Genomic DNA, 50,050 nt, shown 5'->3' with positions numbered 1-50,050 from the left:
GTGCCCCGGTGCCGGGGGGGCCCCCACCCCTGGCCCCGCCCCCGCCGCACCCTCCGGTCATCCCCCCCCAGCAGAAAGCCCCGCATGACAACCCTCACCGCCGCGCGCCCCACCTGGGAGGAGCGCGACCGACGGCGCCGTCGCCGCGACGCGCTCTCGTCGTGGATCCTGCTCGCCCCGTCGATCATCATGATCGGCCTCATGGTGGGCTACCCGGCCGTCCAGATGATCTGGCAGTCGTTCACCGACTACCAGGTGCGCCACAAGATCCAGGGCACCGCCCCCGAGTTCGTCGGCCTCGACAACTACATCAAGATCATCACCCGCAGCGACTTCCCCGAGGTCGTGGCGCGGACGGTCGGCATCATGCTCGTCACCACTGCGCTGATCATGGTCCTCGGCGTACTGATCGCGGTGCTGATGACCAAGATCGGCCGCGGCATGCGGATCACCATGTCGGTCGGGCTGCTGCTGGCATGGGCCATCCCCCCGCTCACCGCCAGCGTCGTGTGGGGCGTCATCTTCGACACCCAGTACGGACTCGTGAACTGGGCCCTGAACTCGATCACGGGAACGAACGCCTGGCACAACCACCCCTGGCTGCTCAACCCGTGGACCTTCTTCATGGTGCTGACGATCATCGTCGTCTGGGGCGCGATCCCGTTCGTGGCGTTCACGACCTACGCGGGGCTCGGCCAGATCCCTCGCGAGACCATCGAGGCCGCCGAGATCGACGGCGCCGGCGGGTGGCAGCGGTTCTGGGGCATCGTGTTCCCCGCCATGCGCCCCGTCCTCGGCGGGCTGCTGATCCTGCAGATCATCTGGAACATGAAGCTGTTCACCCAGGTCTACGCGCTGCAGAGCCGCGGCGGCATCGCGGCGGACACGAACGTGCTGCCCGTCTACCTGTTCCGGCAGGGGATCGGCGAGTTCGGCGCCACCAGCGCCATCGGCATGCTCATCGTGCTGATCATGCTCGCGATCAGCTTCTTCAACATCCGCCAGCTCCTGAAGGACGACGACTCGTGAGCACCACTTTCGTCCCCACCGACGCCACCCGTGCGATCGTCGCCCCGCAGCCCCCCGGGCGCCGATGGAGGCGCCGCGCCGAGCCGGCCGGCCCCACCGGGGTGCGCAGCCGGGGTCTTCGGGCCCTCTTCAACGCGCTGGCCGTGATCGTCTTCCTCGCCAGCGTCTTCCCGGTGTACTGGATGATCAACCTGTCCTTCACCCCGGGCAACCAGATCATCAGCCGCGACGCCTCGCTCGTGCCCCGCGAGCCCACGCTGCTCAACTACGTCACCGCCTGGACGCGACCGGCGGCACCGGGCCAGACCGACTTCCCGAACGCCCTGCGCACCAGCCTCATCATCGTCGCGATCGTCGTGATCTGCGCCCTGCTGTTCGCGTTCCTCGCGTCGATCGCGCTCGCGCGCTTCCGCTTCGTCGGGCGCCGCACCTTCATCGTCGCGATCCTGATCGTCCAGATGATCCCGGGCGAGGGCATGATGTTCACGGTCTACAACCTGATCGACGACCTGCACCTGATGAACACCCTGATCGGGTTGAGTCTCGTCCACACCGCCGCCGTCATCCCGTTCACGGTGTGGACCCTGCGCGGGTTCGTCGCCGGCGTGCCCGCCGAGCTCGAGGAGGCCGCGCAGATCGACGGCTGCTCGAAGCAGGGTGCGTTCTGGCGCATCACGTTCCCGCTGCTGGCCCCCGGCCTGGTCTCGACCGGGATCTTCGCGTTCATGCAGTCGTGGAACGAGTTCACGATGGCGCTGCTGCTGATGAAGGACATGAACCTGACGCTTCCCACCTGGCTCAACTCCTTCCAGTCGGCCACCGAGGCGACCAACTACGGCGCGGTGATGGCGGGCTCCACCCTCATCTGCATCCCCGTCGTGATCTTCTTCCTCATCGTGCAGGGCCGGATGACCGGCGGCCTCGTCTCGGGCGCGGTCAAGGGATGACCGCCGCGCCCCCCGCCGTCCGCGTCGGAGTCGACGTCGGCGGCACGAAGGTCGAGGCCGTCGCGATCGACGCGGCCGGCGGGATCCTCGCGCGCATGCGGCGCGAGACGGTGCGGGGCGAGGCCGGGGTGATCGCCAGCGTCAGCGACGCCGTCGCGCGGGTGGCGGCCGAGCCCGGCGTCGGCCCCGTCGCGGCCGTGGGCATCGGCATCCCGGGACAGATCGTCGGCGCCCGCGTGCGCAACGCGGTCAACCTCGGGATCTCCGACCTCGACCTCGGAGGCGAGGTGACCGCGGCGGTCGGCGCCGCCGTCCACGTGGAGAACGACGTGAACGCGGCAGCGGCCGGGGCGTACGCGATCCGCGGTGCCGTCGGCGCATCGATGGCGTACCTGAACCTCGGCACCGGGATCGCCGCGGGCATCGTGCACGACGGGCGCGTCTGGCCCGGGGCGGGCGGCACAGCCGGCGAGGTCGGTCACGTCTCGATCGACCCGCGCGGCCCCGAGTGCCCCTGCGGGCAGCGGGGCTGCATCGAGACCCTCGCGGGCGGAGGCGCCGTGGCCCGGCGCTGGAGCGGCGACGGCGAGCACCCGGTGCTGGACCTGTTCGACGCGGCCGACGCCGCAGACGGCCGGGCGCTGTCGTTGCGCGGCGACCTCGCCCGTGGAGTGGCGGCCGCCGTGCGGGTGCTCGTCCTCACCGCCGACCCCGCGGTGGTCGTGATCGGCGGCGGCGTCTCGCGGCTCGGCGATCGGCTGCTCGACGTGGTGCGGGGCGAGCTGCGGGCGTCGTCGGAGCGCTCGGCGTTTCTCACCTCGCTGCGGCTTCACGAGAGGATAGAGCTGCTTCCCTCCGACGCGCCGGCCGGCGCGCTCGGAGCCGCCCTGCTCGCCCCCGCCTTCGAAGGAGTCGCCCGTGGCTGAGATCGTGATCGTCCCCGACCGTGCCGCCGCCGGTGCCCTCGTCGCGGAGGAGATCGCCGCGCTGGTCGCCCGCCGCCCGGACGCGGTGCTCGGCCTGGCGACCGGCTCGACGCCCCTGCCGGTGTACGAGGCGCTGCGGGCCCGTCTGTCCGGCGCCGATGTGTCGCGGGTGCGGGGCTTCGCGCTCGACGAGTACGTCGGGCTGGATCCCGCGCACCCCGAGAGCTACCGATCGGTCATCGCGCGCGAGGTCGTCGAGCCGCTGGGGCTGGACCCGGACCGCATCCGGGTGCCGGACGGCACGCTGGAGGGCATCGAGCACCACGGCGCCGACTACGAGGCCGCGATCGCGGAGGCCGGCGGCGTCGACCTGCAGATCCTCGGCGTCGGCACGGACGGTCACATCGGCTTCAACGAACCGGGCTCGTCGTTCGCCTCCCGCACGCGCGTGAAGACCCTCACGGCGCAAACGCGCGAGGACAACGCCCGCTTCTTCGACAGCGTCGACGAGGTGCCCATGCACTGCATCACGCAGGGGCTGGGGACCATCCTCGATGCGCGTCATCTGGTGCTGCTGGCGTTCGGCGAGGGCAAGTCGGAGGCCGTCGCGGGAGCCGTGGAGGGGCCGGTGACCTCGTCGCTGCCTGGTTCGGCCATCCAACTGCACCCGCACGTGACGGTGGTGGTGGACGAGGCGGCCGCCTCCGCCCTGGCCCACGCCGACTACTACCGCTACGCCTACGCGAACAAGCCCGCCTGGCAGGGGCTCTAGGTCACAGCAGGGCGTGGGGGTTTCGACTCGCTTCGCTCGCTCGACCGACAAAGACTCTGCTGGTTGAGCGAGGGAGCTTGCGACGGAGTCGGCACCCCCACGCGTCCCGGTGGCTCAGGCCTCGAACACCTTGCCGGGGTTCAGGATGCCGGCGGGGTCGAACACGCGAGCGATGTCGCGCTGCAGCCGCCACTGGTCGTCGCCGAGCTCGTCGGCCAGCCACCGGCGCTTGAGCAGGCCGATGCCGTGCTCCCCGGTCAGCGTGCCGCCGAGGCGGATGGCGGCGCGGAACAGGTCGTCGGCGGCGTCCCAGATCACCTGCGGCACGTCCTCGCCCTGGAAGACGAAGTTGGGGTGCAGGTTGCCGTCGCCGGCGTGCGCCACGGTCGGGATCTCCACGCCGTGCTCGCGCTCGACGCGGGCGATCTCGTCGAACATCGCCGCCATCTGCGAGCGCGGCACCGAGACGTCCTCGATCAGCGCGTTGCCGAGCGACTCCATGGCCGGATGCATGGCGCGGCGGATCGCGAGCAGGCGCTCGCCCTCGTCGCGGTCATAGGTCGCCGAGACGGTGCCTCCTGCCGCGCTCAGCACCTCGGCGATCGCATCGGCCTCCGTGCGGGCGGCGGGCCCGTCGGTCTGCACCGTCAGCTGCGAGGCGCCGGGCGTCGGCGCCGGCAGGCCGAGCAGGGCGTGGGCCGCCGAGAGGCTGGCGGCGTCCATCAGCTCCATGATCGCGGGCTGGATGCCGGCGGCGGTGACCGCCGAGGAGGCGGCTGCCGCGGCACGCACCGTCGGGAAGGTCGCGGCGATCGTGCACACGTCGCCGGGAACGACCCGGCGCAGCTTGAGCGTCGCGCCGACGATCACACCCAGCGTGCCCTCGGAGCCGATCAGGAGCGAGGTGAGATCGAGGCCGGTGACTCCCTTGACGCTGCGGTGGCCCATGCGCACGAGGCGCCCGTCGGCCAGCACGACGTCCAGCCCCAGCACCGCGTCGCGCACCACGCCGTACTTCGCGCACAGCAGCCCGCCGGCGCCGGTGGCGATGTTGCCGCCCACCGTCGAGATCGCGCGGGAGGCGGGGTCGGGCGCCCACCACAGTCCGTAGGCGGCGAGCTGCGCGTTCAGGTCGGCGTTCACGATGCCCGGCTCGACGACCGCGAGCAGGTCGTCGGGAGACACCTCGAGGATGCGGGTCATGCGCCGCACCGAGAGGGCGATCTCCCCGCCGCCGGCGTTCGCGGCGCCGGCGAGGCCGGTGCCGGCGGCACGGGTGACGACCGGCGTGCCGGTGGCGCTGGCGATCCGCAACGTCGCCTGGACGTGCTCGACGGTCTCGGCGTGGACGACGGCGAGCGGGGCCGCCGACGCGCGGTGGCCCGACTTGTCGGCACGGGCGTCCTCCAGCGCGGCCGGCGAGGTGTCGACCTGCGCGCCGAGCTCGGCGCGCAGGAGGCCCAGCACGTCCCCGGTCATGCCGACAGCCGCCGGCGACCGTGCAGCACGCCGATGGCGACGCTGACAGCGCCGATCGCGAGGCCGATCCAGGGGTGGCCGAAAGCCCACCAGGCGATCGTCGCGGACAGGAAGATCAGCAGCTCGACGAGCACCCGCACGAACGGGTGGACGGCGAACACGGCCTTCGGCGACACGAACAGCGCCCACAGGACGATCGCGAGCAGCGGGGCGCCGATGCCGAGGACGATGCTCCACGGCATGGGCCACGCGAAGAAGCCCCATACCGCCAGGCTCGCGATCGTGACGAGCTCGGTCAGGAACCGCAGCACGTCGAGCACGGTCAGTCTGACGGTGCGCACTCCGGGGACGTCTTCAGGCATGGGCTCCAGTTTAGGCGGGGCGAAGGGCACGCCCGGGGCGTGCCCTTCGTGTCAGAGCCCGCGACCGGCGCCCGGCTCGCCCTCGCCCACATCGGTGGGCGCGTCGCCGGAGAGCACGCGCGCCGCGAGCTCCTCGATCTGCTCGACGTCGGCGTTGAGGCCCGCCTCGGTCAGGCGCTGCTCGAGCACCGACGACACCTCCGACTCGGCGAGCCTGTCGGTGCCGACGTCCGCCTGCGTCTGCACCACGATGCCCTGCACCTGCTGAGCGACGCTGACCTCGTTGAGGTCCTGCCGCGTGCCCGTCTGCAGGCCCGCGCCGCCGGGGCCGACCGCGTCCGGGACCCCGGCGATCGACGGGTCGTCGGAACCGTGCTGCGTAGGCGCATCGTCCGTCGCCTGCGGGGCGGCGCCCGCGTCGCCGGCCGCGTTTCCCGGCGTGGGACGCGAGCGGTCGTCCTCGTCGACGTCCGCACGCTCGGCGGGGTCGACGGGCGGGGCACCGGTGATCGTCGTGTCGCCCGCGTCCTCGCCGGACGCCGGGCCGACGCCCGCGATGTCGTTCTGGCTCGAACGCTCGACATCGGGGCTCGAGGAGCCCTCCACGCTCACGCTGTCCACGGCGCCCGAGTCGGCACCCTCGCGACCGGGCGGCACGGTAGCCCCGTCGCCGGCGGACGCCGGCGTCCCGTCCGACGGTGCTGCCGCGCGCGGGGGGACGCCGGACGGGGTCCCCGCCGAGGCGGCTCCCGGACCGGCCGCGCCGGAGCCCGCGAACTCATCGGTCTCGAGACCGGTCGCCTCGGGTCGGAAGTCGTCGGCGGGGCGCGGCATGGTGTCGACGTTGTCGCCCGGGGTCACGTCACCGGGCCCCGGCGCCGCGCCAGCGGCGCGGTCCGGAGCGACGGCAGCGCCGTCCTCGTCGAGGACCGCGGCGTCCAGATCGTCCGTTCCGCGCTGGGGCAGGTCCTCGGGCGCGAGGTCTCCCTGCCCGTCCTCGCCGACGGCTGCGTCGAGCGGGTCGGTGCCCTGCGTGTCGGGCTCGAGGTTGTCGTGCGTGCTCATGGCGCCTCCCGGTGTCGGATAGCTGTTCTGCAGACATCGTGCGCCGTCGCCGAGGCCACCTGAACGGGGTTGACGCGAGCGAATCGGCCCCTTAGGGAACAGGTCGTCGGACCGCTCTCCACCCCGCGACGAGTGTCCGTGCCCCCGGCGTACCCGCGGGGTATCGAGGTGTCAAGCCCCTGGCCCCGCGCCGCCCTCCGGGCGATCCTCGGATAGGAGGTGGTGAAGCCACTATGGATACCTATCACCAGCTCGAGCTCGTCCCCCTCGGCGAAGGGGCCTGGCGCGTCTGCGACCGCAGCGTCGCGGCCTCGGACGCCGCGAGCGTGATCGCGTACGTGGAGCAGGTTCCGACGGACGGCGACGGCGAGCTGAGCTACGAGGCCGTGTGGGTGCGATGCACCCGCGGCACGACGCGTCACACATCGATCCAGAGCGTCCTGGCGATGGCGACCGACCTGATCGCGGCGGACATCTCGATGGGCGCGACGAAGCCCAAGCCGATCGCGCACTTCCCGCCCGGCGGACGTCCGCTCGCTCCGCTGGCCGGATGACATCTCTCTGGCACGGCACCGCTCCTCTCATCGAGGTGGATGCCGCCCTGCCCCCGCACGCCGACGTCGTCGTCGCGGGGGCCGGGCTCGCCGGCCTGGCGACGGCCGCTCTGCTCTCCCGGGCGGGACTGCGGGTGGCCGTGCTGGAGGCGCGCGAGGTCGGTGCCGTCGCGACCGGCAACACGACGGCGAAGCTGAGCCTGCTGCAGGGCTCGGTCTACTCCGGGCTGCTCTCGCACGCGGGGCGCGACGCGCTCGAGGCGTACGTCGATGCGAACCGGGCCGCGCAGGAGTGGGTGCGGGCGGAGCTGGACGGCGACCACGAGTCCCTGGAGCGTCGCGACGCGTTCACCTACGCCACGACGGCGGCGGGAGCGCGCGCCGTCGACGAGGAGGCGGAGGCGCTCGCCGCGGTGGGCGTGGACGTCGACGCGCTCGCGGCGGGACAGGACGCCGGGCTGCCGTACGAGACCACCCGCGCGATCCGCATGCGCGACCAGTGGCAGATCCACCCGATGCGCCTCCTGGCCCGGTTGGCGGCGTCCGTGCGCGATCACGGCGGCGTCGTCGTGCCGGACTGCCGCGTGCACGGGGTGGAGGTGGAGGACGCGAGCGTGGTCGTCCGCACCTCCCACGGCGAGCTTGACGCGGACCGTCTCGTCGTCGCGACCGGCTCCCCGGCGATCGACAGGGCCGGGTTCTTCGCCCGCCTGGCGCCGTCGCGTTCGCTCGTCGGCGCCTACCGCGTGCCCGGAGCGGTGCCGCGCGGGATGTACGTGTCACTCGACCCCGACGGCAGGTCGCTGCGCACCGCACGGTCCGCGGACGGCGGAGAGCTGCTGCTGGTCGGCGGCGAGGCGTTCACCCCGGGCCGCGAGCGCGAGACCGACCGGCTGCTGCGCGAGCTCGACGACTGGACGGTCTCGGTGTTCCCCGGCGCGGAGCGGACGACATGGTGGGCGGCGCAGGACTACCGCACCGTCAGCCGGGTGCCGTTCGCCGGTGTGATGCCGGGCACAGACGATCGGGTGCTCGCCGCGACGGGCTTCAACAAGTGGGGGATGACGAACGCCGTGGCCGCAGGCCTGGCGATCGCCGGCGACCTGACCGGCGCGCGTGTTCCGTGGGCCGACGCGTTGCGCTCGCCGCATCTGAACGTGCGCGACGCGGCGGAGTTCGTGTCGGCTCAGGCGGCGGTCGCCGGATCCGCCGTCTCGGGGCTCGTCCGTCACGGACCGCGGCCGGTCGCGGAGGCCGAGGGATGCCGGGTCTCGGGCGTCTGCACGCATCTCGGTGGCGCGCTCGAGTGGAATCCGCTCGAGCGCTCCTGGGACTGCCCGCTGCACGGCTCGCGCTTCGCCCCCGACGGCTCCGTGCTCGAGGGGCCCGCCGTGGAGCCGCTCAAGGCCGTCGGCTGAGCCGCGGCCGTGCGGAGGCGGGCGTCCACCCAGCCGAGCCCGGCGAGAATGGACCCATGAGCAGCACGCCCGAGCGATCCATCGACCATGCCAAGGAGGGCCGGGCGATCCGCTTCGGCACGATCGACGAGGCGCTGGTGCGCTACGGGACGCCGGTGGGCAACCTCGAGCTCGTGCGCGGCCTCGCCGCGGCGGTCGGGCCGGCGGCGCTGATCGGCTTCCGCACGTACTTCAAGATCGAGCGCAGCGGCGGCGGCCCCGCGCTCGAGGTGCACGACGGATACACGACGGGGTTCCGTTCGGAGGCCGACGCGCAGCGCCTGGCCGGAGACCGGCCGCGCTGGGAGAGCCGCCGCTTCCGCGGGGCGTGGGGAGTCACCCACCCCGAGACGCGCCATCGGCCCCTGGCGGACAGACCCAAGCGTGCGAGCACGTCACGCTCGTCGGCCCCGCGGGCGGCCGCTGCTCCTCGATCCGGCGCCTCGGAACCGCGCGAGGGCCAGGTCTGCATGACGTGCTTCATGCAGATGCCGCTGACCGGGGTCTGCCCCAACTGCGGCTGACCCCGGCGGGCAGGTCGGGTCAGCCGACGGCGTCGGAGAGGATGTCGGCGATGTCGTCGACGCCCCAGCGCAGGCCGAGCGGTGTCGCCGTGGCGTACGCCAGACTCAGCTCGGGGTCCGCGATGCGCGCGACCCTGCCCTGCGACACGGGCTCCCACGACGCGAACGCGGGATGCGCCTCGAGCGCGGCGGACCACTCGTCGTCGGTGCCGGATCCGACGAACAGGTCCGGTCGCAGCGGGATCAGCTGCTCGAGGCTGACGAGATAGCTGCTGCCGCCGCCGGCGCCCTCCTCGAGCTCGCCGAGGCCGTCCGCAGGGACGAGGCCGAGCGCCTCGAGCGTCTGCACCCGCGGATCGGTGGAGCCGAAGACGACCACTTGCCCGTCGTCGCCCGGCGTGAACGCGTGGACGAAGCTCACACCGCTCAGGGTCGGGTGCTCCGCGGCGGCGTCGCTCAGGGCGGTCGCCAGATCGTCTTTGATCTGCTCGGCCGCGTCGGGGCGGCCGAGCGCCTCGCCGATGATGTCGACGTGATCGTCGACGGACACCGACCAGGGATCCTCCGGGTACGCCACCGTCGGCGCGATCTCGGTCAGCCGCGCGTACTCCTCCTCCGTGATGCCGGAGTTGACCGCCAGGATCAGGTCCGGGTCCTGGGACAGCACGTACTCGAGGTCGACCTCGCCGCGCTCCAGAGAGGCGTTCACCTCCGGAAGCGGACCCCCGAGCGCATCGGCCGCCTCCTCGAACCACGGGTAGTAGTCGCCTTCGACGGCCCCGGCGGCCACGCCCTGCGCGACCGGGATCGTGCCGAGGTCGACGACGATGTCGGCGCCCGCCCACCCGATCACGACCACGCGCTCCGGCTGCTCGTCGATCTCGGTCTCGCCGTACGCGTGAGGGATCGCGACGGGGTACGCGCCCTCCTCCGCGTCGGCGAACACGCGCTGGTCGGCCGACGCTGCGGCGTCCGCATCGGACTCGGCGGCGCAGGCGGTCAGGAAGAGGGGGAGGGCGAGAGCGGAGGCGAGGGCGATGCTCGCCCCGCGGCGACGACGTTCGGGCATGCGGGAGTCCTTCGGGAGACGGCAGGGTAGGTGAGGTGAGCCTTACCTCGCCTGCAACCGTAGAACGGGCGACTGTCGCGATCCGGACGTCAACTGTCGCGTCGAGGCTTCACCCGGCGGAGGCGCGTCCGTGCGGCAGGAAGTCTCGCGGGCGCTGTTTCAGCACCCGATGGAACGTCGCCGTGAAGGCGCTGTTCGTCGCGTATCCCACCCGGCGGGCGACGGCCCCGACGGGCGTCCCCTCGCCGAGCAGCTGCACGGCGCGCGCCAGCCGCGCACGGGTGCGCCACTGGCTGAACGTGAGCCCCGTCTCGACGCGGAACGCGCGCGCGATCGTGCGGGCGCTCTGCGAGGTGATCCGCGCCCACTGCTCGATCGACCGGTCGTCGGCGGGGTCCTGCACGATCATGCGCGCGATGCGCGCGATCCGGGGGTCTCGCGGCAGCGGCAGCTCGATGGTGGGGCGCTCGTGGGCGGTCATCAGCTCGAGGCAGACGCGCTGCGCTCGCAGCCGCTGGTCGCGGGGCATGGGGGACTCGGACAGATGCAGCAGGAGCTCGCGGGTGGCGGCGTTCACGACCACGGACGTCACCTGCCCGGGATGGTCGCGTCCTGCGACGGCGGACGGCTCGACGTACGTGGCGGTCAGCGGCGTGGTCAGGGCCCGGCTGGCGGTGTGCGGCACCCCGGCCGGGATCCAGACGCCCCGTCCGACGGAGAGCGACCACTGCACGCCCTCGACGTCGACGGTGGCGGACGAGCGCTCCGGCCAGATCACCACGTGCTCGGAGTGGGTGTGCGGCTGCTCGCGGCATCCGATGTGGTCGGCGAGATAGCTCAGCCGCAGGAAGTGGGTCGTGAGCAGGTAGCCGGCCGGGATGATCCGTAGGCCCGGGGCGTCCGAGCCCTCCGGCTCGCGCACGTCCGGCTCGGGTGGGCGTCTGGCGCTGCGCCGGGACATCGGGTGCTCTCCTCCACGGGACGGGCCGGGACGGGACGGGGCGGGGATCTTGGGCAGGCCCGCCGCCGGCGAGGGGCTGTCCGATTCCCGACAACACGCGGACGCCAGCGTAGCCGCATCGAGGCCGCTCCCGGCCGCCCCGCGGTGTCCGCGGGCGGGTAGCGTCGTCCGGGGGAGGGACGGATGACGGATCGGGCCGGGGGAGCCGCCGAGCGGGCGGCGGGCGCGCGAGCCCAGCTCGCGGCGGTCGTCGGCGCCGACGCGTCCGCGTGGCTGGCAGGCATGCCGTGGGCGGCCTCGTCGAGGCCCGCGGCCGTCCTCATGCTCTTCGGCGTGCTCGACGGCACGCCGAGCGAACGGGCGGCGCACGACGCCGCGGTCTCCCGCGACCTCGACGTGCTGCTGCTCTCGCGCGCCGCGACCCTCCGCTCGCACCCGGGCGAGGTGGCGTTCCCCGGCGGGCGCGTGGACGCGGACGACTCCGACGCGGTCGCCGCGGCGCTGCGCGAGGCGCGGGAGGAGACCGGCCTCGACCCGTCGGGGATCGACGTGCTCGGCACCCTGCCGGCAGTGCCCCTCGCGTTCTCGCGCCACCTGGTCACCCCGGTGCTCGGATGGTGGCGGGATCCGTCGCCCGTGCGCGTCGTGGACGAGGGCGAGTCGGCCGCGGTCTTCCGGATCCCGGTCGCCGACCTGCTCGATCCCGCGCGTCGCGGCGTGACCGTCATCCGTCGCGACGGCCGCGAGTGGCGTGGGCCCGCGTTCACGGTGGACGACGGCGGCCCGCGTCTCGTCTGGGGGTTCACGGCGATGCTGCTCGACGCCCTGTTCGACCTGCTCGGCTGGACGGAGTCGTGGGATCGCGAGCGCGTCGTGCCGTTGGCGCCGCCGAGATGAGCACAGGCCCGCACCCCGGTGGGATGCGGGCCTGCCGTCAGTCGCCCTTTACGTTGACCAGCTGGCTGAGCGTGTGACGCACGGACACGAGGTCTGCGGCGTCGGCCATCACCTGGTCGATCGGCTTGTAGGCCGCGGGGATCTCGTCGAGGAACGCGTCGGTGTCGCGGAACTCGATGCCCGCCATGGCCTCGCGCAGCTGCTCGTGGGTGAACAGCCTCCGCGCCGCCGAGCGGGAGTGCTCGCGGCCGGCGCCGTGAGGGGACGAGTTCAGCGAGAGCGCGTTGCCGAGGCCCTCGACCACGTACGACGCCGTGCCCATGGACCCGGGGATCAGCCCGGGCCGGCCGGCGTCGGCCTGGATCGCGCCCTTCCGCGACACCCACACCTCCTTGCCGAAGTGCCTCTCCTTCTCCGTGAAGTTGTGGTGGCAGTTGATGCGCTCGCCCTCCACGACCTGGTCGTCCAGGAACTCGGAGAGCTGGCGGGCGACGCGGTCCATCATCTCCTCGCGGTTCAGCAGCGCGAAGCGCTGGGCCCAGCGCAGCTCGCGGATGTACCGGGTGAACTCGGGAGTGCCCTCGACGAGGTACGCGAGGTCGGGGTGCGGCAGGTCGATCCACCACTGCTTCGCGAGCCGCTGCGCGACGGCGATGTGGTGCGTGGCGATCCTGTTGCCCACTCCCCGCGAGCCGGAGTGCAGGAACATCCACACCGCATCGGTCTCGTCGACCGACACCTCGACGAAGTGGTTGCCGGAACCCAGCGAGCCCAGCTGGAGACGCCACCGGCCCGCATAGCGGGCGGGGTCGAACCCGGCATCCTCGGCGAGCTGCTCGAGCTCGGCGACCCGGGGCTCCGCGGTCGCGACGACCTTGCGGTTGTCGCGCCCCGCCGACAGCGGGATCGCCCGCTCGATGGCCTCCCGCAGCGGGGCGAGGTCGCGCCCGGCGAGGTCCGCTCGGGTGAACTGGGTGCGCACGGCGATCATGCCGCAGCCGATGTCGACCCCCACCGCTGCGGGCATGATCGCGCCGAGCGTGGGGATCACCGACCCGACCGTCGCGCCCTTGCCCAGGTGGGCGTCGGGCATGAGCGCCAGATGCGGATGGATGAACGGCATCTGCGACGAGACGCGCGCCTGATCGAGCGTGGGCTCGTCCAGGAGCGACGCCCACGACAGCAGGTGCTTCGAGAGCCTCTCCATGATTCCTTTCCTTCGTGGGAGAGCGGCGGGCGGATCCGAGGTGCTCACGCCGTGCTCGCGCACAGAGGAAACGCCCCGGACCTGTTCGGTGCGGGGCGCGGAGAAGCGGGATGCTGCTACACGGCCGGCGCCGGAGGGAACGACTCGTTGCGGCTCTGGGGCTGCTCGCCCAGAACCGAGGTGTGAAGGCGCTTAGCGTTCACGGGTCGTCCTCTCGGCCTGCCTGATGGTCCGTGCCGACGGCACGGACCTGCAAACCTAGCGGCGACACGCCCGGGATGTCAAAGAGCGAGGGCGCCCCGCCGGGTAGACGGGGCGCACTCGCTCTCGGGCTCCGTCAGGCGGTCTCGACGAGGTATGCGGCGTAGGCGCGCGGGGTGAGGAACGGCCGGAAGCCCTCGCTCAGCGACACGTCGCGGAACACCTCGGCCGCGTCGTCGAAGCGGTCGCCGTCGTGTCGGTCCACCTCGCCCAGCACGCGGTCGACCAGCTCCGACACGTACTCGCGCGTGATCTCGGTGCCCTCCTCGGTCACCTGCTCCTGGCGGATCCACTGCCAGATCTGCGAGCGGGAGATCTCCGCCGTCGCCACGTCCTCCATGAGCCCGTCGATCGCCACGGCGCCCTGGCCGCGCAGCCACGCCTCGATGTAGCGCAGCGCGACCGACACGTCGGCGTGAACGCCCGAGTCGGTGATCGGGCGGCCGATCCAGAGGTTCAGCAGGTGACGCTCGTAGACCTTCACGTCGTCGCGCTGCCGGTCGACCTGGTTCGGCCGTTCGCCCAGCACGGCGTCGAACTCGGCCTGCGCCACCGGGATCAGGTCGGGGTGCGCCACCCAGGTGCCGTCGAAGCCGTCGGCCGCCTCGCGGCGCTTGTCGGCGGCGACCTGCTCGAGCGCGCGAGCGTTCTGCTCGGCGTCGCGCCGGCTGGGGATGAAGGCGCTCATCCCGCCGATCGCGTGCGCTCCGCGCTTGTGGCACGTCTTCACGAGCAGCTCGGTGTACGAGCGCATGAAGTCGACGGTCATCGTCACCTGGTTGCGGTCGGGCAGGACGAACCGCGATCCACGCCCGCGGTACGTCTTGATGATCGAGAAGATGTAGTCCCAGCGACCCGCGTTGAGCCCCGCGCAGTGATCGCGCAGCTCGTACAGGATCTCCTCCATCTCGAACGCCGCCGGCAGCGTCTCGATCAGCACCGTCGCGCGGATCGTGCCGTGCGGGATGCCGAGGTAGTGCTCCGTGAACGAGAACACCTGATCCCACAGCCGCGCCTCTTCGCTCGACTCGAGCTTCGGCAGGTAGAAGTACGGGCCCCGGCCCCGAGCGATCAGCTCGGCGGCGTTGTGGAACGCGTAGAGGCCGAAGTCCACGAGCGACCCCGACGCGGCCATGGTGCGCTTGTGCTGGTCGGTGAAGTGCAGGTGGTGCTCCTCGAGGTGCCAGCCGCGGGGCCGCATCACGATGGTCGGCGTGCGCTCCGCGGTGACCTCGTAGCGCTTGCCCTCGGGGCTCGTGTAGGTCAGGCGCTCGCGGATCGCGTCGTGGAGCGACAGCTGCCCGCCGATGACGTTGCGCCACGTCGGGCTGGTCGCGTCCTCCTGGTCGGCCAGCCACACGCGGGCCCCCGAGTTGAGGGCGTTGATCGTCATGCGCGGGTCGGTCGGCCCGGTGATCTCGACGCGACGGTCCTCGAGGCCCGGGCCGGGGCCTGCGACCCGCCAGGACGCGTCGTCGCGGATCCGGGCGGTGTCCTCCCGGAAGCGCGGGTTGCGGCCGTTGCCGATCTCGTAGCCGTGCCGCATCCGATCGGCGAGGCGGTCGTATCGCGCCCCCGCGAACAGCTGGTGCAGCTGGGCGACGAAGGCGAGCGCCTCGCCGGTGAGGATCTCCTCGAAGCGGTCGTGCAGCGGGCCCACGACGGTGAGGGTGGGGACGATCCGCTCGGGTTCCGGCGTCTCGGCGGACGGCCGTGCGGCGGCGGTGCGGATCGCGGTGGGCGGGGGAGCGGTGTCGGTGATGGTCATGATCTCTCTCCAGACGTCGAAAGCGGAAGGCTGAGCCGGTCGGGCGTCAGTGGAACTGCGCGGTCTCGGTGGAGCCCGCGAGCGCGAGGGTGGCGCTGTCGGGGTTGAGCGCGGTCGACACGTGGTCGAAGTAGCCGGTGCCGACCTCGCGCTGATGCCTGGTCGCGGTGTAGCCGTCGGCCTCGGCCGCGAACTCCGCGTCCTGCAGCTCGACGTAGGCGGTCATGCCGCCCGACGCGTAGCCGCGGGCCAGCTGGTACATCGAGTGGTTGAGCGCGTGGAAGCCGGCCAGGGTGATGAACTGGAACCGGTAGCCGAGCTCGGCGAGGTCGTCCTGGAACGACGCGATCTGCGAGTCGCTGAGCGCGCGGTGCCAGTTGAAGCTCGGCGAGCAGTTGTAGGCGAGCATCTTGCCGGGGAACTCGGCGTGGACCGCGTCGGCGAACTCGCGCGCCAGCTCGATGTCGGGCGTGCCGGTCTCGACCCACAGGAGGTCCGCGTACGGCGCGTAGGCGAGGCCTCGGGAGATCACGGGCTCGATGCCGTTTCGGACGCGGTAGAAGCCCTCGCTCGTGCGCTCGCCCTGCACGAAGGCGCGGTCGCGCTCGTCGACGTCGCTCGTGAGCAGGTCGGCCGCGAGCGCATCGGTGCGGGCGATCTGGATCGTCGGCACCCCCGCGACGTCCGCCGCGAGCCGGGCCGCGTTCAGCGTGCGGATGTGCTGCTGCGTCGGGACCAGAACCTTGCCGCCGAGGTGGCCGCACTTCTTCTCGCTGGCGAGCTGGTCCTCCCAGTGGATGCCCGCGGCGCCCGCCTGGATCATCGAGTGGGCGAGCTCGTAGGCGTTGAGCGGGCCGCCGAAGCCCGCCTCGGCGTCGGCGACGATGGGCGCGAGCCAGTCGCGCGTGCGGTCGCCCTCGGCGTGCTCGAGCTGATCCTGGCGCAGCAGTGCGTTGTTGATGCGGCGCACGACGGCCGGCACGGAGTTGGCGGGGTACAGCGACTGGTCGGGGTACGTCTGACCCGACAGGTTCGCGTCCGCCGCGACCTGCCACCCGGACAGGTAGATGGCCTGCAGCCCGGCGCGCACCTGCTGCACCGCCTGGTTGCCGGTGAGGGCGCCGAGGGCGCGGACGTAGTGGTCGTCCGAGCCGAGGCGCTCCCACAGCGTCTCGGCGCCGCGGCGGGCGAGTGTCGCCTCCTCGCGGACCGAGCCGCGCAGGCGGATGACGTCCTCGGCCGTGTAGTCGCGGCGGACGCCGTTCCAGCGCGGGTCGGCGCTCCACTCCAGGCGGAGGTCGTCGGCCGTCTGCACCTGGTCGCCGGCGCGGCGGGTGGTCTGCTCGTTCGGGATGCTCATCGTCGTGCTCCTCGGTCTTCTGTCCCGGATCCTGCGGCCGGGGCTCCGGCTGATGAGTCCACGATGGGCGAAGGATCGATGATCTGAACCGGGTTTCCCGAGAGAATTTCGTCTGATCTTCTGCTGAACGGATGTCTGTGGCATGATCGCCGGCATGCAGTCCGACGAAGAACTGGATGAGGCCGACGCGCTGGCGATCGGCCGGCGGATCCGCCGCCTGCGTGCGGAGCGCGGCCTGACGCTCGAGGCGCTCGCGGCGGAGGTGGGGCGCGCGCCGAGCCAGATGTCGATGATCGAGAACGGCCGCCGCGAGCCGCGACTGTCCATGCTGCGGACGATCGCCAAGGCGCTCGGCACGTCGATGGACGCCCTGCTGCAGGCCGAGCCGCTCGACGAGCGCGACGAGCTCGAGATCGCGGTCGAGCGCGCCCTGCGGGGCGGGCGCCTGCAGGCCCTCGGCATCCAGCCGTTCCGCATCCCGAAGTCCACCCCGGACGACGTGCTGCGGACGATCCTGCGCCTGTCCGGAGAGATCGAGCGGCTGCACGACGAGCGATCCGCGACGCCCGAGCAGGCGCGCCGGGCGAACGTGGAGCTGAGGCGCCTGATGCGGCGGCAGGACAACCACTTCCCGGAGCTCGAGGAGGCCGCCCAGGACCTGCTGCGCGCCGTCGGGCACCCGGGCGGGCCCCTGACGCAGCGCGCGACGAGCGACATCGCCTCTCACCTGGGCTTCACGATCCACCACGTCTCCGACCTGCCGCAGACCACCCGCAGCGTGCTGGACCTCGCGCACGGCCGTGTCTATCTCGCCGGCCATCACCGCGGCGATCCGCGCAGCGCGGTGCTGCAGGCGCTCACGGCGAGGGTGCTCGGGCACGCCGAGCCGACCGACTACGCCGAGTTCCTGCGTCAGCGCGTCGAGCAGAACTACCTCGCCGGCGCGCTGCTCATGCCGGAGGCGCACGCGGTGGCGGCGCTGCGCGACGCCAAGGCGCGCAAGGCCATCTCGATCGAGGACCTGCGCGACACGTACTCGGTCTCGTACGAGACGGCGGCGCATCGGTTCACGAACCTCGCCACACGGCACCTCGGCATCCGCGTGCACTTCCTCAAGGTGCACGAGTCGGGCACCATCACCAAGGCCTACGAGAACGACGACGTGAACTTCCCCGCCGACCGGCTCGGCGCGATCGAGGGGCAGATGTGCTGCCGGCGCTGGACGAGCCGGGTGGTGTTCACGATGGACGACCGCTTCAACCCGTACTACCAGTACACGGACACCGGCAACGGGACCTACTGGTGCACGGCGCGCGTGGAGAACTCCGGCCAGGGGGCGCACTCGGTCAGCGTCGGCGTGCGGTTCGAGGACACCAAGTGGTTCGTGGGGCGCGACACCCCGCATCGCGGGGTCTCGCGCCACTCGGTGGAGGTCTGCTGCCGCCGGCCGCCGGCCGAGCTGGAGGAAGCCTGGCGGGACGGCGCGTGGCCGCATGCGGCGACGCCGCGCACCCTCCTGGCGACGTTGCCGTCGGGGGCCTTCCCGGGCGTCGACACCACCGAGGTGTACGAGTTCCTCGACAAGCACGCGCCCCGCGGCTGACGCGGGCGGATCACCCCAGGGGCGCGTGATAAAGTCGCCCTTTGGAAGCGTGTCCGAGCGGCCGAAGGAGCATGGCTGGAATCCATGTAGGCGGGGTAACTCGTCTCGCAGGTTCAAATCCTGTCGCTTCCGCTCACATGAAGCCCCGCACCGGTCCGGTGCGGGGCTTCATCGCTTCACGCGAGGCCGGGGCGAGCGCTCAGTGGCCCTGCACGCGGGGGCGGACGACGAGGGACCTCGGCAGCAGCGACGCGCGCAGACGGGCCCGACCGGCGGGCAGCAGCGCCGCGCGGACGCGGGCCAGGGCCCGTGCCAGCTCGGCTCCGGCCGTGACGTCTGCGCGCCCTGCGGGAGCGAAGCTCGCGTGCTCGATACCCGACACCAGCGGCGCCAGCGCGGCGGACGGCACGCCGCGGTCCCGGGCCAGACGCTCGGCGAGCACGCGCGGGGAGTCGCTCTCGTCGACCGTCAGACCCGCGTCGATGGCGATGTCCTGGAGCTCGCGCCACGCCGCGCCGGCATCGCCGCGCCGGGCGGCGGTCAGCCGCATCGCGTGCCGCACGGCGCGGACGGTCGCGGGCAGCGCCAGCAGCACGATCGCCGCCAGCGCGATCCCGATGCCCCGGAGCAGGGCGGCCGGATCGAACGCCGTCGCCGCGCCGTCGGGGTTGTCGATGTCGCCACGGTCGACCTCGGGCGCCGCGCTCTGCGACGGCGTCGGGGCGGCCGACGCCTGAGCGTCCGGCTCGTCGGGATCTGTGCCGGGCGCCGCCTCCGAGCGCAGCGAGGTCGGCGTGCCGAGGCTCACGGTCGGCTCGAACGGGATCCAGCCGATGCCGTCGAGATGCACCTCGGGCCAGGCGTGCAGCTGGGAGCCGAGCACCGAGTAGACGCTCTGGTCGTCGACCGTCTCCCCGGTCGACTGTCCCGGCAGGTAGCCCACGACGACGCGCGCCGGGATGCCGAGGGTGCGGGCCATCACCGCGAAGGTCGAGGCGTAGTGCACGCAGTAGCCGCTGCGGACGTCGAGGAAGCGGAGGATCGCGTCCAGGCCCGATCCGTCGAAGCCCTCGTCCACGGGAGCCTCGAGCGAGTACTCGAATCCGCCGTCGGAGCGGAACCAGCGCTGCAGGGCCACCATCGCGTCGTAGGCGTTGTCCGTCCCGGCGGTCACCTCCTGCGCGAGGGTGCGGATCGAGCCGCCGGCCTCCGTGGGCAGGGAGAGGGTCTCGGCCGACAGCTCGGGGCCGCTCAGCTCGTCGCCCCAGAAGTCGCCCCCCGCCGAGTCCGGCGCCCGCGGCACGGACGCCTGCGCCTGCTCGAGCGTGGGCTGCGGGACGAGGGAGCGGACCCGGTACGACTGGCCGAGCGAGGTGGTGGTCTCGCTCGACACGGTGCGGTTGTAGGCATCCGTGCCCCACGAGCCCACGACGCCGGTCACCTCGACGGCGGGATACGGCACCGGCAGGTAGCCGCTCGACAGCTGGGTCACGTCGATCGACACGGTGCGCTCCTCGACCTCCGCGGAGGTCGCCACCTCGTCGAACTCGAGACGCCCCGGCTCGGCGTCGTCGGGCAGCCACGTGCCCCCGTCGAACTCGGTCAGCGTCGCGACCCGCAGGTACGGGGCGCCGCCGGTGTCGACACGGAGCTGGAGCACCTCCACATCGGCCGGCCGTCGCAGGTCCTCGCCCAGATCGAGGGTGGCGGAGATCGTCGAGGTCCTGCCCACGCCGCCGCCGGTGGGCGAGGACAGCGGCACGGCAGGAGCGAAGACCACCGCGGCGACGACCGAGCCGACGCCGAGCAGGACCGCCCAGATCGACGCGACCGGTCCGGACTCCATCGCCGGCCGACGCGATCGGATCTCGATGCGGACGAGCCAGAGGATCGCCGCGGCCAGCAGGATCGCGGGCATCAGATCGTCGTCCCCGGGCACCGCCAGCTGGGGGATCGCGAACACCGCGATGAGGGCGATCGCCGCCAGCAGCGGCAGCCGCGTCGAGCGGACGATGTGCCCGACGCAGAACGCGAGCAGGCCGGCGGCGGCGATCAGCACGAACGCCAGCCCTGCGCTCGGGCGCATCGGCGCGACTCCCACGAGCAGCTCCGCGCCCACGTCGGCGAGCGTGTCCGGGAGGTCGCGCACGACGTCGACGGTCGGAACGATGCCGGCGAACGCGTCGGGATGGCCGTACGCGACGGTCGCGCAGAAGATCCACATGAGCAGCTCGCCCGCCGCCGACAGCACCCCGGGCAGGCCCACGCGGCGCAACGCGTACCCCGTGAGCAGCACGAGCGCCACGGTGAGGATCGCGCCCGGAAGCCACTCGGGCTCGATCAGCCTGCCGATCGGCAGCACGGCGGCTATGGTCGCGACGGCCACGCCCGCCGTGAGCCCGAGGTCGCCCGCCGCCCCGTGCCCGGCACGTCGCCGCGCCGTGGGCTCCTCGGGGCGTCGCGGGGGACCGGGCGGACGCGCGCTCCCGCGCGGGGTCCGCTCGGCGACGGCCTCAGCGACCGGCATGCGCGGAGGCCTCCTGAGGGCGGGTGGCGTTCAGCCACGACGACTCGACATCGGCCTGCAGGCGCGCCGCATGCCAGCCCGCGCGCGAGGCGCGGTCCAGTGCGTCGTCGAGGGGGTCCGCGCTCAGCAGGACCGCCCGCGAGGCCTGCGCGGCGACCGGGGCGAGAGCCGCGACGTCCTCGGGGGAGACACGTCCCGCCACCACGACGACCGGCGCCGAGGCCCAGTTGCCGATGTGCGCCGACAGGCTCGCGAGCGCATCCTCGCCGCGCGCGCCGACCGATGCGAACGCGACGAGCATGTCCTGCACGTCATCGTGCGACCGGACGGTCGAGATCGGCGCGCCGGCGCTGTCGATGACCTGCACCGAGTAGCCGTCGCGGGCGAGGCTCCAGGCGGCCGACGCGCACAGCGTCACCGCCGCCTCGAACCCCGGGTCCTCGCCGCGCAGCACTCCCTCGCCCCACCGCTCGGCGCCGCGGTCGAACACGACGATCGCCTGCGGGGTGGTCTCGCGCTCCTCCTCGCGCACCATGAAGGATCCGTGATGCGCCGACGCCCGCCAGTGGATGCGGCGCATCGAGTCGCCGGGCGCGTAGGGACGCGGGATCAGGTTGTCCGCGCCCTGGCCGTGTCGGTCGGTGGTCGACTGCGACCCGCCGGTCGCGCCCGGGGCCCCGGGCAGGGCCCGCAGGGGCACCACGGCGGGCACGATCGTCACCGCCGTGCGATCGCCCGCCACCGTGCGACGGCGGGCGAGCCCGAACGGGTCGATCGCGACCGTCTCGAGACGACCGAGCGAGTGTCGTCCGCGCCGCATGCCGACAACGGCATACGACACCTCCAGGGTGCCGCCCCCTCCCGGCGGCAGCTCGCCCACCGCCCCGTCGGGCGAGGCCTCGGTGGCCACCGCGCGGAGCGCGTCCGGCAGAGCGTCGCTCCAGGTCCCGCCCGGCACCGGCCGGGTCGAGAGCACGAGCCGGGCACGGACGTGCGAGACGCCGCCGACGCTCGCCACATCGGTGGAGAGCGAGCGGTCGACGTCGGTGACGCGGCCCGCCAGGCGAAGGCTCGCCCAGGCGGCCGCGACGAGGACCAGCAGCGTCAGGCCGAAGACGACCAGCTCGATCCGGCCCAAGGCGTTCGCCGCGACCAGCAGCGCGACGCCGAGGGCCGTGGCGGCGAGCCCTCGCAACGTGACGGGCGAGCCGCCGAGCGCCGCCGTCGCGGAGCCCCGCGAGGAGAGGCGGGACGGGCCGGCCATGGCGGACTCAGCGCACCGCGAGCGGCACGCGCACCGACGCCGCGATCTGGCCGAGGATCTGCGTCACCGGATCACCCGCGGCCGAGCCGCGCTCCGACGGCCGACGAGTGCCCGTCGCGCTGCGGGACGGGATGAGGCGGTGGGCGAACACCGGCTCCAGCAGGTCGGTGACGTCGTCGGGGATGACGAAGCCGCGTCCGTCGAGCGCCGCCCACACCTTGGCGGCGCGCACCAGCTGCAGGGTGGCGCGGGGGCTGGCGCCCAGACGCAGATCGGGGTGGGAACGCGTGGCCTGCGCGAGCGCGACGGCGTACTCCTCGATCGCCGGAGCGACGTGCACCGACCGGGCGAAGGCGATCAGCGCCGTCACCTCGTCGACCGTCACGACCGGCCGCACCGCCGCGAGCGGGTTGTCGGTGTCGCGCTGGCGCAGCATCAGCGCCTCGGCCTGCGCGTCCGGGTAGCCCATCGAGATCCGCAGCATGAACCGGTCGCGCTGCGCCTCGGGGAGCGGGTAGGTGCCCTCCATCTCCAGAGGGTTCTGCGTGGCGACGACGAGGAACGGGTCGGGAAGGTGGTGCGACGTGCCGTCGACCGTGACCTGGCGCTCCTCCATCGCCTCCAGCAGGGCCGACTGCGTCTTGGGCGACGAACGGTTGATCTCGTCCGCGATCACGATGTTCGCGAACACCGCACCGGGGGTGAACGCGAACTCGCGGGAGGCCGGGTTGAACACCGACACGCCCGTCACGTCGCTCGGCAGCAGATCGGGCGTGAACTGGATCCGCCGCACGCGCGCCCGGATGGATGCCGCCACCGCCCGTGCCAGCACCGTCTTGCCGACGCCCGGGACGTCCTCGATCAGCAGATGGCCCTCGGCCAGCAGCGCGACCAGCGCGCTGCGCACGGCCTGCGGCTTTCCGTCGATGACGGAGCTGACCGACCGGATGATCCCGTCGGTCGCCCGCTGGAAGCTCTCCGCGGTGATCGGCTCGGCCATCTCTCTCCTCGATGTCGGCGCGACTGCCGGGCTGCTCCGGAGCGCATCGCGGGTCCTGCGTACATCTTGCCCCCTCGCGCGGACGCGGGGGCCTGCCGTGGCGCCACGGGTGCCGCGCGGCTGGGTTAGAGTGGAGTCAGCTCTCCGCGTGGCGACATCCAGGCCAACTCCCCCAGGACGGAAACGTAGCAAGGGTAACCAGGCTCTGTCGGGTACGCGGAGAGTCTTTTCATGCCCGGGGAGCTCAGCCGGGCTCGGGCGCCCACGGCACATGACCGACGTGATGCTGGTCGTCGTCGAAGACGTGCCCCATCCGCTTGCTGTAGTGCAGCAGGATGCTGCGATCGGTGACGTGCACGTCGTGGCCGCGCACGATCTGCGCCTCGACGTCCGGCGCCTCGGAGAGGGAGCGCAGCCACACCACGGTGTAGAGGTTGGCGCTGCCGCCCGCGAGCGCCGCGCAGACCCGCGCGAGCGGCAGGCGGCTGATCCTCAGGGCCGTCTCGTGCAGCTGAGCGGCCGGCACCACCATCCACAGCACGAGCCAGTGCGGCCAGTGCGGCTGATCGAGCCGCACGTCGACGCGCTGCACGATCAGCTCCTCGCGCACGCCGCGCTGCACGAGTCGTCGCGCATGCGCCTCGCTGGTGCCGAGGGCGCGGGCGAGGTCGGCGCTCGGCGCGCGTCCGTCGCGCTCGAGCACCGCCACAGCGGCGGCGACGGCGGCGGGCGACAGGGATCCGCCGGGGCGCCGGCCCTCGTCCGTGCGTGCGCCCCCGGAGGAGCCCGCGCGCCAGTGCGAGCCGTCGCGGAAGACGCGCGTCATCAGCATGGTGCGCACCCTGGCGACGCCCTCGTGGGCCGCCAGCACCCCCTGCGCGAGGCGGCGCAGCCCCCTCATATCGTCGACGAACACGGTCAGCAGAAGATCGTGGTCGCCGGTGATGGCGGCGACCGTCATGACCTCCGGCAGGCGCACCATGTCTCGCGCGGTCGCGTCGGCATGACCGGCCCGGCACTGCACGGCGATGAGCGCCGTGACCACGCCCGACGCCCAGCCGGGGTGGCTCGTGATCCAGGCGGCGTCCGCGTCGACGAGGCGCTGCCAACGGCGGCGAGCGGTGGGAGCGCTGACGCCGACGGCGGCGCCGATCCGAGCCCACGCCGCGCGGGGGTCGTCCTGCATCGCGTCGATCAGCGCGAGGTCCGATTCGGACAGCCGCACGTCCGTGAAACGGTCTCCTTCATCCATATCGGACATTCTGTCGCGGATATTCGACTGTTTCGATCCCTGTAACCGAGCGCGAGGTGCGGATCTGCACACTGGTGGGCACCCCACCGAACCGAAACGGAGCATCCATGCCTCGCCTCGACACCACGGAGCTCACGCTCGCCGACGCGCGCGGCGTGAGCGGCCGGATCCTGCAGGGGATCGAGAGGGTCGGCAACCGCCTGCCGCACCCGTTCTACCTGTTCCTCATCCTCGCCGGGCTCGTGGCGCTGGCCTCGGCCGTCGCCGCGGGGCTCGGCGCGACCACGCTCGATCCCGCGACCGGAGAGCCGGCGCCGGTCCAGAGCGTCCTCTCGCCCGAGGGCCTGGTCTACGCCGTCACCAGCGCCATCGAGAACTTCGTCTCGTTCCCGCCCTTCGGGCTCATCATCACCGTGATGCTGGGCATCGGCGTGGCCGAGCGGGTCGGCCTGCTCGGCGCCTTCATGCGGGGAGCGGTGCTCTCCGCGCCCCGATGGTCGGTGACGTTCGTCGTCGTCTTCGTGAGCCTCATGGGCAACCTCGCGTCCGACTCGGCGATGGTCATCCTCCCGCCCCTCGCCGCCGCCGCGTTCCTCGCGGCCGGCCGGCACCCGCTGGCCGGCTTCATCACGTCCTATGCCGCCGTCGTGGCGGGCTTCAGCGCGAACGTGGTGCCGGCGGGCACCGACGTGCTGATGTCGGGCATCACGACGAGCGCGGCCCAGATCGTCGATCCGGACGCCGAGGTGTCTGTGCTCGCGAACTACTTCTTCTTCGCGACGTCCACGGTCATCCTCGCGGTCGTGATCACGTTCGTCTGCCAGCGCTTCCTCGAGCCGCGCCTGGGCCCGTACACCGGACCTCGCGACGACGCCGACGTGCAGCGCATCGACGCCGCGCAGCGCCGGGGCCTCCTCGTCGCGGGCATCGCCATCGCGGCGTACATCGCGCTCGTGGCGCTGGCCGTGCTGTGGCCGGGATCGGCGCTCCAGGGCGAGGGCGGGCAGATCCTGCGCTCGCCGTTCATGTCGAGCATCCCCGTCTTCATCCTGCTGTTCTTCCTCGTCGGCGGCGTCTCGTACGGCATCGCGGCCCGCACGCTGACCCGGTGGGGCCAGGTGCCGCAGATGATGACGGAGACCGTGAAGGAGCTCGTGCCGTTCGTCGTCGTGATCTTCACCGCGGCGCAGGCCATCGCCTGGTTCAGCTGGTCGCGGCTCGGCCTGCTGCTGGCCACGAGCGGGGCCGACCTCATGGAGCAGACCGGACTCGGCGGCATCTGGGGCCTGATGCTCTTCAGCCTCTTCGTCTTCCTGCCCGCGCTGCTGCTTGCGAGCGGCTCGGCGCTGTGGACCCTGCTCGCCCCGATCTTCGTGCCGATGTTCATGCTCAATGGCGTCGACCCCGCGTACGTGCAGGCCGCGTTCCGCATCACCGACTCCGCCTCGAACCCGCTGGTGCCGATGAACCCCATGCTGCCGGTCGTGCTCGGGCTCATGCAGAAATGGGCGCCCAAGGGCGGTCTCGGCACGCTGTTCAGCCTCGTCATGCCGTTCACCTTCGTCATCTGGGCGGTCTGGCTGCTGCAGCTGCTGGTGTGGGGGCTTCTCGGACTGCCGATCGGGCCGGGGCACGGGCTGATGATCGACGGATGAGCGCCGTGCGGACGGGACAGGAACACACGACAGGAGAGAACACCATGCACACCTCGGAGAACGCGACCGCGAACGCCGTCGAGCACATCGTCGACGAGCTGGCCGCCCTGCTGGGGCCGTCGCTGCCGCAGCTCGTGGACGTCGCCGCCGACCTGCACGCCCACCCCGAGATCCGGTTCACGGAGGTGCACGCCGCCGAGCGACTGACCGCCGAGCTGGAAGCGGCGGGCTTCGCCGTGACGCGGGGCTTCGCGGGGCTGGAGACCGCGTTCGTGGGGCGCTGGTCGACGCCGGACGCGGAAGACAGCACCCCGACGATCGCGGTGTTCTGCGAGTACGACGCGCTCGAGGGCATCGGGCACGCCTGCGGGCACAACGTGATCGCCGCGGCGGGGCTCGGGGCGGGCCTGCTGCTGAAGGCGGCGCTGGAGGCCGCCCCCGGCACGCCCGCGCGGATCGTCGTGATCGGGAGCCCCGGTGAGGAGGGAGCGGCGGGGAAGGTGCCCATGATCGACGCCGGGGTGCTGGACGGCATCGACCTCGCGATCATGGTGCACCCGTCGGCGCACAACTCCGTCGACGGCACGACGCTGTCGCGGGTCGCGCTCGACGTCGAGTTCACGGGCCGGGCGAGCCACGCGGCCGCGAGCCCCGAGCTCGGGGTCAACGCGCTGGACGCCGCGACCCTCTCGCTCACCGCGATCGGCCTGCTGCGGCAGCAGCTGACGGACGACGTGCGGGTGCACGCGATCGTGACCGACGGCGGCCAGGCGCCCAACATCATCCCCGAGCACGCCGCGCTGCGCGTGTTCGTGCGCGCCGGCGACCGTGGCCGCCTGCTCGACGACGTCGTGCCGCGCGTCCGGGCGTGCTTCGAGGGCGCCGCGCTCGCGACCGGGACGCAGGTGCTGATCGAGGAGCGGACGCCCCCTTACTTCTCGCTGAAGTCGAACCCGGTGCTGGCGGACCTCGCCCGGGTCGCCTACGAACGGCTCGGACGCGAGGTCGAGACGGCCCCCATCACCGGCTCCACCGACATGGGGAACGTCAGTCACGTGGTGCCGTCCATCCACCCGATGGTGCGCCTCATCCCGGACGGCGTGCCGCACACCCGCGAGTTCGCCGCCGCGGCCGGCGGTCCCGAGGCCGAGCCGGCGATCGCCGACGGCGCGGTCATGCTCGCTGCGACGGCGCTCGCCGTGTTCCGAGAGCCGGCCCTCGCCGAGCAGGCCCGACGGGCGTTCGCCGCGGGGTGACCGGCGGCCTCGGCGATCCGGCGGCTCGGGTGCACGGCGCGACGTCGCCGCCGGGCCGCCTGTCGTCGAGGCGGGCCGCGCGATTAGGCTGACCTTCGTGGCGAGGAGCATCTACATCACCTCCGCGGAGGGGCATTCGGGCAAGTCCACGATCGCGCTCGGGGTGATCGACTCCCTCAGCCGCGCGACGCCGAAGGTGGGCGTGTTCCGCACGGTGACGCGCTCGCGGGAGGAGCGCGACTACGTGCTCGAGGCGCTGCTGGCGCACGACGGCGTCGACCTCGACTACGACGCGTGCGTCGGCGTCGACTACGACGACGTCCGCGCCGACCCCGACGCCGCGCTCGGCACCATCGTCGCCCGCTTCAAGGCGTTGGAGGCGCAGTGCGACGCGGTCGTGGTGCTCGGCTCCGACTACACCGACGTGGGCAGCCCGGCCGAGCTCGCCTACAACGCGCGGATCGCCGCGAACCTGGGCGCGCCCGTGCTGCTCGTCCTGGGCGGACGCGCCCAGCAGGGGCAGGCCGAGCAGCTGGGCACCGCGCCCGCCCGCACGCCGGAGGAGATGGCGCAGATCGCCCGTCTGGCGATCCCCGAGCTCAGCAAGGGCCGCGCCGAGCTGGCCGCCACGGTCGTGAACAGGGCGGACCCCGATCGTCTCGACGCGATCGTCGCGGCGGTCGCCGCCGCGGTGGGGCCGGACCACCCCGTCTGGGCCCTGCCGGAGGAGCGCCTGCTGGTCGCGCCGTCGGTGGCCGAGGTGATGCGCGCCGTCGGCGGCACGCTCGTGCGCGGCGACGAGCAGACCCTCGCGCGGGAGGCGCTCGGCGTGGTGATCGCGGGGATGTCGATGGTCAACGTGCTGCCGCGGCTCACCGAGAGCGCCGTCGTGGTGATCCCCGCAGACCGCACCGAGGTGCTGGTCGCCGCGCTCCTCGCCAACCAGTCGGGCACGTTCCCCTCGCTCGCCGGCATCGTGCTGAACGGCCCGTTCCCGGTCCCGGACGACGTGCTGCGCCTCGTCGACGGGCTCGGTTCGAGCCTGCCGCTCGTCACCACCGATCTCGGGACCTACGAGACCGCGGTGCGGGTGATGAGCGCCCGCGGCCGGGCGACCGGCTCCGGGCGCCGCTATGACACGGCGCTGGCGCTGTTCGAGCGGCACGTCGACACGGACGAGCTGATCCGCGTGCTGGGCGTCGCCCGCGCGACGGTCGTGACACCGCTGATGTTCGAGTACGGCCTGCTCGAGCGCGCCCGCGCCGACCGCCGCCACATCGTGCTGCCCGAGGGCGGCGACGACCGCGTGCTGAGGGCCGCCGCCTCGCTGCTGGCCCGCGGCGTGGCCGAGCTGACGATCCTGGGCGAACCCGACCAGATGCGCTCGCGCGCGACCGAGCTGGGCCTCGACCTCTCGTCCGCGCACCTGGTCAGCCCGTTCGACCCCGACCTCGTGCGGCGCTTCGCGGAGGAGTACGCCCGGCTGCGCGCTCACAAGGGCGTCACCTACGAGAAGGCGGCCGACCTCGTCACCGACGTGTCGTACTTCGGCACCATGATGGTGCACCTCGGCCTGGCCGACGGCATGGTGTCGGGAGCGGCGCACACGACGGCGCACACCATCCGCCCGGCGTTCGAGATCATCAAGACGAAGCCGGGGGTCTCCGTCGTCTCGAGCGTGTTCCTGATGGCCCTCGCCGATCGCGTGCTGGTCTACGGGGACTGCGCCGTGATCCCCGATCCCACGAGCGAGCAGCTGGCGGACATCGCGATCTCCTCGGCGGCGACGGCGTCGCAGTTCGGCGTGGAGCCGCGCGTCGCGATGCTGTCGTACTCGACGGGCGAGAGCGGGTCCGGGGCGGACGTCGACAAGGTGCGGCTCGCGACCCGGCTCGCCCGGGAACGTGCGCCCGAGCTGCCGATCGAGGGCCCGATCCAGTACGACGCGGCCGCGGACGCCGCCGTCGCGAAGGCCAAGCTGCCGGAGTCGGCCGTGGCCGGACGCGCGACGGTGTTCGTCTTCCCCGACCTCAACACGGGCAACAACACCTACAAGGCCGTGCAGCGCTCGGCCGGGGCGGTGGCGATCGGCCCGGTGCTGCAGGGGCTGAACAAGCCGATCAACGACCTCTCCCGCGGCGCGCTGGTGCAGGACATCGTCAACACCGTCGCCATCACCGCCATCCAGGCGCAACAGGCCTGAGGCCAGGACAGGGAGCTACCGGCAATGAGCATCGTTCTGGTCGTCAACAGCGGGTCGTCGTCGTTCAAGTACCAGCTGCTCGACATGAAGGCGGAGCGCGTGCTCGCGAGCGGCCTCGTCGAGCGGATCGGCGAGGACACCGGTGTCGCGACGCACACGGTCAGGTACTACGCCGAGCCGGGCCAGCCGGTTCCGGCGGTGCGCGACTCGACCCATCAGGTCGAGCGTCCCATCCCCGACCACAGCGCCGGCTTCGCGGCCATGCTCGAGGCGTTCGCCCAGCACGGACCGCTGCTCGACGAGAACCCGCCGGTCGCCGTCGGCCACCGCGTGGTGCACGGAGGGGCCCGGTTCTTCGAGGCGACGGTCATCACGGACCTCGTCGAGATCAACATCGACGAGCTGTCGGTGCTCGCGCCGCTGCACAACCCCGGCGCGGTGCAGGGCATCCGTGCGGCGCGGCGCGCGTTCGCGAGCGTGCCGCACGTGGCCGTGTTCGACACCGCCTTCCACCAGACCCTGCCGCCTGCCGCCTACACCTATGCGATCGACCGCGAGCTCGCCGAGCGGCACCGCGTGCGGCGCTACGGCTTCCACGGCACGAGCCACGCGTATGTCAGCGCGCGCGCCGCGGAGTTCCTCGGCCGCGACCTGTCCGACCTGCGGCAGATCGTGTTCCACCTCGGCAACGGCGCCTCCGTCACCGCCGTCGACGGCGGGCGGTCGGTCGACACGTCGATGGGGATGACGCCGCTCGAGGGGCTCGTGATGGGCACCCGCTCGGGCGACCTCGACCCGGCCGTGCTGCTGCACCTCGCCCGCCGGGCGGACATGACGACGGGCGAGCTCGACGCCCTGCTCAACAAGCGCAGCGGGCTTCTCGGCCTCGCCGGGGTGGCCGACATGCGCGACCTCCTGACGCGCCGCGAGGCGGGCGACGAGGCTGCGGCGCTCGCGTTCGACGTCTACATCCACCGGCTCCGCGCGTACGCCGGCGCGTACATCGCGCAGCTCGGCGGCGTCGACGTGATCGCCTTCACCGCGGGCGTGGGCGAGAACAACGCGCTGGTGCGCGCCGCGGCGCTCGAGACGCTCGGCTTCCTGGGCGTGCGGATCGACCCGGAGCGCAACGAGGCCCGCGAGCGCGGACCTCGGGTGATCTCCGCCGACGACTCGACGGTGACGGTCCTCGTGGTGCCGACCAATGAGGAGCTCGAGATCGCCCGCCAGGCTCTCGCCGCCGCCGACGCCTGACCCCGCGACGACGCACGAGGGGCCGGGCGTGGCGAGGCCGCTCCGGGCTACGCTTGTCGCGTCCCGCCTCGCCCCGCCCGACGTGGAGGTATCGTGACCAGCCTGCCCGACCTGACCCGTTACGACGCCGTGCTCTTCGACCTCGACGGCGTCATCACGCCGACCGCCGAGGTGCACATGCACGCCTGGCGCTCCATGTTCGAGCAGCTCTTCGCCGACTGGCGGATCGCGCCGCCCTACACCGACAGCGACTACTTCGACCACCTCGACGGGAAGAAGCGGTACGACGGCGTCGCGGCGCTGCTGCGCAGCCGCGACGTGGAGGTGCCGTGGGGCGAGCCCGACGACGCGCCCGAGCTCGACACCGTGTGCGGCATCGGCAACCGCAAGAACGTGGTCTTCTCGCGCGTGCTGCGCGAGGAGGGCATCCAGGCGTATCCGGGAACGATGCGCGTGCTCGACATCCTCGACGCCGCGGGCGTCCCGGCGGCGGTCGTGTCGAGCTCGAAGAACGCCGAGGACGTGCTCGCGGCCGCGGGCATCCGACACCGCTTCGGGGTCGTGATGGACGGCGTCGTCGCCGAGCGCGAGCACCTGCCCTCCAAGCCCGCCCCCGACGTGTTCCTGGTCGCCGCCCAGATGGCGGGCGTCGAGCCGTCGCGCACCGCGGCCGTCGAGGACGCGATCTCCGGCGTGCAGTCGGCGGCGGCCGGCGCGTTCGCGCTGGTCGTGGGCGTCGACCGCGGCGCCGGCGCCGCCGCCCTGCAGGACGCCGGGGCGCACGTGGTCGTGTCCGACCTCGCCGAGTTCGCCGACGCACATGATGCGTCCAGCGGACCGGGCGCATCCTGATCCTGCGACGCCGACGTCCGATCCCGCCCCCGAATCCCGACCCTCAGGAGCACTCTCGATGATCGACCGCGACCGCTTCCCCGTCGACCCCTGGCGTCTCATCGAGACGCGGTACTCGGGCGACGACGCGGGCGTGACCGAGACCATGTTCTCGGTCGGAAACGGCTACCTCGGCCTGCGTGGCAACCACCCCGAGGGGCGGCACGCCCACGAGCACGGCACCTTCATCAACGGCTTCCACGAGACGTGGCCGATCCGTCACGCGGAGCAGGCGTACGGCTTCGCGGAGGTCGGGCAGACGATCGTGAACGCGCCGGACGCGAAGGTCATGCGCGTCTACGTCGACGACGAGCCGCTCTCGCTCGACATCGCCGAGATGCGCGAGTACGAGCGCGTGCTCGACATGCGCGACGGCGTCTACCGCCGGCGTCTGCTCTGGCGCACGCCGGCGGGCAAGGACGTGCTGATCGAGGACGACCGGCTCGTCTCGTTCGACGAGCGCCACCTCGCCGTGATGCGGATGACCGTCACGGTGCTCGACGAGGACGCCCCCGTCACGATCAGCTCGCAGCTCGTGAACCGTCAGGACGGCGAGAACATCTACGGCGGCACCCCGCCGATCGCGACCGCGAAGGCGGCGGGTCGCGGGGCGGAGTTCGACCCACGCAAGGCCGAGAAGATCGCCGAGCGCGTGCTGCAGCCGCAGGAGTACTGGCAGGACGACCTGCGCTCTGCGCTGTCGTACCGGGTCACCGAGTCGGGCATGACCATCGCGGTCGCCAGCGACCACTCGATCCAGACCGAGAACGAGTACGACATCCGCCACCTCGTCGAGCCGGACATCGCCAAGCACGTCTTCCGCGTGCGGGCGAAGGCGGGCGTGCCGATCACGATCACGAAGGTCGTCAGCTACCACACCTCCCGCGGCGTGCCTCCGCGCGAGCTCGTCGACCGCTGCCGTCGCACGCTCGACCGCGTGACGACCGGCGACCGGCTCGCGGCATCCGACGTCGACGAGCTCCACCGCCGTCAGCGCGAGTGGATGGACGCGTTCTGGCAGCGCTCGGACGTGCGGATCGCGGGCCGCGACGACCTGCAGCAGGCGACGCGCTGGTGCCTGTTCCAGCTGGCGCAGGCCGCGGCGCGCGCCGACGGGTTCGGCGTGCCGGCGAAGGGCGTCACCGGATCGGGCTACTCGGGCCACTACTTCTGGGACACCGAGATCTACGTGCTGCCGTTCCTGGCGTACACGACGCCGCTGTGGGCCCGCAACGCGATGCGGATGCGCACCATGATGCTGCCGGCGGCCCGCCGCCGCGCGGCCCAGCTGAACGAGGCGGGCGCCCTGTTCCCGTGGCGCACGATCAACGGCGAGGAGGCCTCGGCCTACTACGCGGCCGGCACGGCGCAGTACCACATCAACGCCGACGTCGCCTACGCGCTCGTGAAGTACATGCGGGCCACCGGCGACGAGGACTTCATGGCGCGCGAGGGCGCGGACGTGCTGGTCGAGACGGCGCGGCTCTGGTCGACCCTCGGGTTCTGGCGCTCGTACCAGGGAGTGGAGACGTTCCACATCCACGGCGTCACCGGGCCCGACGAGTACACGACCGTGGTCAACGACAACCTCTTCACGAACGTGATGGCGCGCTTCAACCTGCGCGCGGCCGCGCGCATCGTGCGCGAGATGGCCGAGCGCAGCCCCGCCGAGTTCCGTCTGCTGTCCGACCGCGTCGCGCTCGATCCCTCCGAGCCGGAGGGCTGGGAGCGCGCGGCCGACGCCATGCACATCCCCTACAGCGAGAACTTCGGCATCCACCCGCAGGACTCCCTGTTCCTCGAGCGCGAGGTCTGGGACCTGGAGAACACCCCGGCCGACCAGCGGCCGCTGCTGCTGCACTTCCACCCGCTCGTCATCTACCGCTTCCAGGTGCTGAAGCAGGCCGACGTCGTGCTGGCGCTGTTCCTGCAGGGCAACCACTTCAGCGCGGAGGAGAAGCGGGCCGACTTCGACTACTACGACCCGCTGACGACGGGCGACTCGACGCTCTCGGCGGTCGTGCAGTCGGTCCTCGCCGCGGAGGTCGGGTACCAGGACCTGGCGCACGACTACTTCGAGGAGGCGCTGTTCGTCGATCTCGGCGACCTGCACCGCAACTCGGCGGACGGCGTGCACGTCGCCTCGGCCGGCGGGGTGTGGACGGCGCTGGTCTCCGGCTTCGGCGGCATGCGCGACCACCTCGGCGAGCTGTCGTTCGATCCGCGCCTGCCGGCCGACTGGCCCGAGCTCGCCTACGCGCTGCAGTGGCGCGGCACGCAGCTGGACATCGTGCTGCGCCGCGAGGAGATGCGCGTGACCGTCCGATCCGGCGAACCCGTGCCCTTCGAGGTGCGCGGCGAGGCGTTCATCGTGACCGCCGACGAGCCCGTGGTCGTGCCCCTGGCCGATCAGGGCCCCGTCCTTCCCGGGCGTCCGACGCTCAAGCCGTTCTCCGAGATGCGGCGCGACGACGGGACCGCGCTCGAGCCGACCGTGCCGGCGGCGATCACGGCGTCGATCCCGGTCACCACGTCGGTGCCCGTCGTCGTGGACGTGGGGGTCCACAGTGAGTGACGCGCTGATCACCGCCGACCGCCTGGCGCGGATGGTCGACGCCGGCGAGCCGGTGACGATCCTCGACGTGCGGTGGACCCTGGGCGGCCCCGACGGTCGGCCGCTGCACGAGGCGGGCCACATCCCGGGCGCCGTGTACGTCGACCTGCACCACGAGCTCGCCGATCCGTCGCAGCCGCCGACCGAGGGGCGTCACCCGCTGCCGCCCGTCGACCGGCTGCAGGCGTCGGCGCGGGCGTGGGGGGTCAGTGCCGGACGCCCTGTCGTCGTCTACGACGACAGCTCGGGCATGGCGGCGGCGCGCGCCTGGTGGCTGCTGCGCTACGCGGGGGTGCACGACGTGCGGGTGCTCGACGGAGCGCTGAGCGCCTGGACGCGTGCCGGTCACGGGCTCGACCAGGGTCCCGTGACCGCCCGGCCGGGCGACGTCGAGCTGCGCTACGGCGCGCTGCCGGTGCTGACGCCCGACGCGGCCGCGGCGTTCCCCCGCATCGGCACGCTGCTCGACGCGCGGGCCGCGGAGCGGTACCGCGGCGACAGCGAGCCGATCGATCCGCGCGCCGGGCACATCCCCGGCGCGGTGTCGGCGCCCACCACCGGCAACCTCGACGCCGACGGCGGGTTTCTCGAGCCCGGGTCGGTGCGCGCGCGTTTCGAGAGCCTCGGCGTCGACCTCGGCGCGCCGGTGGCCGTGTACTGCGGCTCGGGCGTCACCGCGGCGCACACCCTGCTGGCGCTCTCCGCGGCGGGCGTGGACGGCGTCCTCTATCCCGGCTCGTGGAGCCAGTGGTCGAACCTGCCCGATCGCCCCGTCGCGACCGGCGACCACCCCTGACCCCGCCCGCCCCGCGCCCGGGAGGGGGATCGGCCGGGCGGACGTCGGCGGCGCACCGTAGTCTTGTGGGGTGACCACCGCCCTGTACCGCCGCTACCGGCCCGAGACCTTCGGGGAGATGATCGGGCAGTCGCAGGTCACCGAGCCGCTGATGACGGCGCTGCGCGGCGATCGGATCGGCCACGCCTATCTGTTCTCGGGTCCGCGCGGCTGCGGCAAGACGACCTCTGCCCGCATCCTGGCGCGCTGCCTGAACTGCGCCGAGGGCCCGACCGACACCCCGTGCGGCACGTGCGACAGCTGTGTCGAGCTCTCGCGTGCCGGCGGCGGCTCGCTCGACGTCGTCGAGATCGACGCGGCGAGCCACAACGGCGTCGACGACGCCCGCGACCTGCGCGAGCGCGCCGTGTTCGCTCCGGCCCGGGACCGGTTCAAGATCTTCATCCTCGACGAGGCGCACATGGTGACGCCGCAGGGGTTCAACGCGCTGCTGAAGCTCGTGGAGGAGCCGCCGGCGCACGTGAAGTTCATCTTCGCGACGACCGAGCCCGACAAGGTGATCGGCACCATCCGCTCGCGCACGCACCACTATCCGTTCCGGCTGGTGCCGCCGGCGGCGATGCTCGACTACGTGCAGGCGCTCTGCGAGCAGGAGGGCGTCCAGGTCGAGAACGGCGTGCTGCCCCTCGTGGTCCGCGCGGGCGGCGGGTCGCCTCGCGACACGCTGTCGATCCTGGATCAGCTGATCGCCGGGTCCGAGAACGGCCGCGTCTCGTACGAGCGCGCGGTCGCGCTGCTCGGCTACACCCACGGCGAGCTGCTCGACGGCGTGATCGACGCGTTCGCGTCGGGCGACGCCGGATCGGCGTTCGGATCCGTCGACCGCGTCGTGCAGACGGGGCAGGATCCGCGGCGGTTCGTCGACGATCTGCTCGAGCGCCTGCGCGACCTCATCGTGATCGCCGCCACCGGGCAGGGCGCGTCCGCCGTGCTGCGGGGCATCCCCGCCGACGAGCTCCAGCGCATGGCGGGGCAAGCCCAGCGCCTCGGCGCGGAGCGGCTGTCGAAGACCGCCGACATCGTCAGCGCCGCCCTCGACGCCATGACGGGTGCGACTTCGCCGCGCCTGCAGCTCGAGCTGATGATCGCGCGCGTTCTCGCGGGCGCGCTCGCGCCGCAGGCGGGCGCGACGCCGGGAGCCGCGCCGGTGCCCGCCGCGGAGCCGCCCGCCGCGACGTCCGCACGCGGTGCCGCCGCACCGGCCGCGTCGGCACCCGCTCCTGCGGCGTCCGCGCCGGCGGCGTCCGCGCCGGAGGCGCCTGCACCGGAGAAGGTGCCCGCTCCCGCCGCGGCGGAGTCGAGGCCGGCTCCGTCCGCTCCGGCGACGCCCCCCACCGCCTCCACGCCGCCGGTCGCGGAGCCGGCCGAGCGACCGGAGCCGGCCCCCGCGTCGGCCGACTCCGACACCGTGCCTGCCGCGGGATGGGCCACCGTCGCGCCCGGCAGCGCTCCCGCCGCTCCGACCCCCGCGGTCGCGGACGCCCCGGCGGCGGCGAAGCCGCCGGCGTCGCCCGAGCAGACCTCCACGCCGCCCGCACCGACACCCGGGCCCGAGCCGGAGCCCGCACCGGCGCCCGAGCCGGCAGGACCGCTCACGCTCGACGGCATAGGCGCCGCCTGGGACGAGGTGCTGGGGCGGCTGCAGGCCATCGGCAAGCAGAGCTGGCTCGTGGTCAGCGGAGCCCGGGTGATCGACGTGCGCCCCGACGACGTCCTCGTGCTCGGCTTCCCCAACGAACGCGATCTCGCCACGTTCAAGACCCGCACCCCGCAGGGCGGTGTGAGCGAAGACCTGCGCACCGCGATCTCGGCCGTCCTCGGCGTGCGGGTCAAGTACCTCGCTCATCTCGACGCGAACGGACGGGAGAGCGGCGGACGCGACGGCGGTGCCGACGGCAGCGCCCGCCCCGCGGCGGAGCCCGCCGCCACCGACCCCGACCCGGCCCGGCAGGCCGACGCGGCGCCTCGGCCGTACGACGACGCACCGCCCGAGCCCGACTACCCCGGCGACCCCTACGCGGGCGAGCAGTATCCGCCGGACGACGCATATCCCGCCGCGCGGACGGCGCCAGCCCCCCAGCGGTCGGCGGCTCCGCCGCAGGCGCCGCGACCCGAGCCGCAGCGCTCGTCGGCTCCGGCGTCGTACGCCGCGGCCCCCGTCACCGAATGGGCCGTCGCGCCCATCCCGAACTCCGAAGCCACCCCGCCCCTGGCGGTGGACGACGACCCGGAGGAGGCGGCGGTGCCCGTCGCCGCCCGCGTGGCGACACTCGAGCGCGACGGCGCCGTGATGCCCACCGAGGTGCCCGTGGACGCCGACGAGGAGCCCGACGACCAGGACGACCAGGACGGCGGGCCGGCCGATGTCGCGCCCGCGGCGCCGAGCGTCCCCCTCTCGACCGTCACGGTGCAGCGTCGCGTCATCCAGACCGACGGCGTGCAGCGCTATGGGGAGGCGGTCGTGCGGCAGATCCTCGAGGCGCGCTTCCTGCACGAGGAGCCGTACGAGCCGCCCACGCGCTTCCAGTAGCGCCGACCGGCCACCGCGCCGTCCGCCCAGTGGAGAATCGAACCAGGGCCCGCGCGGCGGAGCCAGAGGAGACTGAATGTACGACGGCATCGTCCAGGAGCTGATCGACGAGCTGGGGCGCCTGCCCGGCGTGGGGCCGAAGTCGGCTCAGCGCATCGCGTTCCACATCCTGCAGACGCCGAGCTTCGACGTCTCGCGGCTGTCGGAGCTGCTGCGCGAGGTGCGTGAGCGCGTGCGTTTCTGCGAGATCTGCGGCAACGTCTCCGAGCAGGAGACGTGCGCGATCTGCCGCGACCCGCGCCGCACGCCCGCCCTGATCTGCGTGGTCGAGGACGCGAAGGACGTCGCGGCGATCGAGCGCACCCGCGAGTTCCGCGGGCTGTACCACGTGCTCGGCGGCGCGATCAGCCCGATCGCGGGCATCGGGCCGGACGACCTGCGCATCACGCAGCTGATGTCGCGCCTCGCGGACGGGACGGTGCAGGAGGTCATCATCGCCACCAACCCCAACCTCGAGGGCGAGGCCACCGCGACCTACCTCAGCCGCCTGCTGACGACGCTGCAGATCACGGTGTCGCGCCTGGCATCCGGCCTTCCGGTCGGCGGCGATCTCGAGTACGCCGACGAAGTCACGCTCGGGCGCGCCTTCGAGGGGCGTCGCGCGCTCTGACGCCGCGATCGACCCCCGCGAGACTCAGACGGTTCCGCCCCCGCCGGGGGTACCGCCCGGGTAGCCGCCGCGAGTCGAGTAGCTGTAGGCCGAGGCCCGCGCCTTGGCGGCCTCCGCGTCCTGCCGTGCCCGCACCTCGGCACCGCGGTCCCGATCGTCATCGGGCGCGGACCGCGCTCGCCGATCCCTGATCGTCACCGCCACCACGGCCGAGACCACGGCGATCGCTCCCACCGCGACGAACGTCCACTCGACCCACGTCATGACGCCTCCCTCGGCCTCGGTGCCGCCAGGCTACCGGCTGGGCAGTCCTGTGTCACTGGCGATCTGCGCGTCCTGACGGCACCGAGTGATGCATCCCGATGTCACCCGGCGGCACCGGTCGGGCGAGATGCAACATCGTCAGGCGGCACTCCACGGCGCTCCTAAGATGGCCTCAGGGCGCGGCCGCGCACGACGGGCGGCCGTCCGGACGCCCAGACCCCACAGGAGCAATACGTGGCACTGATCGTGCAGAAGTTCGGCGGCTCTTCCGTCGCCGACGCCGAGAGCATCAAGCGCGTGGCGAAGCGCATCGTCGACACCCACCGCGCGGGCAACGACGTGGTCGTCGCCGTGAGCGCGATGGGCGACACCACCGACGAGCTGCTCGACCTCGCATCGCAGGTGGCCCCGATCCCCGCGCCCCGCGAGCTCGACATGCTGCTCTCCAGCGGGGAGCGCATCTCGATGGCGCTGCTCGCGATGGCGATCCACTCGATGGGCCACGAGGCCCGTTCGTTCACCGGCAGCCAGGCCGGCATGATCACGACCGCGGATCACGGCTCCGCGCGCATCGTCGACGTGACGCCCGTGCGGCTTCGCGAGGCCCTCGACGACGGCGCCATCGTCATCGTCGCCGGGTTCCAGGGCTTCAACCGCGACACCAAGGACATCACCACGCTGGGCCGCGGCGGGTCGGACACCACGGCCGTCGCGCTCGCCGCCGCGCTCGGAGCCGACGTCTGTGAGATCTACAGCGACGTCGACGGCATCTTCACCGCCGACCCGCGCGTGGTGCCGCTGGCCCGCAAGCTCGACCACGTCTCGGCCGAGGAGATGCTCGAGCTCGCCGCCAACGGCGCGAAGGTGCTGTACATCCGCGCGGTCGAGTACGCCCGCCGTCACGGCGTGCTGATCCACGCCCGGTCCACGTTCACCGCGAACGAGGGCACCTACGTCCTGGGGGAGGGCATGGTCGACCCCCGTCTGAACAGCAAGGAGTCAGCGATGGCCGACGTCATCGGCATGGAGGAGCCCGTCGTCACGGGCGTCGCGATCGATCAGAGCCAGGCGAAGATCACGGTCATCGGCGTGCCGGACGTGCCCGGATCTGCCGCCGCGATCTTCTCCCTCGTGGCCAAGACCGGCGCGAACATCGACATGATCGTGCAGAACGTGCAGAGCGCGTCGCCCGGTCGCACCGACATCTCGTTCACGCTGCCCAAGCAGTCGGCGCCCGAGGTGCTCAGGGCGCTGACGGCCGAGCAGGAGGCGATCGGCTACGAGAACGTCGTGCACGACGACCAGATCGGCAAGCTGTCCGTCGTCGGTGCCGGGATGCGCACGCACTCGGGCGTCTCCCTGACGCTGTTCGAGGCGATGAGCGCAGCCGGTATCAACATCGAGATGATCTCGACGAGCGAGATCCGGATCTCGGTCGTGCTGCGCGGCGACGACGTCAACGAGGCGGCGCGCGCCGTGCACAGCGCCTACGGGCTCGACAGCGAGATCGAGGCGACCGTCTACGCCGGGACGGGCCGGTGACGCTCCGGGCCCGGCGGGGCCGCTGAGCGTGCTCGCCTCGCTGACGCTGCCCGTCCGGCTGTCCGCCCGCGACGGCGGGTTCACGCTGCGGGAGGCGACGCCCCGCGACCTCGACGCGCTGATCGCCCTGATCGCGAACGACCCGGTCAGTGCTGCGCGCGGAGACGTCGCGTCGGCCGACGATCGGGAGGCGTACGCCCGCGGGCTCGCCGCGATCCAGGCCGACCCCTCGAACGTGCAGCTGGTCGCGGAGCGCGACGGTGAGACGATCGCGACGCTGCAGCTGACGGTGATCCCCGGGCTGGCTCGCCGCGGCGCCACGCGGCTGCAGGTCGAGACGGTGCGCGTGCGCGACGACCTGCGCTCCGCCGGCGTCGGAGGGGCCATGATGCGCTGGGTCGAGGACGCGGCGTCCGCCCTGGAGGCCCACCTGATCCAGCTCACGTCGGACGCCGCGCGCGTCGACGCCCACCGCTTCTACGAGCGCCTGGGCTACGCGCGATCGCACGTCGGCTTCAAACTGCCCGTCGAGGGGGCGTGACGGTGACGGTCGACATCCGGCCCGTCGCGACGACGGATCGCGAGGCCTGGGCGGCCCTGTTCCGCGGCTACCGAGACTTCTACGCGCTCACGCCGGACGAGGCCGTCGTCGACACCGTCTGGGGCTGGCTGACGGACGACGCGCACGAGCTGCAGGGGCTCGTGGCGGAGATCGACGGCGCGCCCGTGGCGATCGCGCACTGGCGGCTGTTCGCACGGCCCTCACGGGGCGGCACCGCCATCTTCCTCGACGACCTGTTCACCACGCCGTCCGCGCGTGGCGAGGGCGTCGGGCGGGCGCTGATCGCCTCCCTGCAGTCGCTCGCGGCGGCCGAGGGGCTCCTCGAGGTGCGCTGGATCACGAGCGAGACGAACGTCGACGCACAGCGCCTCTACGACCGCGTCGCCGACCGCCTGCCCTTCCTGACGTACAGCGCCCCGCCGCGCTGACGCGCCGTTCGCGAGTGCCGTCCGGCACTCGCCGGCCGTTCGCGAGTGTCAGATGGCACTCGCCGGCCGTTCCGGAGTGCCGGATGGCACTCGCCGGCGTGCGGAGATCGCCGCACGGCCACCGATCGCCGTCATCCCGCCACCCTGGGCGCCCACGCGCCGCGTGCGAGCGGCGGGCCCCGCGGTCGCCGGTAGAATCAGGCAACCCCACCCGGGCAGCACCCTCCCCGACCCGACGCAGCACAAGGATCCGCCATGACCCGCATCTCCGAATCCGGAATCTCCCTCGCCGTCGTCGGCGCCACCGGCCAGGTCGGCGCCGTGATGCGCGAGATCCTCGTCGAGCGCGGCTTCCCGATCCGCGAGCTGCGTCTGTTCGCCACCGCGCGCTCGGCCGGCACCACGATCCCGTTCGACGGCCACGACATCGTGGTCGAGGACGTCGCGACGGCCGACCCGTCGGGCATCGACATCGCGCTGTTCTCGGCCGGCGCGACCGGCAGCCGGGCGCACGCCCCGCGCTTCGCCGAGGCCGGCGCCACGGTGATCGACAACTCCAGCGCCTGGCGGATGGACCCCGAGGTGCCGCTCGTCGTCAGCGAGGTCAACCCGCACGCCATCGCCGACGCCCGCAAGGGCATCATCGCCAACCCGAACTGCACGACCATGGCCGCGATGCCGGTGCTGAAGGTCCTCGACGCCGAGGCCGGCCTCGAGCGCCTCATCGTCAGCACGTATCAGGCGGTCTCCGGCTCCGGTCTGGCCGGTGCCACCGAGCTGCTGGGACAGGTGGGGGCGGCCCTCGCGCAGGGCGACGTGCTGCGCCTCGTCCGCGACGGCTCGGCCATCGACTTCCCGGACCCGGAGAAGTACGTCGCGCCGATCGCGTTCGATGTGCTGCCGCTCGCCGGGAACCTGGTCGAGGACGGCCTGAACGAGACGGACGAGGAGAAGAAGCTCCGCAACGAGAGCCGCAAGATCCTCGAGCTGCCCAACCTGCGCGTCTCCGGGACGTGCGTGCGCGTGCCCGTCTTCACGGGACACTCCCTGTCGATCAACGTCGAGTTCGCGCGCGAGATCACGCCCGACCGCGCGCGCCAGCTGCTGGCCGAGGCGCCGGGCGTCGCGCTGGACGAGGTGCCGACGCCCCTCAAGGCCGCGGGCGCCGACCCGAGCTTCGTCGGCCGCATCCGCGCCGACCAGTCGGCCCCGGAGGGCAAGGGCCTCGCGCTGTTCATCTCGAACGACAACCTCCGCAAGGGCGCCGCGCTGAACGCCGTGCAGATCGCCGAGCTCGTCGCCGCGGACATCCAGGCGCGGGTCGCGAGCTGACCCGGACGGCGTCCGCCGACGCTCTTTCACGGGCCGCAAGAACAGGCGTTCTTGCGGCCCGTGTCGGCGTCCGCGGTCCGGGGGCAGCGCGCGGCGGAACTAGGATGTACGGGTGAGCGAAACCGTCGACGTCGTGCTCATCGGTGGCGGAATCATGAGCGCCACCCTGGGCACCCTCCTGAAAGAGCTGCAGCCCGACTGGAAGATCGTCGCCTTCGAGCGACAGGGCGAGGTGGCGCAGGAGAGCTCCAACGCCTGGAACAACGCGGGCACCGGCCATGCCGCGCTGTGTGAGCTGAACTACATGCCGGACGCCGCCGACCCGTCCAAGGCGGTCCAGATCAACGAGCAGTTCCAGCAGAGCCGTCAGCTGTGGACGTCGCTGGTCGCGAAGGGCGTGCTGGACGAGCCCAAGACGTTCATCAACGCCACGCCGCACATGACGTTCGTGCGCGGGGAGAAGGACGTCGAGTACCTGCGCGCCCGCTACGAGACGCTCAGGAAGCAGCCGCTGTTCTCCGGGATCGAGTTCTCCGAGGACTCCCGCGTCATCAACCAGTGGGCGCCGCTGCTGATGCAGAAGCGCCGCAAGGGCGAGCCGTTCGCGGCCACCCGCACCCCGTCGGGCACCGACGTGGACTTCGGCGCGCTCACCCGCCAGCTCTTCGACCACCTGACCGAGAACGGCGCCGACCTGCGGCTCAACCACGAGGTCAAGAACCTCTCCCGTCAGCGCGACGGCTCGTGGCTCGTGCAGTACCGCGGCAACGTGGGCCGCACCCCGGGCCGGCTGCGCGCGAGGTTCGTCTTCGTGGGCGCCGGCGGCTGGGCGATCAAGCTGCTGCAGAAGTCGCGCATCCCCGAGATCCGCGGGTACGGCGTCTTCCCGATCGGCGGCCAGTTCCTGAAGACCAGCAACCCCGCGATCGTCGCCCAGCACCAGGCGAAGGTCTACTCGCAGGCGGCCGTGGGCGCGCCGCCGATGTCCGTGCCGCACCTCGACACGCGCATGGTGGACGGCGAGGGGTCGCTGATGTTCGGCCCGTTCGCGACGTTCAGCCCCAAGTTCCTGAAGGACGGCTCGCTGCTCGACATCGTGTCGCAGGTGCGGCCGCACAACCTCGGCTCGATGCTCAAGGTCGGCGCGACGAACCTCGACCTGGTGAAGTACCTCGTCAGCGAGCTGCTGAAGAACCGGGCGAGGAAGATCGACAGCCTGCGCGAGTTCATGCCCACCGCGAAGGCGGAGGACTGGGAGCTGATCCAGGCCGGGCAGCGCGCCCAGGTGATGAAGGGCGGCAAGCTGCAGTTCGGCACCGAGGTCGTCTCGTCGGCGGACGGCTCGATCGCGGGCCTGCTGGGCGCCTCCCCGGGCGCCTCCACGGCCGCGACGATCATGCTCAACGTGCTGAAGAACTGCTTCGCCGACCGCCTCGCCGAGTGGGAGCCCAAGCTGCGCGAGCTCATCCCCACCTACGGCGACTTCCTGAACGACGAGCCCGCGAAGGCCGCCGCGTCGACGAAGACCACGGCCGAGGCGCTCGGCATCAACGCCTGACGTGGCCGGCGACCCCCTGATCACGGTCTCGGCGATCGCGTTCGTGCGCGCGGACGGCCGGGTGCTGACGGTCCGCAAACGAGGGACCCAGCGCTACATGCTGCCTGGCGGCAAGCCGGAGGCGGAGGAGACGGCAGTGGAGACCGCCGTACGCGAGGTGCACGAGGAGCTCGGCATCGACGTCCGCCCCGACGAGCTGGCGCTGCTCGGCTCGTTCGACAGCCGTGCCGCGAACGAGGCGGGGCACGCGCTGCGCGCCACCGTCTTCGTCACCCGTGCCGTGATCGAACCGGTCGTGCAGGCCGAGATCGACGACCTGCGGTGGGTGGACCCCGCGCATGACGACGCCGATCAGGCGCCGCTGAACAGCGAGATCGTCTTCCCCACCCTCGTCGGCCTGCGCTGACGACGGGACGGGACGGGGCGAGGGGGAGCGGGATCGATCCGGTTCCCGGCCCCTTCGAAGCCGAGGCTTTCGTATCCTGAGAGGGACAGCACCGTCGGCAGCGAGGAGGTCCGGATGACGACCGCCGGACCCGACGCGCCCGGCCCGCGGATCCCGGATCCGTTGCGAGGCCACGATGGCGGCACGCGCCGCATCGACCCGCGCACCGCGGTGTTCGCGTTCGACCAGGTGGTCGACCGGATCGCCGAGGAGGCCGGCTTCCTCGCCCTCGGCGCGAACCGGCAGGCCGCGCGGTACCTGGCCGACGCGCACGCGGCCCTCGCGCAGGCCCGGGACACGATGCACCGCATCGAGGCCGGCGCGAGCGATCCGATGCTGCGGCGCAGCGCGCAGCGGCGCATGCACGCGCTCGCCGTGTCCATCGCCGAGGCGGGGCTGCGCGACGCCGACCACGTCGCCGCGACGGCGTACCGGCTGAACACGCCGGCGCTGCAGCAGAGCGCCGGCTGGGGGACGACGCTGCGGACCCACACGGCGAAGGTCACGGCGTGGAGCGTGCAGAAGTGGACGGGGTCGCCGCTCGCCTCCGCCGAGCTGCGCAGCTCCGCCGCCGTCACGCAGGCCGTGCGGGCCGTGGAGCCGATCGTGCGCCGCGGGCAGGTGCGCCGCACGACGCCGGCGACCAGGGCGTGGCGCCGGGCGGGGATCGCGACCGCAGCCGTCGGGGGCAGCGGGCTCGCCCTCTACGGGGCGTGGAGCCTGATCGCGCCGTTGCTCGGTCTCGGCTGATCCGGCGCCCGGGCGTCGGCGGGACGCCCGCGGAACCGGGCGTGCACGCGGCGGCCGTAGGCTTGCTCCGTGGCCAAACTGTACTTCCGCTACGGCGCGATGAACTCCGGGAAGTCCACCGCGTTGCTGCAGGCCGCGTACAACTACGAGGAGCGCGGGCAGCGGGTGCTGCTCGCCAAGCCCGAGATCGACACCAAGGGCGCCGACCAGATCGAGTCGCGTCTCGGCGTCACGCGCCGGGTCGACTTCCTCGTCGGCCCGGACGACTCCGCGCGAGCTCTGTTCGGGTCCGAGCGCGACCGCGTGCGCGCGGAGGCCGACGCCCTGATCCCGGGGGAACGGCCGGCGGAGGTGGCGTGCCTGCTCATCGACGAGGCGCAGTTCCTCTCGCCGGTGCAGGTGGACGACCTCTTCCGCATCGCGGTGGAGGACGGCATTCCCGTGATGGCATACGGCATCCGCACCGACTTCCGCACCGAGGCGTTCCCCGGATCGCGCCGCCTCCTCGAGATCGCCCACTCTCTCGAAGAGCTCAAGACCATCTGCCGGTGCGGTCGCAAGGCGCTGTTCAACGGTCGGGTGATCGGCGGCCGCTTCGTGTTCGACGGCGACCAGGTCGCGATCGACGCGGCGACCGCCGCGGCGAGCGACGAGCCGCGCTACCTGGACCAGTACCGGGTCACGTACGAGTCCCTGTGCGGGTCCTGCTACCTCGAGGAGTCGGGCGGCGTCCTCGCGCCCCGCTGACCCCTCGCCGCCTTCCCAGGGCGGTGCCCACGTCGCACCCGGCGCGCGCCCGTGCGCCACGTAGGCTGAGACGCATGCGAGTTCTCCTTGCCGGCGGTGCCGGATACATCGGCGCGCACACGGCCGTCTCCCTGCTCGAGGCCGGTCACGACGTCGCGCTGCTCGACAACCTCGACAACACGAGCGCGGTCGTTGAGCAGCGGATCGCACAGATCACCGGCAAGACGGCGCCGCTCGTGATCGGCGACGCGGCGGACGACGAGGTCGTGGAGCGGGCGTTCGCCGAGCACGGCCCGTTCGACGCCGTCATCCACTTCGCGGCGCACAAGGCCGTCGGCGAGTCCACGCAGAAGCCCCTCGACTACTACGCCAACAACCTCGACTCGACGTTCGCCCTGCTGCGCGTGGGGCTGGCGCACGGCATCCGCTCGTTCGTGTTCTCCAGCACCGGCACGGTGTACTCCGACCCCGCCGATCTGCCGTTCACCGAGGACGCGACCCGCGACCTGGTCGAGCTGTCGAACCCGTACTCGAAGACCAAGCTGATGAACGAGGTCGTGCTGCGCGACGTGCAGGCGGTGAACCCCGAGGTCAGCATCACGTCGCTGCGCTACTTCAACCCGGTGGGCGCGCATGCGTCCGGTCTGATCGGCGAGGACCCCCAGGGCACCCCGAACAACCTGATGCCGTTCGTCGCGCGCGTCGCCGTCGGCCGGCTCGAGCGGATCGGCGTCTTCGGCGACGACTACGACACCCCGGACGGCACCGGCCAGCGCGACTACATCCACGTCGTCGACCTCGCCGAGGGGCACGTCGCGGCGCTCGAGAAGGCGCAGCCGGGATTCACCGCCTACAACCTGGGGACCGGCACGCCCGTGAGCGTGCTCGAGCTGATCGCGTCGTTCGAGAGGGCGATCGGACGCGAGCTTCCCAAGGAGTTCCTGCCGCGCCGTCCCGGAGATCTGGCGGCGACGTACTGCGACCCCGCGAAGGCCGAGCGCGAGCTGGGCTGGAAGGCGCGGCTGACCATCGACGACATGACGCGCGACGTGTGGCGCTGGCAGCAGCAGAACCCGGGCGGGTACGAGGGCTGACCTCGGCTCATCGGCGGCTCGCCGGCCGATGACCGGACCGGACGGTCAGACGTCGAGCGGGAAGCCCAGGTCGACCTCCGATGCGGGCTGCCCGCCGCGGATGCCCCAGTTCTCGAGCGGCGGCTCGTGCAGGACGATGAAGACGTCGTCGGGCGCGATGCCCACCTCGCCGAAGCGACGCACGATCGAGGCATAGAGCGCGCGCTTGGCGTCGATCGACCGTCCGGGGAAGAGGGTGATCTCGACGACGGTGTAGTCGTCGGTGCGCGTCGGGGGCGCGGCGAAGCGGTCGGGCCGGTGCTCGACGTACCGGATCTGGCGGTCTCCCTCGGGCACGCCGAGCGCCTCGCGCTGGGCCTGGTAGACGGCCTCGATGAGGGCGTGGACCTCGTGGTCCGGGCGCGGTCGTCGAACCTCGATGCGGGAGAGCGGCATGCCCGAACCGTAGCAACGGGGCGCGGCGACGGTGCGCGGATGACGCCGCGTTGCGTGGTCTGACCACACGGGCTACTGTGGTCAGACCACAGCCCGAGGAGGTGCCCGTGCCATCGATCCCCGTCTCCCAGCGAGAGGCGACGAGCGGCAGCGCCTCGCCGCGCGCCTGGAGGCTCGTGCTCGAGCGCATCGAGACGGATCTGCTCGAGGGGCGTCTGGGCCCGGGCGATCGGCTGCCGGGGGAGCGGGACCTCGCGGCGAACCTGGGCGTCGGCCGGTCCAGCGTGCGCGAGGCGCTCCGGGTGCTGGAGTCGATGGGCCTCGTGCGCACGGCATCGGGCTCGGGCCCCTCGGCCGGCGCGATGATCGTCGCGACGCCGCAGGGCGGCATGGCGACGCTGCTGCGCCTCCAGCTCGCCGCCCAGGGCTTCCCCTTCGCCGACGTCGTCGCCACCCGTGCGGCGCTCGAGACCTCCGTCGTGGAGGCCCTCGCGCTCCGGGTGAGGGACGAGGGCGGGGTCGACCTCGTCGAGCCGGAGCGGCTGCTGGCGGCGATGAGCGCCGCAGACCTCGACGCCGACGACTTCCTGGCGCTCGACGCGCGGTTCCATCTGTCGCTCGCCGAGGCGTCCGGCAACGTCGTCGTCGTCGCGGTGATGGCGGGTCTGCGCACCGCCATCGAGTCGTACGGGCGGCAGGGTGCCCACGCCGCGCCCGACTGGCCCGCGCTCGTCGAAGACCTGCGCCGGCAGCACGCCGCTGTGCTCGACGCCGTGCGTGCCGGGGATCCAGAGCTCGCGCGCGAGCGCATCCGCTCCCACATCATCGGCTTCTACGCCCGCACGCATCGCCTCGGCGAGCCCGCGGGCGCCGACGTCTGACCCACCTCCCGAGAGACCAGAGAGATCGCACCCCACGAAAGGATGGGCATGGTCAAGCGCCAGCTCCCGAACCCGAAGGACATCTTCGAGTACGTCCAGTTCAAGAAGCCGTCGTTCGGCGGCAGGCAGCGACGGCTGCAGGACGCGCTGACGATCTACGACCTGCGGGCGATCGCGAAGCGCCGCACCCCGGCCGCCGCGTTCGACTACACCGACGGCGCGGCCGAGGGCGAGCTGTCGATCCTGCGCGCCCGTCAGGCGTTCGAGGACATCGAGTTCCACCCCGACATCCTGCGCCCGGCGGAGGACGTCGACACGTCGACGCAGATCCTCGGCGGGCCGAGCTCGATGCCGTTCGGCATCGCCCCGACGGGCTTCACGCGCCTGATGCAGACCGAGGGCGAGACCGCCGGCGCCGGTGCCGCGGGTGCCGCGGGCATCCCGTTCACGCTGTCCACGCTGGGCACCACGTCGATCGAGGACGTGAGGGCCGCCAACCCGAACGGTCGCAACTGGTTCCAGCTGTACGTGCTGCGTGACCGCGAGGTGTCGTACGGGCTGGTGAAGCGCGCCGCCGAGGCCGGCTTCGACACCCTGCACTTCACCGTCGACACGCCCGTGGCGGGAAACCGGATGCGCGACTACCGCAACGGCTTCTCGATCCCCCCGCAGCTGACGCTCAAGACCGTGATCGACACGCTGCCGCGCCCGTGGTGGTGGTTCGACTTCCTGACGACGCCGAAGCTCGAGTTCGCCTCGTTGAAGTCGACCGGCGGCACCGTGGGCGACCTGATCGGCCAGGCGATGGACCCGACGATCAGCTACGACGACCTCGCCACCATCCGCTCCATGTGGCCGGGGAAGATCGTCGTGAAGGGCGTGCAGAACGTGCCCGACGCCGTGAAGCTCATCGACATGGGCGTCGACGGCCTGGTGCTGTCCAACCACGGCGGGAGGCAGCTCGATCGCGCGCCGATCCCGTTCCACCTGCTGCCGAAGGTCGTGCGGGAGGTCGGCAAGGACGCGACCGTCATGATCGACACCGGCGTCATGAACGGGGCCGACATCGTCGCCTCGGTCGCGCTCGGCGCGAAGTTCACGCTGATCGGTCGCGCGTACCTCTACGGGCTGATGGCCGGCGGTCGCGCGGGCGTCGACCGCACGATCGCGATCCTGCGCAGCGAGATCGAGCGCACCATGAAGCTGCTCGGCGTGCAGTCGCTCGACGAGCTCGAGCCGCGTCACGTGACGCAGCTGACGCGCGTGGCTCCGGTCGACGTGGCGTACGCGCAGGCGGCGGAGGCGGCGTCGTCGACGTCGGCCCGCTCGGCCCGCGACGTGGCGCCGAAGACGGCCGCGCGGAGCGCGGCCAAGCCCGCCGCGAAGGCGCCGGCGAAGCCCCGCGCGAAGAGCGCGGCCGCAAAGAGCACGGCTGGTAAGAGCACGGCTGCCAAGACTGCGGCGAAGCCCGGGACGACGCCCCTCGAGGCCGCCGAGCAGAGCTCCGACGGCGTGGGCCAGGCGGAGGCGGCCGTCACCGACTGACGACGTCGACGCGCAGAGCGCCGCGGCGCCCGGATCCTTCCGGGGCCGCGGCGCTCTTCCGTCTCGCCGCGGCTCTGAAGGGGCTCAGGCTCGTGTGGGGAGGGTGGGGATGAGGGCGGCGAGGTGGTCGGCGGTGTCCTGCCAGCCGGTGACGGACACGCACGCCACCTCGCCCATCGCCAGGACGGGGTAGTCGTTGCCGTCGGGGTCGAGCCGGTCGCCGTAGAAGAGCATGCCGCCGAGAGGCACGCCGG

The 50,050-nt window shown here is 72.6% G+C and carries 42 protein-coding genes, 1 tRNA gene, 1 other RNA gene and 2 pseudogenes; 31 read left to right on the top strand and 15 right to left on the bottom strand.

Annotation, left to right across the window (positions count from 1 at the left end; all coding sequences use genetic code 11):
- Positions 1-84: 84 nt before the first annotated feature.
- Genes K5S26_RS12365 through K5S26_RS12350 form a run of 4 tightly spaced genes read left to right on the top strand, consistent with a single transcriptional unit; the run spans position 85 to position 3,674 of the window.
- A complete protein-coding gene (locus tag K5S26_RS12365) occupies positions 85-1,029 on the top strand; it encodes a carbohydrate ABC transporter permease (protein ID WP_221858602.1) in 945 nt (314 codons plus the stop codon).
- Entirely contained in the window at positions 1,026-1,976 is a 951-nt protein-coding gene (locus K5S26_RS12360) for a carbohydrate ABC transporter permease (protein WP_308122951.1), read from the top strand. The genes K5S26_RS12365 and K5S26_RS12360 overlap by 4 nt, the downstream gene beginning before the upstream one ends.
- A complete protein-coding gene (locus K5S26_RS12355; RefSeq protein WP_221858600.1) occupies positions 1,973-2,902 on the top strand; it encodes an ROK family protein in 930 nt (309 codons plus the stop codon). Before K5S26_RS12360 ends, K5S26_RS12355 begins: the two co-directional genes overlap by 4 nt.
- Positions 2,895-3,674, top strand: a complete 780-nt coding sequence (locus K5S26_RS12350) for a glucosamine-6-phosphate deaminase (protein ID WP_221858599.1) — start codon at positions 2,895-2,897, stop codon at positions 3,672-3,674. The genes K5S26_RS12355 and K5S26_RS12350 overlap by 8 nt, the downstream gene beginning before the upstream one ends.
- 114 nt (positions 3,675-3,788) lie before the next feature.
- On the opposite strand, the gene K5S26_RS12345 is transcribed toward K5S26_RS12350, so the two are convergent.
- From K5S26_RS12345 to K5S26_RS12335, 3 genes are read right to left on the bottom strand one after another with little or no spacing between them, the layout of a single operon-like run.
- On the bottom strand, positions 3,789-5,153 hold the full coding sequence (locus tag K5S26_RS12345) for an FAD-binding oxidoreductase (RefSeq protein WP_221858596.1): 1,365 nt from the start codon (positions 5,151-5,153) through the stop codon (positions 3,789-3,791).
- Complete coding sequence (locus tag K5S26_RS12340) at positions 5,150-5,515, bottom strand: YrdB family protein (RefSeq protein WP_221858594.1); 366 nt, start codon at positions 5,513-5,515, stop codon at positions 5,150-5,152. The genes K5S26_RS12345 and K5S26_RS12340 overlap by 4 nt, the downstream gene beginning before the upstream one ends.
- A 51-nt stretch (positions 5,516-5,566) precedes the next feature.
- On the bottom strand, positions 5,567-6,580 hold the full coding sequence (locus tag K5S26_RS12335; protein WP_221858592.1) for a hypothetical protein: 1,014 nt from the start codon (positions 6,578-6,580) through the stop codon (positions 5,567-5,569).
- A gap of 233 nt (positions 6,581-6,813) precedes the next feature.
- On the opposite strand from K5S26_RS12335, the gene K5S26_RS12330 reads away from it, so the two are divergent.
- From K5S26_RS12330 to K5S26_RS12320, 3 genes are read left to right on the top strand one after another with little or no spacing between them, the layout of a single operon-like run.
- Positions 6,814-7,134 carry a hypothetical protein gene (locus tag K5S26_RS12330; protein ID WP_221858590.1) on the top strand — a complete coding sequence of 107 codons (321 nt, stop codon included), beginning with the start codon at positions 6,814-6,816 and terminating at the stop codon, positions 7,132-7,134.
- Entirely contained in the window at positions 7,131-8,552 is a 1,422-nt protein-coding gene (locus tag K5S26_RS12325; RefSeq protein WP_221858588.1) for an FAD-dependent oxidoreductase, read from the top strand. The genes K5S26_RS12330 and K5S26_RS12325 overlap by 4 nt, the downstream gene beginning before the upstream one ends.
- Positions 8,553-8,608: 56 nt before the next feature.
- The gene (locus tag K5S26_RS12320; protein ID WP_221858586.1) at positions 8,609-9,115 is read left to right on the top strand and encodes a hypothetical protein; all 507 of its coding nucleotides are present in this window, start codon (positions 8,609-8,611) and stop codon (positions 9,113-9,115) included.
- Positions 9,116-9,134: 19 nt separating this feature from the next.
- On the opposite strand, the gene K5S26_RS12315 is transcribed toward K5S26_RS12320, so the two are convergent.
- Together K5S26_RS12315 and K5S26_RS12310 are read right to left on the bottom strand one after the other, a co-directional pair.
- Entirely contained in the window at positions 9,135-10,184 is a 1,050-nt protein-coding gene (locus K5S26_RS12315; protein WP_221858584.1) for an ABC transporter substrate-binding protein, read from the bottom strand.
- A 109-nt stretch (positions 10,185-10,293) separates the two neighbouring features.
- Positions 10,294-11,145 carry a helix-turn-helix domain-containing protein gene (locus K5S26_RS12310; RefSeq protein WP_221858582.1) on the bottom strand — a complete coding sequence of 284 codons (852 nt, stop codon included), beginning with the start codon at positions 11,143-11,145 and terminating at the stop codon, positions 10,294-10,296.
- Positions 11,146-11,328: 183 nt separating this feature from the next.
- Between K5S26_RS12310 and K5S26_RS12305 the strand changes: the two genes are divergently transcribed.
- Complete coding sequence (locus K5S26_RS12305; RefSeq protein WP_221858580.1) at positions 11,329-12,042, top strand: NUDIX hydrolase; 714 nt, start codon at positions 11,329-11,331, stop codon at positions 12,040-12,042.
- 37 nt (positions 12,043-12,079) lie between these two features.
- Here the strand turns inward: K5S26_RS12305 and K5S26_RS12300 are convergent, their stop codons facing one another.
- The 3 genes from K5S26_RS12300 to aceA all read right to left on the bottom strand — a co-directional run bounded on the left by K5S26_RS12300 (position 12,080) and on the right by aceA (position 16,638).
- Positions 12,080-13,249 carry an RtcB family protein gene (locus tag K5S26_RS12300; RefSeq protein WP_221858578.1) on the bottom strand — a complete coding sequence of 390 codons (1,170 nt, stop codon included), beginning with the start codon at positions 13,247-13,249 and terminating at the stop codon, positions 12,080-12,082.
- 337 nt (positions 13,250-13,586) lie between these two features.
- Positions 13,587-15,278, bottom strand: a complete 1,692-nt coding sequence (aceB, locus tag K5S26_RS12295; RefSeq protein WP_221858576.1) for a malate synthase A — start codon at positions 15,276-15,278, stop codon at positions 13,587-13,589.
- Between the two features lie 46 nt (positions 15,279-15,324).
- The gene (gene aceA / locus K5S26_RS12290; protein ID WP_221858575.1) at positions 15,325-16,638 is read right to left on the bottom strand and encodes an isocitrate lyase; all 1,314 of its coding nucleotides are present in this window, start codon (positions 16,636-16,638) and stop codon (positions 15,325-15,327) included.
- Positions 16,639-16,792: 154 nt separating this feature from the next.
- Between aceA and K5S26_RS12285 the strand changes: the two genes are divergently transcribed.
- Both K5S26_RS12285 and K5S26_RS12280 read left to right on the top strand, forming a co-directional pair.
- Positions 16,793-18,241, top strand: coding sequence for a helix-turn-helix transcriptional regulator (locus tag K5S26_RS12285; RefSeq protein WP_246603965.1), 1,449 nt, complete (start codon positions 16,793-16,795; stop codon positions 18,239-18,241).
- Between the two features lie 43 nt (positions 18,242-18,284).
- A tRNA-Ser gene (locus K5S26_RS12280) sits at positions 18,285-18,373 on the top strand.
- Positions 18,374-18,440: 67 nt separating this feature from the next.
- On the opposite strand, the gene K5S26_RS12275 is transcribed toward K5S26_RS12280, so the two are convergent.
- Genes K5S26_RS12275 through K5S26_RS12265 form a run of 3 tightly spaced genes read right to left on the bottom strand, consistent with a single transcriptional unit; the run spans position 18,441 to position 23,032 of the window.
- Entirely contained in the window at positions 18,441-20,768 is a 2,328-nt protein-coding gene (locus K5S26_RS12275; RefSeq protein WP_221858571.1) for a transglutaminase TgpA family protein, read from the bottom strand.
- Positions 20,755-22,032 (bottom strand): DUF58 domain-containing protein, encoded by a 1,278-nt coding sequence (locus K5S26_RS12270; protein ID WP_221858561.1) that lies wholly within the window; start codon positions 22,030-22,032, stop codon positions 20,755-20,757. The genes K5S26_RS12275 and K5S26_RS12270 overlap by 14 nt, the downstream gene beginning before the upstream one ends.
- A gap of 7 nt (positions 22,033-22,039) precedes the next feature.
- Complete coding sequence (locus K5S26_RS12265; protein ID WP_221858559.1) at positions 22,040-23,032, bottom strand: AAA family ATPase; 993 nt, start codon at positions 23,030-23,032, stop codon at positions 22,040-22,042.
- Positions 23,033-23,167: 135 nt separating this feature from the next.
- Here K5S26_RS12265 and ffs point away from each other — a divergent pair.
- Positions 23,168-23,264: signal recognition particle sRNA small type (gene ffs, locus K5S26_RS12260), an RNA gene on the top strand.
- 12 nt (positions 23,265-23,276) lie between these two features.
- Here ffs and K5S26_RS12255 read toward each other — a convergent pair.
- Positions 23,277-24,284 (bottom strand): AsnC family transcriptional regulator, encoded by a 1,008-nt coding sequence (locus K5S26_RS12255; RefSeq protein WP_221858551.1) that lies wholly within the window; start codon positions 24,282-24,284, stop codon positions 23,277-23,279.
- 107 nt (positions 24,285-24,391) lie between these two features.
- Between K5S26_RS12255 and K5S26_RS12250 the strand changes: the two genes are divergently transcribed.
- From K5S26_RS12250 to recR, 9 genes are all read left to right on the top strand, one after another.
- Complete coding sequence (locus tag K5S26_RS12250) at positions 24,392-25,939, top strand: AbgT family transporter (protein ID WP_221858550.1); 1,548 nt, start codon at positions 24,392-24,394, stop codon at positions 25,937-25,939.
- Positions 25,936-27,195: an amidohydrolase gene (locus tag K5S26_RS12245; RefSeq protein ID WP_221858548.1), complete on the top strand. Its 1,260-nt coding sequence runs from the start codon at positions 25,936-25,938 to the stop codon at positions 27,193-27,195. The genes K5S26_RS12250 and K5S26_RS12245 overlap by 4 nt, the downstream gene beginning before the upstream one ends.
- 97 nt (positions 27,196-27,292) lie before the next feature.
- Positions 27,293-29,398 carry a phosphate acetyltransferase gene (gene pta, locus K5S26_RS12240; RefSeq protein ID WP_221858546.1) on the top strand — a complete coding sequence of 702 codons (2,106 nt, stop codon included), beginning with the start codon at positions 27,293-27,295 and terminating at the stop codon, positions 29,396-29,398.
- A gap of 24 nt (positions 29,399-29,422) precedes the next feature.
- On the top strand, positions 29,423-30,652 hold the full coding sequence (locus tag K5S26_RS12235) for an acetate/propionate family kinase (protein WP_221858545.1): 1,230 nt from the start codon (positions 29,423-29,425) through the stop codon (positions 30,650-30,652).
- Between the two features lie 93 nt (positions 30,653-30,745).
- The gene (locus K5S26_RS12230) at positions 30,746-31,504 is read left to right on the top strand and encodes an HAD family hydrolase (protein WP_221858543.1); all 759 of its coding nucleotides are present in this window, start codon (positions 30,746-30,748) and stop codon (positions 31,502-31,504) included.
- Positions 31,505-31,562: 58 nt separating this feature from the next.
- Positions 31,563-34,118, top strand: coding sequence for a glycoside hydrolase family 65 protein (locus K5S26_RS12225; protein ID WP_221858541.1), 2,556 nt, complete (start codon positions 31,563-31,565; stop codon positions 34,116-34,118).
- The gene (locus tag K5S26_RS12220) at positions 34,111-34,953 is read left to right on the top strand and encodes a sulfurtransferase (RefSeq protein WP_221858539.1); all 843 of its coding nucleotides are present in this window, start codon (positions 34,111-34,113) and stop codon (positions 34,951-34,953) included. Before K5S26_RS12225 ends, K5S26_RS12220 begins: the two co-directional genes overlap by 8 nt.
- 70 nt (positions 34,954-35,023) lie before the next feature.
- Complete coding sequence (locus K5S26_RS12215) at positions 35,024-37,543, top strand: DNA polymerase III subunit gamma and tau (RefSeq protein ID WP_221858537.1); 2,520 nt, start codon at positions 35,024-35,026, stop codon at positions 37,541-37,543.
- Positions 37,544-37,619: 76 nt separating this feature from the next.
- Positions 37,620-38,213, top strand: coding sequence for a recombination mediator RecR (recR, locus tag K5S26_RS12210; protein ID WP_221858535.1), 594 nt, complete (start codon positions 37,620-37,622; stop codon positions 38,211-38,213).
- A gap of 24 nt (positions 38,214-38,237) precedes the next feature.
- Here recR and K5S26_RS12205 read toward each other — a convergent pair whose 3' ends face one another.
- Entirely contained in the window at positions 38,238-38,477 is a 240-nt protein-coding gene (locus K5S26_RS12205; protein ID WP_221858533.1) for a hypothetical protein, read from the bottom strand.
- A gap of 234 nt (positions 38,478-38,711) precedes the next feature.
- Between K5S26_RS12205 and K5S26_RS12200 the strand changes: the two genes are divergently transcribed.
- The 9 genes from K5S26_RS12200 to galE all read left to right on the top strand — a co-directional run bounded on the left by K5S26_RS12200 (position 38,712) and on the right by galE (position 46,935).
- A complete protein-coding gene (locus K5S26_RS12200) occupies positions 38,712-40,019 on the top strand; it encodes an aspartate kinase (protein WP_221858531.1) in 1,308 nt (435 codons plus the stop codon).
- A gap of 28 nt (positions 40,020-40,047) precedes the next feature.
- A complete protein-coding gene (locus K5S26_RS12195; protein ID WP_221858529.1) occupies positions 40,048-40,560 on the top strand; it encodes a GNAT family N-acetyltransferase in 513 nt (170 codons plus the stop codon).
- A gap of 2 nt (positions 40,561-40,562) precedes the next feature.
- Complete coding sequence (locus K5S26_RS12190) at positions 40,563-41,009, top strand: GNAT family N-acetyltransferase (protein WP_308122950.1); 447 nt, start codon at positions 40,563-40,565, stop codon at positions 41,007-41,009.
- A gap of 255 nt (positions 41,010-41,264) precedes the next feature.
- Positions 41,265-42,341: an aspartate-semialdehyde dehydrogenase gene (locus tag K5S26_RS12185; protein ID WP_221858525.1), complete on the top strand. Its 1,077-nt coding sequence runs from the start codon at positions 41,265-41,267 to the stop codon at positions 42,339-42,341.
- Positions 42,342-42,453: 112 nt separating this feature from the next.
- Positions 42,454-43,899, top strand: coding sequence for a malate dehydrogenase (quinone) (mqo, locus tag K5S26_RS12180; RefSeq protein ID WP_221858516.1), 1,446 nt, complete (start codon positions 42,454-42,456; stop codon positions 43,897-43,899).
- A 1-nt stretch (position 43,900) separates the two neighbouring features.
- Positions 43,901-44,305 carry an NUDIX hydrolase gene (locus tag K5S26_RS12175; RefSeq protein ID WP_308122949.1) on the top strand — a complete coding sequence of 135 codons (405 nt, stop codon included), beginning with the start codon at positions 43,901-43,903 and terminating at the stop codon, positions 44,303-44,305.
- Positions 44,306-44,419: 114 nt separating this feature from the next.
- A complete protein-coding gene (locus tag K5S26_RS12170) occupies positions 44,420-45,094 on the top strand; it encodes a hypothetical protein (protein WP_221858514.1) in 675 nt (224 codons plus the stop codon).
- 69 nt (positions 45,095-45,163) lie between these two features.
- A complete protein-coding gene (locus K5S26_RS12165; RefSeq protein ID WP_221858512.1) occupies positions 45,164-45,841 on the top strand; it encodes a thymidine kinase in 678 nt (225 codons plus the stop codon).
- Between the two features lie 74 nt (positions 45,842-45,915).
- Complete coding sequence (gene galE / locus K5S26_RS12160; protein ID WP_221858510.1) at positions 45,916-46,935, top strand: UDP-glucose 4-epimerase GalE; 1,020 nt, start codon at positions 45,916-45,918, stop codon at positions 46,933-46,935.
- Positions 46,936-46,980: 45 nt separating this feature from the next.
- Here the strand turns inward: galE and K5S26_RS12155 are convergent, their stop codons facing one another.
- Positions 46,981-47,370: a tautomerase family protein gene (locus K5S26_RS12155; RefSeq protein ID WP_221858508.1), complete on the bottom strand. Its 390-nt coding sequence runs from the start codon at positions 47,368-47,370 to the stop codon at positions 46,981-46,983.
- A 107-nt stretch (positions 47,371-47,477) separates the two neighbouring features.
- Here K5S26_RS12155 and K5S26_RS12150 point away from each other — a divergent pair, with 107 nt between their 5' ends.
- Both K5S26_RS12150 and K5S26_RS12145 read left to right on the top strand, forming a co-directional pair.
- Entirely contained in the window at positions 47,478-48,251 is a 774-nt protein-coding gene (locus K5S26_RS12150; RefSeq protein ID WP_308122948.1) for a FadR/GntR family transcriptional regulator, read from the top strand.
- Between the two features lie 48 nt (positions 48,252-48,299).
- A pseudogene (locus K5S26_RS12145) lies at positions 48,300-49,526 on the top strand (alpha-hydroxy acid oxidase); the annotation flags it as partial.
- Positions 49,527-49,880: 354 nt separating this feature from the next.
- On the opposite strand, the pseudogene K5S26_RS18755 reads toward K5S26_RS12145, so the two are convergent.
- A pseudogene (locus K5S26_RS18755) lies at positions 49,881-50,050 on the bottom strand (HAD family hydrolase); the annotation flags it as partial.

This window comes from Microbacterium marinilacus (genome assembly GCF_019753765.1).
Taxonomy (GTDB): Bacteria; Actinomycetota; Actinomycetes; order Actinomycetales; family Microbacteriaceae; genus Microbacterium; species Microbacterium marinilacus.
Note: the sequence above shows the minus strand (reverse complement) of the source record. Positions and strands in the feature narration are given on the sequence as shown.

Excerpts from the sequence above, each read along its gene's own strand:
- K5S26_RS12365 (WP_221858602.1), top strand. The coding sequence starts at position 85 with ATGACAACCCTCACCGCCGCGCGCCCCACCTGGGAGGAGCGCGACCGA.
- K5S26_RS12355 (WP_221858600.1), top strand. The coding sequence starts at position 1,973 with ATGACCGCCGCGCCCCCCGCCGTCCGCGTCGGAGTCGACGTCGGCGGC.
- K5S26_RS12345 (WP_221858596.1), bottom strand. The coding sequence starts at position 5,153 with ATGACCGGGGACGTGCTGGGCCTCCTGCGCGCCGAGCTCGGCGCGCAG.
- K5S26_RS12340 (WP_221858594.1), bottom strand. The coding sequence starts at position 5,515 with ATGCCTGAAGACGTCCCCGGAGTGCGCACCGTCAGACTGACCGTGCTC.
- K5S26_RS12335 (WP_221858592.1), bottom strand. The coding sequence starts at position 6,580 with ATGAGCACGCACGACAACCTCGAGCCCGACACGCAGGGCACCGACCCG.
- K5S26_RS12330 (WP_221858590.1), top strand. The coding sequence starts at position 6,814 with ATGGATACCTATCACCAGCTCGAGCTCGTCCCCCTCGGCGAAGGGGCC.
- K5S26_RS12325 (WP_221858588.1), top strand. The coding sequence starts at position 7,131 with ATGACATCTCTCTGGCACGGCACCGCTCCTCTCATCGAGGTGGATGCC.
- K5S26_RS12320 (WP_221858586.1), top strand. The coding sequence starts at position 8,609 with ATGAGCAGCACGCCCGAGCGATCCATCGACCATGCCAAGGAGGGCCGG.
- K5S26_RS12315 (WP_221858584.1), bottom strand. The coding sequence starts at position 10,184 with ATGCCCGAACGTCGTCGCCGCGGGGCGAGCATCGCCCTCGCCTCCGCT.
- K5S26_RS12310 (WP_221858582.1), bottom strand. The coding sequence starts at position 11,145 with ATGTCCCGGCGCAGCGCCAGACGCCCACCCGAGCCGGACGTGCGCGAG.
- K5S26_RS12305 (WP_221858580.1), top strand. The coding sequence starts at position 11,329 with ATGACGGATCGGGCCGGGGGAGCCGCCGAGCGGGCGGCGGGCGCGCGA.
- K5S26_RS12300 (WP_221858578.1), bottom strand. The coding sequence starts at position 13,249 with ATGGAGAGGCTCTCGAAGCACCTGCTGTCGTGGGCGTCGCTCCTGGAC.
- aceB (WP_221858576.1), bottom strand. The coding sequence starts at position 15,278 with ATGACCATCACCGACACCGCTCCCCCGCCCACCGCGATCCGCACCGCC.
- aceA (WP_221858575.1), bottom strand. The coding sequence starts at position 16,638 with ATGAGCATCCCGAACGAGCAGACCACCCGCCGCGCCGGCGACCAGGTG.
- K5S26_RS12285 (WP_246603965.1), top strand. The coding sequence starts at position 16,793 with ATGCAGTCCGACGAAGAACTGGATGAGGCCGACGCGCTGGCGATCGGC.
- K5S26_RS12275 (WP_221858571.1), bottom strand. The coding sequence starts at position 20,768 with ATGCCGGTCGCTGAGGCCGTCGCCGAGCGGACCCCGCGCGGGAGCGCG.
- K5S26_RS12270 (WP_221858561.1), bottom strand. The coding sequence starts at position 22,032 with ATGGCCGGCCCGTCCCGCCTCTCCTCGCGGGGCTCCGCGACGGCGGCG.
- K5S26_RS12265 (WP_221858559.1), bottom strand. The coding sequence starts at position 23,032 with ATGGCCGAGCCGATCACCGCGGAGAGCTTCCAGCGGGCGACCGACGGG.
- K5S26_RS12255 (WP_221858551.1), bottom strand. The coding sequence starts at position 24,284 with ATGGATGAAGGAGACCGTTTCACGGACGTGCGGCTGTCCGAATCGGAC.
- K5S26_RS12250 (WP_221858550.1), top strand. The coding sequence starts at position 24,392 with ATGCCTCGCCTCGACACCACGGAGCTCACGCTCGCCGACGCGCGCGGC.
- K5S26_RS12245 (WP_221858548.1), top strand. The coding sequence starts at position 25,936 with ATGAGCGCCGTGCGGACGGGACAGGAACACACGACAGGAGAGAACACC.
- K5S26_RS12235 (WP_221858545.1), top strand. The coding sequence starts at position 29,423 with ATGAGCATCGTTCTGGTCGTCAACAGCGGGTCGTCGTCGTTCAAGTAC.
- K5S26_RS12225 (WP_221858541.1), top strand. The coding sequence starts at position 31,563 with ATGATCGACCGCGACCGCTTCCCCGTCGACCCCTGGCGTCTCATCGAG.
- recR (WP_221858535.1), top strand. The coding sequence starts at position 37,620 with ATGTACGACGGCATCGTCCAGGAGCTGATCGACGAGCTGGGGCGCCTG.
- K5S26_RS12205 (WP_221858533.1), bottom strand. The coding sequence starts at position 38,477 with ATGACGTGGGTCGAGTGGACGTTCGTCGCGGTGGGAGCGATCGCCGTG.
- K5S26_RS12185 (WP_221858525.1), top strand. The coding sequence starts at position 41,265 with ATGACCCGCATCTCCGAATCCGGAATCTCCCTCGCCGTCGTCGGCGCC.
- K5S26_RS12170 (WP_221858514.1), top strand. The coding sequence starts at position 44,420 with ATGACGACCGCCGGACCCGACGCGCCCGGCCCGCGGATCCCGGATCCG.
- galE (WP_221858510.1), top strand. The coding sequence starts at position 45,916 with ATGCGAGTTCTCCTTGCCGGCGGTGCCGGATACATCGGCGCGCACACG.
- K5S26_RS12155 (WP_221858508.1), bottom strand. The coding sequence starts at position 47,370 with ATGCCGCTCTCCCGCATCGAGGTTCGACGACCGCGCCCGGACCACGAG.